The 56,585-nt window shown below is 67.1% G+C and carries 50 protein-coding genes and 1 tRNA gene (2 of these 51 running past the window's edge); 27 read left to right on the top strand and 24 right to left on the bottom strand.

Annotation, left to right across the window (positions count from 1 at the left end; all coding sequences use genetic code 11):
* From ACR9Y6_RS12345 to ACR9Y6_RS12335, 3 genes are all read right to left on the bottom strand, one after another.
* Positions 1-63, bottom strand: the 5' portion of a protein-coding gene (locus tag ACR9Y6_RS12345; protein ID WP_481281546.1) for an FdhF/YdeP family oxidoreductase. 2,274 nt of this gene lie to the left of the window's left edge; only the first 63 of its 2,337 coding nucleotides appear in the window; its start codon is at positions 61-63; its stop codon lies beyond the left edge, outside the window.
* Positions 64-133: 70 nt separating this feature from the next.
* Positions 134-1,120 (bottom strand): tRNA dihydrouridine synthase DusB, encoded by a 987-nt coding sequence (gene dusB, locus ACR9Y6_RS12340; RefSeq protein ID WP_481281545.1) that lies wholly within the window; start codon positions 1,118-1,120, stop codon positions 134-136.
* Between the two features lie 23 nt (positions 1,121-1,143).
* Positions 1,144-2,196: a permease gene (locus ACR9Y6_RS12335; protein ID WP_481281544.1), complete on the bottom strand. Its 1,053-nt coding sequence runs from the start codon at positions 2,194-2,196 to the stop codon at positions 1,144-1,146.
* Between the two features lie 185 nt (positions 2,197-2,381).
* On the opposite strand from ACR9Y6_RS12335, the gene selD reads away from it, so the two are divergent.
* A complete protein-coding gene (selD, locus tag ACR9Y6_RS12330) occupies positions 2,382-3,422 on the top strand; it encodes a selenide, water dikinase SelD (protein WP_481281543.1) in 1,041 nt (346 codons plus the stop codon).
* A 13-nt stretch (positions 3,423-3,435) separates the two neighbouring features.
* Here selD and ACR9Y6_RS12325 read toward each other — a convergent pair.
* The 4 genes from ACR9Y6_RS12325 to ACR9Y6_RS12310 all read right to left on the bottom strand — a co-directional run bounded on the left by ACR9Y6_RS12325 (position 3,436) and on the right by ACR9Y6_RS12310 (position 7,489).
* Positions 3,436-3,531 (bottom strand) — tRNA-Sec (locus ACR9Y6_RS12325).
* 11 nt (positions 3,532-3,542) lie between these two features.
* Positions 3,543-5,477, bottom strand: coding sequence for a selenocysteine-specific translation elongation factor (gene selB / locus ACR9Y6_RS12320; RefSeq protein WP_481281542.1), 1,935 nt, complete (start codon positions 5,475-5,477; stop codon positions 3,543-3,545).
* On the bottom strand, positions 5,474-6,880 hold the full coding sequence (gene selA / locus ACR9Y6_RS12315; protein WP_481281541.1) for an L-seryl-tRNA(Sec) selenium transferase: 1,407 nt from the start codon (positions 6,878-6,880) through the stop codon (positions 5,474-5,476). Before selA ends, selB begins: the two co-directional genes overlap by 4 nt.
* A gap of 60 nt (positions 6,881-6,940) precedes the next feature.
* Complete coding sequence (locus ACR9Y6_RS12310; RefSeq protein WP_481281540.1) at positions 6,941-7,489, bottom strand: hypothetical protein; 549 nt, start codon at positions 7,487-7,489, stop codon at positions 6,941-6,943.
* 398 nt (positions 7,490-7,887) lie between these two features.
* Here ACR9Y6_RS12310 and ACR9Y6_RS12305 point away from each other — a divergent pair, with 398 nt between their 5' ends.
* From ACR9Y6_RS12305 to ACR9Y6_RS12295, 3 genes are read left to right on the top strand one after another with little or no spacing between them, the layout of a single operon-like run.
* Positions 7,888-8,538: a hypothetical protein gene (locus tag ACR9Y6_RS12305; RefSeq protein WP_481281539.1), complete on the top strand. Its 651-nt coding sequence runs from the start codon at positions 7,888-7,890 to the stop codon at positions 8,536-8,538.
* Between the two features lie 19 nt (positions 8,539-8,557).
* Complete coding sequence (locus ACR9Y6_RS12300; RefSeq protein WP_481281538.1) at positions 8,558-10,231, top strand: phospholipase effector Tle1 domain-containing protein; 1,674 nt, start codon at positions 8,558-8,560, stop codon at positions 10,229-10,231.
* Between the two features lie 17 nt (positions 10,232-10,248).
* Positions 10,249-10,752 carry a hypothetical protein gene (locus tag ACR9Y6_RS12295; RefSeq protein WP_481281537.1) on the top strand — a complete coding sequence of 168 codons (504 nt, stop codon included), beginning with the start codon at positions 10,249-10,251 and terminating at the stop codon, positions 10,750-10,752.
* Positions 10,753-10,798: 46 nt separating this feature from the next.
* On the opposite strand, the gene fdhE is transcribed toward ACR9Y6_RS12295, so the two are convergent.
* The 12 genes from fdhE to ACR9Y6_RS12235 form a co-directional block, all read right to left on the bottom strand.
* Entirely contained in the window at positions 10,799-11,743 is a 945-nt protein-coding gene (gene fdhE / locus ACR9Y6_RS12290) for a formate dehydrogenase accessory protein FdhE (RefSeq protein ID WP_481281536.1), read from the bottom strand.
* Positions 11,740-12,399, bottom strand: coding sequence for a formate dehydrogenase subunit gamma (locus ACR9Y6_RS12285; RefSeq protein ID WP_481281535.1), 660 nt, complete (start codon positions 12,397-12,399; stop codon positions 11,740-11,742). Before ACR9Y6_RS12285 ends, fdhE begins: the two co-directional genes overlap by 4 nt.
* Positions 12,396-13,322 carry a formate dehydrogenase subunit beta gene (fdxH, locus tag ACR9Y6_RS12280; protein ID WP_371022663.1) on the bottom strand — a complete coding sequence of 309 codons (927 nt, stop codon included), beginning with the start codon at positions 13,320-13,322 and terminating at the stop codon, positions 12,396-12,398. Before fdxH ends, ACR9Y6_RS12285 begins: the two co-directional genes overlap by 4 nt.
* 10 nt (positions 13,323-13,332) lie before the next feature.
* On the bottom strand, positions 13,333-16,341 hold the full coding sequence (fdnG, locus tag ACR9Y6_RS12275) for a formate dehydrogenase-N subunit alpha (protein ID WP_481282727.1): 3,009 nt from the start codon (positions 16,339-16,341) through the stop codon (positions 13,333-13,335).
* Between the two features lie 226 nt (positions 16,342-16,567).
* Positions 16,568-17,485 (bottom strand): GTP cyclohydrolase FolE2, encoded by a 918-nt coding sequence (gene folE2, locus ACR9Y6_RS12270; RefSeq protein ID WP_481281534.1) that lies wholly within the window; start codon positions 17,483-17,485, stop codon positions 16,568-16,570.
* The gene (locus tag ACR9Y6_RS12265; protein WP_481281533.1) at positions 17,482-18,777 is read right to left on the bottom strand and encodes a S8 family serine peptidase; all 1,296 of its coding nucleotides are present in this window, start codon (positions 18,775-18,777) and stop codon (positions 17,482-17,484) included. The genes folE2 and ACR9Y6_RS12265 overlap by 4 nt, the downstream gene beginning before the upstream one ends.
* Complete coding sequence (locus tag ACR9Y6_RS12260; RefSeq protein ID WP_481281532.1) at positions 18,774-19,427, bottom strand: anti-sigma factor family protein; 654 nt, start codon at positions 19,425-19,427, stop codon at positions 18,774-18,776. The genes ACR9Y6_RS12265 and ACR9Y6_RS12260 overlap by 4 nt, the downstream gene beginning before the upstream one ends.
* Positions 19,424-20,023 carry an RNA polymerase sigma factor gene (locus ACR9Y6_RS12255; protein WP_481281531.1) on the bottom strand — a complete coding sequence of 200 codons (600 nt, stop codon included), beginning with the start codon at positions 20,021-20,023 and terminating at the stop codon, positions 19,424-19,426. The genes ACR9Y6_RS12260 and ACR9Y6_RS12255 overlap by 4 nt, the downstream gene beginning before the upstream one ends.
* Before the next feature lie 55 nt (positions 20,024-20,078).
* On the bottom strand, positions 20,079-20,816 hold the full coding sequence (locus tag ACR9Y6_RS12250) for a TorF family putative porin (RefSeq protein ID WP_481281530.1): 738 nt from the start codon (positions 20,814-20,816) through the stop codon (positions 20,079-20,081).
* A gap of 15 nt (positions 20,817-20,831) precedes the next feature.
* Positions 20,832-21,164 carry a c-type cytochrome gene (locus ACR9Y6_RS12245; protein ID WP_481282726.1) on the bottom strand — a complete coding sequence of 111 codons (333 nt, stop codon included), beginning with the start codon at positions 21,162-21,164 and terminating at the stop codon, positions 20,832-20,834.
* Between the two features lie 89 nt (positions 21,165-21,253).
* Positions 21,254-22,576: a cytochrome C gene (locus ACR9Y6_RS12240; protein WP_481281529.1), complete on the bottom strand. Its 1,323-nt coding sequence runs from the start codon at positions 22,574-22,576 to the stop codon at positions 21,254-21,256.
* Between the two features lie 25 nt (positions 22,577-22,601).
* Positions 22,602-23,150 (bottom strand): cytochrome b, encoded by a 549-nt coding sequence (locus ACR9Y6_RS12235; RefSeq protein WP_481281528.1) that lies wholly within the window; start codon positions 23,148-23,150, stop codon positions 22,602-22,604.
* A gap of 142 nt (positions 23,151-23,292) precedes the next feature.
* On the opposite strand from ACR9Y6_RS12235, the gene ACR9Y6_RS12230 reads away from it, so the two are divergent.
* The 12 genes from ACR9Y6_RS12230 (at position 23,293) to ACR9Y6_RS12175 (ending at position 35,629) form a co-directional block, all read left to right on the top strand.
* Positions 23,293-23,721, top strand: coding sequence for a sugar 3,4-ketoisomerase (locus ACR9Y6_RS12230; RefSeq protein ID WP_481281527.1), 429 nt, complete (start codon positions 23,293-23,295; stop codon positions 23,719-23,721).
* On the top strand, positions 23,715-24,845 hold the full coding sequence (locus tag ACR9Y6_RS12225) for a DegT/DnrJ/EryC1/StrS family aminotransferase (RefSeq protein WP_481281526.1): 1,131 nt from the start codon (positions 23,715-23,717) through the stop codon (positions 24,843-24,845). The genes ACR9Y6_RS12230 and ACR9Y6_RS12225 overlap by 7 nt, the downstream gene beginning before the upstream one ends.
* Positions 24,842-26,095 carry an O-antigen translocase gene (locus ACR9Y6_RS12220; protein ID WP_481281525.1) on the top strand — a complete coding sequence of 418 codons (1,254 nt, stop codon included), beginning with the start codon at positions 24,842-24,844 and terminating at the stop codon, positions 26,093-26,095. Before ACR9Y6_RS12225 ends, ACR9Y6_RS12220 begins: the two co-directional genes overlap by 4 nt.
* Before the next feature lie 2 nt (positions 26,096-26,097).
* The gene (locus ACR9Y6_RS12215; RefSeq protein WP_481281524.1) at positions 26,098-27,045 is read left to right on the top strand and encodes a glycosyltransferase family 2 protein; all 948 of its coding nucleotides are present in this window, start codon (positions 26,098-26,100) and stop codon (positions 27,043-27,045) included.
* Positions 27,042-28,211 (top strand): hypothetical protein, encoded by a 1,170-nt coding sequence (locus ACR9Y6_RS12210; protein ID WP_481281523.1) that lies wholly within the window; start codon positions 27,042-27,044, stop codon positions 28,209-28,211. The genes ACR9Y6_RS12215 and ACR9Y6_RS12210 overlap by 4 nt, the downstream gene beginning before the upstream one ends.
* Entirely contained in the window at positions 28,184-29,017 is an 834-nt protein-coding gene (locus ACR9Y6_RS12205) for a Wzz/FepE/Etk N-terminal domain-containing protein (RefSeq protein ID WP_481281522.1), read from the top strand. The genes ACR9Y6_RS12210 and ACR9Y6_RS12205 overlap by 28 nt, the downstream gene beginning before the upstream one ends.
* Before the next feature lie 79 nt (positions 29,018-29,096).
* Positions 29,097-29,927, top strand: a complete 831-nt coding sequence (locus ACR9Y6_RS12200; protein WP_481282725.1) for a class I SAM-dependent methyltransferase — start codon at positions 29,097-29,099, stop codon at positions 29,925-29,927.
* A 2-nt stretch (positions 29,928-29,929) separates the two neighbouring features.
* Positions 29,930-31,132 (top strand): amidohydrolase family protein, encoded by a 1,203-nt coding sequence (locus ACR9Y6_RS12195; protein ID WP_481281521.1) that lies wholly within the window; start codon positions 29,930-29,932, stop codon positions 31,130-31,132.
* Complete coding sequence (locus ACR9Y6_RS12190; RefSeq protein WP_481281520.1) at positions 31,129-31,827, top strand: class I SAM-dependent methyltransferase; 699 nt, start codon at positions 31,129-31,131, stop codon at positions 31,825-31,827. Before ACR9Y6_RS12195 ends, ACR9Y6_RS12190 begins: the two co-directional genes overlap by 4 nt.
* Positions 31,828-31,845: 18 nt before the next feature.
* Positions 31,846-33,357: a B12-binding domain-containing radical SAM protein gene (locus ACR9Y6_RS12185; RefSeq protein WP_481281519.1), complete on the top strand. Its 1,512-nt coding sequence runs from the start codon at positions 31,846-31,848 to the stop codon at positions 33,355-33,357.
* 14 nt (positions 33,358-33,371) lie between these two features.
* Positions 33,372-34,505, top strand: coding sequence for a glycosyltransferase family 4 protein (locus ACR9Y6_RS12180; protein ID WP_481281518.1), 1,134 nt, complete (start codon positions 33,372-33,374; stop codon positions 34,503-34,505).
* Positions 34,502-35,629: a glycosyltransferase family 4 protein gene (locus tag ACR9Y6_RS12175; protein WP_481281517.1), complete on the top strand. Its 1,128-nt coding sequence runs from the start codon at positions 34,502-34,504 to the stop codon at positions 35,627-35,629. Before ACR9Y6_RS12180 ends, ACR9Y6_RS12175 begins: the two co-directional genes overlap by 4 nt.
* Positions 35,630-36,578: 949 nt before the next feature.
* On the opposite strand, the gene ACR9Y6_RS12170 is transcribed toward ACR9Y6_RS12175, so the two are convergent.
* Both ACR9Y6_RS12170 and ACR9Y6_RS12165 read right to left on the bottom strand, forming a co-directional pair.
* Positions 36,579-37,790 carry a nucleotidyltransferase family protein gene (locus ACR9Y6_RS12170; RefSeq protein WP_481281516.1) on the bottom strand — a complete coding sequence of 404 codons (1,212 nt, stop codon included), beginning with the start codon at positions 37,788-37,790 and terminating at the stop codon, positions 36,579-36,581.
* A 7-nt stretch (positions 37,791-37,797) separates the two neighbouring features.
* Positions 37,798-39,270 (bottom strand): B12-binding domain-containing radical SAM protein, encoded by a 1,473-nt coding sequence (locus tag ACR9Y6_RS12165; protein WP_481281515.1) that lies wholly within the window; start codon positions 39,268-39,270, stop codon positions 37,798-37,800.
* A gap of 176 nt (positions 39,271-39,446) precedes the next feature.
* Between ACR9Y6_RS12165 and ACR9Y6_RS12160 the strand changes: the two genes are divergently transcribed.
* From ACR9Y6_RS12160 to ACR9Y6_RS12125, 8 genes are all read left to right on the top strand, one after another.
* Positions 39,447-40,490, top strand: a complete 1,044-nt coding sequence (locus ACR9Y6_RS12160; RefSeq protein ID WP_481281514.1) for a serine kinase — start codon at positions 39,447-39,449, stop codon at positions 40,488-40,490.
* Positions 40,491-40,492: 2 nt separating this feature from the next.
* The gene (locus ACR9Y6_RS12155) at positions 40,493-42,193 is read left to right on the top strand and encodes an ATP-binding cassette domain-containing protein (RefSeq protein WP_481281513.1); all 1,701 of its coding nucleotides are present in this window, start codon (positions 40,493-40,495) and stop codon (positions 42,191-42,193) included.
* A 94-nt stretch (positions 42,194-42,287) separates the two neighbouring features.
* Complete coding sequence (locus ACR9Y6_RS12150) at positions 42,288-42,488, top strand: hypothetical protein (RefSeq protein WP_481281512.1); 201 nt, start codon at positions 42,288-42,290, stop codon at positions 42,486-42,488.
* Positions 42,489-42,568: 80 nt separating this feature from the next.
* The gene (locus ACR9Y6_RS12145; protein WP_481281511.1) at positions 42,569-45,169 is read left to right on the top strand and encodes a glycoside hydrolase family 31 protein; all 2,601 of its coding nucleotides are present in this window, start codon (positions 42,569-42,571) and stop codon (positions 45,167-45,169) included.
* 3 nt (positions 45,170-45,172) lie between these two features.
* The gene (gene osmF / locus ACR9Y6_RS12140; protein ID WP_481281510.1) at positions 45,173-46,075 is read left to right on the top strand and encodes a glycine betaine ABC transporter substrate-binding protein OsmF; all 903 of its coding nucleotides are present in this window, start codon (positions 45,173-45,175) and stop codon (positions 46,073-46,075) included.
* Positions 46,072-47,208 carry an ABC transporter permease gene (locus tag ACR9Y6_RS12135; RefSeq protein WP_481281509.1) on the top strand — a complete coding sequence of 379 codons (1,137 nt, stop codon included), beginning with the start codon at positions 46,072-46,074 and terminating at the stop codon, positions 47,206-47,208. Before osmF ends, ACR9Y6_RS12135 begins: the two co-directional genes overlap by 4 nt.
* Positions 47,205-48,131 carry an ABC transporter ATP-binding protein gene (locus ACR9Y6_RS12130; RefSeq protein WP_481281508.1) on the top strand — a complete coding sequence of 309 codons (927 nt, stop codon included), beginning with the start codon at positions 47,205-47,207 and terminating at the stop codon, positions 48,129-48,131. Before ACR9Y6_RS12135 ends, ACR9Y6_RS12130 begins: the two co-directional genes overlap by 4 nt.
* Positions 48,128-48,847, top strand: coding sequence for an ABC transporter permease (locus tag ACR9Y6_RS12125; RefSeq protein WP_481281507.1), 720 nt, complete (start codon positions 48,128-48,130; stop codon positions 48,845-48,847). The genes ACR9Y6_RS12130 and ACR9Y6_RS12125 overlap by 4 nt, the downstream gene beginning before the upstream one ends.
* A gap of 75 nt (positions 48,848-48,922) precedes the next feature.
* On the opposite strand, the gene ACR9Y6_RS12120 is transcribed toward ACR9Y6_RS12125, so the two are convergent.
* The gene (locus ACR9Y6_RS12120) at positions 48,923-50,977 is read right to left on the bottom strand and encodes a M13 family metallopeptidase (protein ID WP_481281506.1); all 2,055 of its coding nucleotides are present in this window, start codon (positions 50,975-50,977) and stop codon (positions 48,923-48,925) included.
* 224 nt (positions 50,978-51,201) lie between these two features.
* Between ACR9Y6_RS12120 and ACR9Y6_RS12115 the strand changes: the two genes are divergently transcribed.
* From ACR9Y6_RS12115 to ACR9Y6_RS12105, 3 genes are all read left to right on the top strand, one after another.
* Positions 51,202-51,978, top strand: coding sequence for an iron-containing redox enzyme family protein (locus tag ACR9Y6_RS12115; RefSeq protein ID WP_481281505.1), 777 nt, complete (start codon positions 51,202-51,204; stop codon positions 51,976-51,978).
* A gap of 60 nt (positions 51,979-52,038) precedes the next feature.
* Positions 52,039-54,777 carry a putative bifunctional diguanylate cyclase/phosphodiesterase gene (locus ACR9Y6_RS12110; protein WP_481281504.1) on the top strand — a complete coding sequence of 913 codons (2,739 nt, stop codon included), beginning with the start codon at positions 52,039-52,041 and terminating at the stop codon, positions 54,775-54,777.
* A 113-nt stretch (positions 54,778-54,890) separates the two neighbouring features.
* Positions 54,891-55,565 (top strand): HAD family hydrolase, encoded by a 675-nt coding sequence (locus ACR9Y6_RS12105; protein WP_371022696.1) that lies wholly within the window; start codon positions 54,891-54,893, stop codon positions 55,563-55,565.
* 178 nt (positions 55,566-55,743) lie between these two features.
* Here ACR9Y6_RS12105 and ACR9Y6_RS12100 read toward each other — a convergent pair whose 3' ends face one another.
* Together ACR9Y6_RS12100 and ACR9Y6_RS12095 are read right to left on the bottom strand one after the other, a co-directional pair.
* Positions 55,744-56,112, bottom strand: a complete 369-nt coding sequence (locus ACR9Y6_RS12100; RefSeq protein ID WP_481281503.1) for a YraN family protein — start codon at positions 56,110-56,112, stop codon at positions 55,744-55,746.
* 28 nt (positions 56,113-56,140) lie between these two features.
* Positions 56,141-56,585, bottom strand: the 3' portion of a protein-coding gene (locus ACR9Y6_RS12095; protein WP_481281502.1) for a penicillin-binding protein activator. 1,355 nt of this gene lie beyond the right edge of the window; only the last 445 of its 1,800 coding nucleotides appear in the window; its start codon lies beyond the right edge, outside the window; it ends in the stop codon at positions 56,141-56,143.

The following is a 56,585-nucleotide window of genomic DNA, read 5'->3' as shown; positions in this document are numbered from 1 at the left end:
CGCGCCCCAACCGCCCGCGGGGCCATCGTAGTCGTCGACTCCGGGGATAGTGTTTTCACTCATGTCCGCATCATTCTACGCCGCACCAAAAGGAGCAATAAAACCAAGGTACGGGGCGAACGGGGAGGTTGGCCTAGGCGGCGAGCGACACGCCGGCTTCCAGGGCGTCGAAGTACTCGCGGGTCAGGCGCAGCTGGGTGATGGCGTCTTCGGCCTGGTTGACGACGTGGCGGAAAGCCGCGTTCTCGGGGCGGTCCTTGGCGTACCAACCCAGGTGCTTGCGCGCGATGCGTACGCCCATCCGCTCGCCGTAGAACGCGTACAGGTGTTCGAGGTGGCCGACGAGGATGTCGCGGACTTCGCCAGGCGTCGGTTCCGGCAGGAACCCGCCGGTATCGAGATGATGCGCGATCTCGCGGAAGATCCACGGGCGTCCTTGCGCGCCACGGCCGACCATCACGGCATCCGCGCCGGTGACACGCAGTACCTCGCGCGCTTTCGCCGGATCGACGATGTCGCCGTTGGCGAGGACGGGGATCGAGACGCTCGTTTTCACGGCGGCGATGGTGGCGTACTCGGCGTCGCCTTCGTACTTGTCCGCGCGCGTGCGGCCGTGCACGGCCAGCGCGGCGATGCCGGCGTCCTCGGCGATGCGGGCGATGTTCAGCGCGTTGCGGTGTTCGCGGTCCCAGCCGGTGCGAATCTTCAGCGTGACCGGCACATCCACCGCCTTCACCACCGCTTGCACGATGCGCGCGACCAGCGGTTCGTCCTGGAGCAGGGCGGAACCCGACCAGACGTTGCAGACCTTCTTCGCCGGGCAACCCATGTTGATGTCGACGATCTGCGCGCCGTTATCCGCGTTGTACTTCGCCGCCTCGGCCAGCATGCCGGGGTCGTAGCCGGCGATCTGCACGCTCACCGGCTCCGGTTCGCCCTCGTGGTCCATCCGGCGCAGCGACTTGGTCGTGTTCCACAGGCGCGGATCGGCCGTGGTCATTTCGGACACGGCCAGGCCGGCCCCCAGGCGCTTGCACAGGAGACGGAAGGGTTTATCGGTGACGCCGGCCATGGGCGCGAGCACCACGGCCGGTGCGATGGTGTAGGGACCGATGCGCATGGCATTGATTTTACACGATTCGCTCAATGCATCCCGAGCATGGCCGCCAGCACCCCGGCGAGGATGCCGAAGCCGACCACCGCCACGGCGACCACCACCAGCAAGCGCACCGGAAGTGACCGGCCCAGCATCGCCAGCGAGGGCAGGCTCACCGGGGGCAGGGTCATCAGCAGGGCCGCGGCCGGGCCGCCGCCCATGCCCAGCGCGAGCATCGCCTGCACGATGGGTACCTCGCCGGCGGTGGGAATCACGAAGAGCATCCCCGCCACGGCGAACGCGGCGATCCAGTACCAGTGCTCGCCGATGTCCGGACCGATATGCGGGAACATCCACGCGCGCGCCGCGCCCAGCAGCAAGACGATCGCGAGGTATTCCGGGATGAGCCGCAGCGTCATCGTGGTGAAAATCCGCACCCAGCGTTTGCCCACCTCCGTCAGGGACCCAGGCTCGGTTTCGGCGATCGGCGCGACGGTGGCCGTGGACGGTTCCAGGCCGGACAGGCGGTTGGCGAGGTAGCCGAGCCCGAAGACCATCGGCACGCCCAGCACCATGCGCAGCGCGGTCCAGTGCCAGCCGAGGACGAAGCCGGTGAAGACCAGGGTCGCCGGGTTCAGCATCGTGTTACCCAGCCAGAACGCGATCGAGGCGCCCGGCGAGGCCTGGTGCTTGCGCAGGCCCACCACCACCGGCGCCGCGCAGCAGGTGCACATCATGCCGGGTACGCCCAGCAAGCCGCCCGCGAGGGTACTGCCGAAACCACGGTCGCCCAAGGTGCGCCGCACCCAGTTCACCGGCAGCAGCGCCTGGACACCGGACCCCAGCAACAGGCCCAGCACCATCGCCTTCCAGATGGCCTTGCCGTAGGCCAGTGCGTAGTCGATCGCCGCGTTCCAGGAAGGTGCCGGCGCGCTGGCCTGGTCGCCCATGAGGATCGAATGACCGATGGAATGCTGATCCGCGGCCACGAATGCGCGCCCGTAGTACGGGTACCACTTCACGTAGAACAGGCCGGCGACAGCCAGGAATAACAATACCGACCAGCGCACGGTGCGCGCTTTCTGCAAAGCGACGGTCATAGACCCCTCCGAACAGGATGTGACATGACGGCCCTACAGGGCACGACGTTGCCGGCCGGGAGCCGCAGGCCCGATGCGCTGCGGAGGGGCAAGACTTTCGCTGGAAGATACTTCAAGCTCCGGTGGCTTCGCTATGCTCTACGTGACTTCGCGGTCGCACCCACGGGACTTTCGCAGGATCCGCCATGACCTCCGTCCGATTGACCGAACTCGCCCACGGTGGCGGCTGCGGCTGCAAGCTCGCGCCATCCGTGCTTCGACAATTGCTGGCCGACAAGCCGTCGGCGATGCCGTTCGCGCAACTGCTGGTCGGCACCGAATCCAGCGACGACGCCGCGGTGTGGCAGGTGGACGAACGCACCTGCGTGATCGCCACCACCGATTTCTTCATGCCGGTGGTCGACGATCCCTACGATTTCGGCCGCATCGCCGCAGCCAATGCGCTTTCCGACGTGTACGCGATGGGTGGCAAGCCGATCATGGCGCTGGCTATCCTCGGCATGCCGTTGGACAAGTTGGACGTCGACACCGTGCGCGCCATCCTCGCGGGCGGCGAATCCATCTGCGCGGAAGCGGGTATCCCTGTCGCGGGCGGCCATTCGATCGACTCGGCCGAGCCGATCTACGGGCTCGCGGCGATCGGCTTGTGCACTCCCGCCAACGTGCGCCGCAACACGGGCGCGCAAGCGGGCGACGTGCTGATCCTGACCAAGGGCATCGGCGTCGGTATCTACTCGGCGGCGTTCAAGAAGCAGGCTTTGCCGGAAGACGCGTACGCGGAAATGCTGGCGTCCACCACGTTGCTCAACCGCGTCGGCCATGAGCTGGCGCAGGACGGCGACGTGCATGCGATCACCGACGTCACCGGCTTCGGCCTGCTGGGGCACGCGCTGGAGCTGGCGCGTGGCAGTGGCTTGCGGGTCCGGATCGACGACGATCGTGTTCCTCTCCTGGACCAGGCCGAGGCACTGGCCCAGGCCGGCTTCATCACCGGTGCGTCGAAGCGGAACTGGAACAGCTACGGCGATGGCGTCGTCCTTCCCTCCGGCCTGCCGGAGTGGCGCCGTGCCTTGCTGACCGACCCGCAGACGTCCGGCGGATTGCTGGTGGCATGCAAGGCGGAGCGGGCCCAGGCGATCCTGGCGAGGATCGAGGCGGCGGGCTATCCCCGCGCGCGTATCGTCGGCACGGCGATGGCGGGCGTGCCGGGTGTGGAGGTGGTCTGAAAAGTCGCCAGGATGGCGGAAGAGCATGGGAGTCGAACCCACCCGAGGCAGTCTGGCTGCCTCACCCGGATTTGAAGTCCGGACGTCCCACCGGGAACGATGCTCTTCCATGGATCGCGATCACGCCGGGACCGGTCCGAACAGGTCGAGGTAACGCGCCTGTATCCGGCGCAGCGTGCCGTGATTTAGCGTAACACCCTGGCGGTCGAAGAACTCGAGGATCTGGATCGCCACCTTTCGCCCGTTGTCCAGCCGGTCGCGAAACTGCGCCGCGGTGAAGCGGCCGTCCGCCGTGTGCGACGCGACGTCGGCGGCGATCAGCAGCATCTCATGCACGGTCGCGCGCAGGAAGAAGTGATCGTGCGCCACTTCGTCCACGAGGCCGACGCGCGCCGCGGACTTCATCAGCTGGCGGACCTCCGCCTCCGGGCGCCCGGTCACCGTGGCGATGTCCCGCACTCGCGGAGGCCGGAAGCGGACGTCGCCGCCGAGCAAGGGTTCGACCGCCCGCCACGCGGCCACGCGTTCCGGACTCAACTGCAGCGTGTGCGAGGCCAGGCGCACGAACGCGCCGTCGCGAACCACGTGGCGGGCGACATCCTCGTGTTGCAGGGCCAATGCGAACGCGGCGGGCGACAGCCGCGGGCGCAAGGCCAGCCGCAGTTTTTCCCGGCCCATGCCCTGTACATCCGGATGGGCCGCATGGAAGGTCTCCAGGCGTTCGACCAGGGTGTTGGCGAAGCCTTGCCAGTGCGCCCGGTCGATCGCCACGCGCTCGTCACCCGTGTCGAGCACGAATGGCGAGAGCGCGGTGACCGTGTCGTCCAGCACGGCCGCCGCCAGGGCGCGATCGCGCGAGAACGCGAGCACGTCCCGCGCGAACGGCGGCGCATCGAGCAGCGCCGCGAGCGCCGTCCGTGGATCGTCGATCGCCAGCGCGGCTCGTTGTGCCTGTCGCTCGGGCGTCCGGCGCTGTCGCGACGGCGCACGGAGGTCGAGGAAACGGCCGCCGCCGATGGTCCGCCGCGCGGATACATCGCGCAGCACGAAGCGGTCGAGCGCCACCGCGGCGATCGGCTGGCTCAACACCAGCTGCACGTCGGCCGTCTGTCCCGGAAGCAACTGCTCGCCTTCCAGTGGCACGACGCGCACGCCGACTTCGGCCGCGCCGTGATGCAACCGCGCCGGGAACCATGCACCGACGGGCTTGGGCTCGCCGGCCAGGATGTGCAGGCTCGCGTCGATGCGATCGGTCGGCGCGTGCAGGAAAGGATCGACGACCATGTCGCCGCGCTGGATCGCGTCCTTGGCGATACCATCGCCAGCGAGGTTCAGGGCGCAGCGGTCGCCTGCGCGGCCTCGCTCCACCTGGCGGTTCTGCGCGTGCAAGGAGCGCACGCGCGCGACCCGTCCCGAGGGGCTGAGCATGACCTGGTCCTTTACCTGCACGGTGCCGGACAACACGGTGCCGGTCACCACCACGCCGATGCCGGGCAGGGTGAACACCCGGTCCACCGCGAGCCGGAAGCGTCCGTCCGCACGGCGTTCACCGAGCGCACGCGCCTCCATGGCGAGCCGGTCGCGCAGCGCATCGACGCCCATGCCCGTCGTCGAGGACACCGGCAGGATGTCCGCCTCTTCGAGCATCGTGCCCGCGGTCGCCTCGCGGATCTGCGCGGTCACCTCCGCCAGCCGTTCCGGCGGCACCAGGTCGGCCTTGGTCAGCGCGACCAGTCCGCGCCCGACGCGCAGCAGGTCGAGGATCGCCAGGTGTTCCATCGTCTGCGGCATGACGCCGTCATCGGCGGCCACCACCAGCAGGGCGATGTCGATGCCGCTCGCGCCCGCGGCCATGGTGTGCACGAAGCGTTCATGGCCCGGCACGTCGACGAAACCGAGGGTGAGGCCATCGTCCAGCGGCAGGTAGGCGAAGCCCAGGTCGATGGTGATGCCGCGTGCCTTTTCTTCCTTCAGGCGATCGCCGTCGACGCCGGTCAGCGCCCTTACCAGGGACGTCTTGCCGTGGTCGATATGGCCGGCCGTGCCGATGATCATGGAGTGCGCGCGAGTTGGGCCAGGGTCGCCAGGAAGGTGGCCTCGTCGGCGTCGGCAAGACAGCGCAGGTCCAGGTGCAGCGCGCCATCGCCGACGCGGCCCACGATGGGGCGAGGCAACGCGCGGAGCGCGGCCGCCAGGTTTTCCAGGGTGCGCTGGCTGCCGAGCGGGCGGATCGACAGCGCGGCACTGGCGAGCGTATCCAGCGGCAACGCGCCGGAACCTATCTGGCTATGGCAATCCCCGACATCGACGACGAAGCCGTCGCCGATCCGTTCCGCCACCGCCGCTCGCAAGCGGTGGGCCTGTGCCTCGATGTCCGCATGGGAGCGGGACAGGAAGCGCAGGGTCGGCAGCCGTTCGGCGAGACGGTCGGGATCGCGATACAGGTTCAGCGTGGCCTCGATGGCGGCAAGCCGGATCTTGTCCACGCGCAAGGCGCGCTTCAGCGGATTGCGGTTGATCCTGGCGATCAGGTCGCGGTCGCCGACGATGAAGCCCGCCTGCGGCCCGCCCAGCAGCTTGTCGCCGGAGAACGTGACCAGCCGCGCGCCCTCGGCCACCGCTTCGCGCACCGTCGGTTCCCTGGCGAGACCATGGCGGGAGAGGTCGACGAGGCTGCCCGAGCCCAGGTCGTTGAGCAGCGGCACGCCGGCGTCGTCGGCGATCGCCGCCAATTCGCGTGCCCCCACCTCGGCGGTGAAGCCCTGGATGCGATAGTTCGAGGTGTGCACCTTCAGTACGAGCCCGCTGCGCTCGTTGAGCGCGTCGCGGTAGTCCCCCGGGTGGGTGCGGTTGGTAGTGCCTACCTCGATCATCTTCGCGCCGGCGCGCGCCATGATGTCGGGCATGCGAAAGGCGCCGCCGATCTCGATCAGCTCGCCGCGCGATACCACCGCCTCGCGCCCGAGGGCGAACGTGTTCAGGCAGAGCAAGACGGCCGCGGCGTTGTTGTTGACCACGGTGGCATCTTCCGCACCGGTCAATTCGCAGAGCAGGGAGCGCAGGTGGTTATCGCGCTCGCCACGTGCGCCGCTGGCGAGGTCATATTCCAGCGCCACCGCGTGGCGCATCGCTTCCACCGCCGCCTCGATCGCGGCTTCGGCGAGTACCGCGCGGCCGAGGTTGGTGTGCAGCACGGTGCCGGTGAGATTGAACAGCGGGCGCAGGCCCGGCATCTTCGCTTCTAGCAGTCCGCGCGCCCGCTGCGCGATGTCAGTCGCGCTGGGGGCCTCCGTGGCAGACAGGCGAAGGGCATTCCGTGCATCGTCGATGACCTGGCGGATGGCCTCGGTGGTGGCGGCGCGTCCATGGCGCTCCAACAACGAGGCCACTTCCGCGGTCGCCAGCACGGTGGCTACCGCAGGCAGGTTGCGCAGCGAAGTTGCGTCAGGCCCGGACATGCCTCGTATGCTGAGGTGCCGCCCGTGCGGGGTCAAGAAAAACCACCCGCCTGCCCGAGGTCATGGCGCCGCCGTCCCCGGTATGTAGATGGTCGTTTCGTTGGATTCGACGTACTTGAGCGTATTTCTCTTGAAGTCTTGGAATTCCTTGTCGGTCACGACATACCGATCGGGTGTGCGATCCAACGACAAGGTGAACTTCACCGAGAAGGCGCCGCCCGCTCCGTAGTCGTATTCGGAGGTGAGATCCACCTCCTTCTCAAGGCTTTCCCCTCTTTGCAGGATGATGAAATAGCTGGAGAGAAGTCGTCCGATGTTGACGGAGCGACCGATGTATCGGGATACCTCGCCCGCGCCATTCTTTACTTCGTATTGGGATTTCGGAAGGCGTCCACCGGACATGACGAAGGGAGTGTCCCATTTCATGATGGCTACCGGTTCGTTCCCTGTGTTGTGCAAAGTAAGTTTCACGATAGCCGAGCGTCGGCTGTCGGAGGCATAAGGGGTCTCTAGTTTCGCTGTCAGGCGTTGCTCGGCCAGGCTAACAGGACTTGTCGTTAGTGCTCCCACGCTCCAGCCGAGCAAAACCAACATGCGTTTCCACTTCATGGCCTATCCCTATCTTGATCGTTCCCCGGAGCGTCGACACGCACCAGTCGCCGTTTGGGCGACCGCCGAAACTACGCCGAGGAATGAGGCGAACACATGGAAGGATTCTGAGAAAGTCGACGTCTTCCGTTCTCCGTGACCGGTGTCACATCCGTAGAGTGGTTTAACCATGGGCCCGCCCGGGTATGACGTCGAATGGACCGCTCCCGTGCTCGCCGTAAGCCTGGGCATCCGGACGGCGGTTGATTCGGGAGGAAAAAACGAAGTGAGAATGTTCTCACTAAATATGAATAGATTCATATACTTATTTGCCAATGCATGGAGTGGTCGATAGACTCTGCGCATCGCGAATGCATGTCGGCGACACGAATGGTTCGGCGGGCAGGTGAAGGACGCACATGGGTGACATGCAAGGAGCGGCGATGAAATGGACTCGACTGAGCGCATGGTTAAGCCTGGGCCTTGCGGCCTGTGCCCAGCCCACGGCCGCACCGTCGTTGCAAAAGGAGATTGCCGTGACGGAGACGGAGCGGGACGAAGCGGCGATTCGCGCGGAGATGAACTACCGGCCCGTGAAGTGGCCGTTGAAGTTCAAGCGGCACAATTTCGGTATTTGTTGTTACGACACGCAGTACTGCGCGATTTGGTATGGCGGCATGGAGCATTCCATCGAGAAACAGATGCCTTCATCGGCTTCCTATGGAACGGACTACATGAGGGGCATGCTGGGTACGGTGTCGTTCGACAATTTCCCTTCGCCGGCCGAAGTCACGTGGCGTGCAAAGGACGGAACGGAGCATCATGCTGAAATCGACATCGGTGCGATCTTCCGGGACCAATTGTCGTTGCACAACGTTCCACGCGAGGAAATCAGCGACGTGCCGGATGGCAGGCTACGCACGAACCCCTCCATCCTTTTGGAAGTCAACGATCGCACCATCCGAATCTACATGGGCGCCCGTATCCCGACCAAGCGCCTGCAGACTCCGGGTAATCCGTATAGCGACTTCCGCTACGACCTGATCCGGGTCAAGACCTATAACTACTGAACACAGGAAGTGTCGGCCCATGGGGCAACTTTTTTCCAGCGGTGCATCTCGCCCCGCTACCTCTCAGGATATGGAACTGTATGAACGGATGCGCCAGCAGCTAGCGCGTCAGCCGGTTCCCATGATGCAACGTCGCCAGGACCCGCATGGGTACCTGTTCATCGCGCTGTTCGATGGGACCGGACAGGATGCCGATGACCCTAAACAGTTGCCGACCAATGTTGGGGAACTCAAAAGGCAGCTAGATGAGTATAAAAGTGAGCCTGTCCTACGAATCGGCGGGAACTATGTTCCCGGCATAGGAACCCAGAAGAATCCGGTGGCACGACTGGCCGACGGCGCCTTGGCTTATACCTGGGATGACCGTATCGAGGAGATGTATCGCGCGCTGGCGGAACAGGCGTCTCAGTGGCAATACCGGGATTCGCAGGCGAAAATTCGTCTGATCGGAGTTGGCTATAGCCGAGGCGCCGTCCTGGTCCCTGGGCTCGCCCGCCTGGTGGACCGGTACGGAATCGCAGATCCTGAACATATGCGTTTCGGCCGCGACGCCGACGGCAACCTCACGGTAAAAGCACCCCGTACCCTGGTTCCCCCCGGCCAAGTCGCCCAAGCCGTCGGCCTGTTCGACCCCGTGGCGACCAACATGCCGCGCAACTACGACGCGCGCCTGCCGAAATCGGTACTGTCGGGTTTCTCGCAGATCGCCCGCGATGAACGACGCGAACTGTTTCCACACCAGACCATCCTCGATCCGGACTGGTCCGACGATGGGCGCTTCCTCAGCGTGCCGGTGCCGGGTGGGCATTCCAACGTCGGCGGTGGCAATCGTGAGGCTGGCCTCGAGTCCATGGCCTTCAACGGCATGGCCGACTATCTCAATGCCCTGACCGATCGACCGCTGTTCGAACATCGCCCGGTGCCCGACGACCCGTCCCAATACACGATCTTCCAGGCCAGAGGGGCGACGGCCGCTTTCGGCCTGCGCATGGACGATGACGGCCAGCGCGATTTTCGGGATGAACTGGCGAACTGCAAGATCGTCGACCCCTGCCACGATGCCGATCCCATCGATGTGTCGCTGGCCCGGCAGTTCCCATGGCACGAGGTGACACCGGCAGTCGCCGAGCCGACACCGGCCTTGCCGGGACGGAAATCGCCTTCGGACCTCATTCTCGACGACTATCTCGCCGCCCTCAGCGCGGGCGACGAGCAAGGCATGAGCGCGGCAGCTTCCGCAATGGCTAAATCCGACTTTGGCCGGCAACGCGTCGACGAAGCCGAACAATGGGAACTGGAGAAGCTCCAGCGAATTCCAGGCCGCGACAATCCGTTGTTCGAACAGGCGTTACGCCATCTGGAACGACTTGGGCCGGACGAGGCGGGGTACTGGAACCGAACCGAAATGGAACAAATGGCAGGCAGCATCTCCCACGAGGCGCAGCATCGGCGCATGCCCGCCATCGATGAACTGTATCCCGTCCGTGGTGGGGAAGGGCTCGCCGCCATATGGAAGCATCCGAGCAACACCGTCCTCGACAGCTTCGTCATCGTGGACAAGTTGCAGGCGATGGCACAGCCGTTGGAGCAGAGCCTGCAAGGCCTTGCCGAGGATGCGCAACGACAGGAACAGATGAATCAGGTCCAGGCGTTGCAACGCGATCAACAGCAAAGCATCGGCATGTCGCGCTGATTTCAGGGAGAGGAACATTGAACTACGAACATACGACGGACGCGCTCAAGGCCATGCTGGTGGTATCGGGTCGTCTGGAGGAGTGGAGCAGCAAGCTGCACAAGCAATCGGAAGACACGCAGGCTGCGATCCGGGCCACCCGGGAACGGGAGGAGGCGCGCTTCATGCAAGACATCCTGAACATGCACGAAGGGCAGCAACGGCGTATCGAGGCGGCACTGCGGCCAAGGATCGCCCGGGCGTGGCAGATGGTTGCGGCGTTGGCCGGCCTGGGCATCCTGCTTTTCACCGGCTTCCTGCTCCTGTTGAACCGGGCCAACACCCGATTGAAAGCCGCCGAGATGCGAGCCGGCGCCGCCGAGGTTCGCGCGGATGTGCAGGAAGCGCTGCGCCACGTGGACATCGTCTCCTGCGGCGGTCGGCCCTGCGTTCGCATCGACAGGCGGACATCGACATGGAAGAGCGGAAATGCCGAGTACGTCGTCGTCGACGGAGGAAGCGTAGCCGGTAAAAAGCGATGAACGCCGGGCGCATCGAATCGGCAGCCCGACCCGGCATCGGTCGGAATTATTGATTCCCGTCCTCGCCGGCCAACAACAACGGGTTCGGCGCATGCCGCGCGAAGCCGGCCTCGGCGATCAACAGGTCCAGCCCCAGCGACGCGAGGTCGTCCGCGAACGGGTCGGACCGCATGTCGTGCACCTGGAAGAACAGCTTGGAATACGTGTGGCAGTCGGCGCAGGTCTCGGCCTTGACCAGGCCGGGATCGCCCTCGATGGACTGGAGCGAAAGGTGGCGCGTGCCGCCGCAGGTGATGCATACCGCGCGCACGTGGTTCCATGCGGTGGAGCACATCGAGCAGTACAGGTAGCGCGAGCCTGGCGTGGTGCCGCTCGCCGTGATCACGCCAGCCACCGGCGGTGAACCACAGCACGGGCAGAGGCCGCGTTCTTCGAGAAGGCGAAGTTCGTCGACGTTCAAGCGCGCGGCGGAACAGGTGAAATACACCTGCAAGGCCGCCGCGACGAAGACGGCGGTGCCCGCGTCGGCGGTGGGCAAGCGGCCGCGCAGGAAGTTGTCGGCCAGCCGGTCCAGGGTGGTGTCGTCGCCGCGTCGCAACGCTTCCATGGCATCGAGTGCGGGGGGTGGCAGACCCGTGACGTCGATACGATCGAGCAGCAGCATCAATCCGCCGCGCCATGAATCGTCACGACGATGGCCATCCGCCGCCAGCGGTGGCAATCGCGCCTCCGTCGCCTGCGCCACGGTATCGGCCCCGAGCGTGGTGGCGGGGCCGAGCGTCGTCGCGACGGCATGCTGCGCATGTGCCAGTCCCGCCATGAAACGCAGCCATGCTTCCATCGGATGACCGGATGCCAGTTCGTCCAGCCGCTTCGCGGTCGCCGCGAAGCGTCGCGACGGATCGGCGAGCACGATCGGATCGGGAGCCTTCACGCCGGCGTGGGAGGGACCGCTCCATTTGGCGTTCGGTGGTGCCTCGGCTTGCTTCACGTATCTTTCCTGGGCGTGGTCTTGCCGCGCTGGCCCGAGGCCAGGTCCCAGAACCACTTGCGATGGTGATGCCAGGCCCAACCCGGGGTCACGTAGCCCTGGGTCATGCTGCGCACGGAGTTGCGGATCCAGATGGCCGCATAGACATGGGCCACCCAGACGAGGATGGCCGCGATGGCCGCCAAGCTATGGATGAGCACGGCCACGCGTTGCACCTCGATCGAGGTGGCCTCGCCGAAATAGACTTCCCAGATCAGCAGCCCGGTAAGGAACAGCACCGGGATCAGCAGCGTCATCGCCCAGAACACGGCCTTCTGGCCACTATTGTTGCGGCCGATGGGTGGTACGTGTTCATCGTCGTTGGTGGCGACCTGGACGATCGCCTTCGACCAGGCGATATCGTCCTTGTTCGGCAGGTTGGTCCGCCAGAACTGGACGATCATGCCGATCCAGCTGACGACGAGCAGGACGCCGAACCAGGGATGCGCCGCCCGTGCCCATTGCCCGCCGCCGAACAGGCCCGACAGGAAGAACAGTATCGGATGGAACATCGACAGCCCCGACAGGACGAGGAGGATGAAGAGCCCGGCGTTGATCCAGTGGTTGATCCGGTTGGCCGTGGTGTAGCGGGTGATCGCATACTTCGGGCGGGTCATGACTTCTCCTCCGGGTCCGGTTCGCGTTCTCCACGCAGGGCACGCGCGGCCTCTTCCTCGTCCTCTTCCGTGACTTCGTTCGGGCCCACGGTGATCCAGTGGAAGAAACCGGCGATGGCGGCGAAGGCGATGCCCGCGACGGCCAACGGCTTGATGATGCCCTTCCACGCCTCGACCACGGGGCTGATGCGTGGCTTGTCGGGCAGGCCGGAATAAAGCGACGGCTTGTCCGCATGGTGCAGCACGTACATCACGTGCGTGCCGCCGACCTCCTTGGGATCGTACAGGCCGGCATTCTCGAAGCCACGCGATTTCAGGTCCTCGATGCGTTCACCGGCCCAGTGGGTCATGTCGCTCTTGGAACCGAACATGATGGCGCCGGTGGGGCAGGCCTTGACGCAGGCGGGCTCGAGTCCGACCGACACGCGGTCGGAACACAGCGTGCACTTGTACGACTTGTGATCCTTCTTGCTGATCCGGGGAACGTCGAACGGGCAGCCTTTCACGCAGTAGCCGCAGCCGATGCACTTGTCGCTGATGAAGTCGACGATGCCGTTGGCGTACTGCACGATCGCGCCGGGCGCCGGGCATGCCTTCAGGCACCCCGGGTCCTCGCAATGCATGCAGCCGTCCTTGCGGATCAGCCATTCGAGGTTGCCCTGTTCGTTCTCGTACTCGGCGAACTTCATCAGGGTCCATACGCTCGGCCCCAGGTCCATGGGGTTCTCGTAGGAGCCTTCGAAGTGGCCGATCTCCGGACGCAGGTCGTTCCACTCCATGCAGGCCGACTGGCAGGCCTTGCAGCCGATGCAGCGGCTGACGTCGATGAGCTTGGCGACCTGGTCCTCGTGGCTGCGCGCCACGGGGGGCGTCATCGTCGAGGCCGAGCGCCGGACATAGTCTTGGGATTGCAGGTCTGACATGTCGTTGGCCTCAGGCTGCGACCGGTGCGCTGGTCTTTTCGACGTTCACCAGGAACGCCTTGAACTCCGGCGTCTGCGTATTGGCGTCGCCGACGGAGGGCGTCAGGGTGTTCGCCCCATAGCCCTTCCGGGCCTGGCCGGTGAAGCCCCAGTGCAGCGGCACGCCGATCACGTGGGCCGGCTTGCCATCCACCATGAGCGGCTTGATCCGCTTGGTCACATAGGCCTTGCACACCACTTCGCCACGCTTGGACGACACCTTCACCCAGCCGCCTTGCTCGATGCCCTTCTCCTTCGCCAGGACCTCGCCGATCTCGACGAATTCCTCCGGCTGGAGGATCGCGTTGATCAGCGCATGCTTGGTCCAGAAATGGAAATGCTCGGTGAGGCGGTACGTGGTCGCCACGTACGGGAAGTCCTTGGCGTTTCCGAAGGCGGAGCGGTCGTCGGCGAAGACGCGGGCCACCGGGTTGGCATTGACCTTCGGATGCAGCGCGTTCTCCACCGGCGATTCCATCGGTTCGTAATGCTCGGGGAACGGGCCTTCCGCCATCAGGTTGCGGGCGAACAGGCGGCCCATGCCTTCGGCGTTCATGATGAAGGGACCGACACCGTCGGAGGGCTTCACGGTCGGGCCGTAGTCGGGCACGTCGATGCCGACCCAGCGCGTGCCGTTCCATTCGATCACCGGCTTCTTCGGGTTCCAGGCCTTGCCTTCGAGGTTCGCGCTGGCGCGGTTGTAGAGGATGCGGCGGTTGGCCGGCCACGCCCACGCCCAGTTCGGCGCGATGCCTTGCTCGCGTGGATCGGTCGCGTCGCGGCGGGCCATCTGGTTGCCCTTCTCGGTGAACGAACCGGTGAAGATCCAGCAGCCCGCCGCGGTGGTGCCGTCGTCGCGCAGCTGGGCGAAGGCGTCCAGCAACGTGCCCGCCTTGGTCGTCACGCCCGTGGCCGGGTCGGTGATGTCGACCAGCGCACGGCCGTTCATGTCCTTGGCCAGTTCCTCCGGGTCCGGCGCGACCGGATCGGTGTACTTCCAGGTGACGTTGAGGATCGGATCGGGGAAGGCGCCGCCTTCCTTCCGGTACAGCTCGCGCAGGCGATGGAAGATGCCGCTCATGATCCAGATATCGGACATGGCTTCGCCCGGTGCCTCGGCCGCCTTCCAGTGCCACTGCAGCCAGCGCGCCGAATTGACCAGCGAGCCGTTTTCCTCGGCGAAGCAGGTGGTCGGCAACTGGAATACCTCGGTCTGGATCTCCGCGGGCTTGGCCGGGTTCTGCGGACCGAAGTCCTGCCAGAAACGCGACGTCTCCGTGTCCAGCGGGTCCATGGTGACGAGGAACTTCAGCTTGCTGAGGCCGCGGCGGATCTTGCCGCGATCGGGGAAGGCCTGCAGCGGATTGAAGCCCTGGCAGATATAGCCGTTCATCTGCCCGGCGTTCATCATCTCGAAGGCCTTGATGATGTCGTACAGGGGCACGTCGAGCTTGGGCAGCCAGTCGTAGGCCCAGTTGTTTTCCTGCGTGGCGGCGTCGCCATACAAGGACTTCTGCAGGCTGACCACGAACTTGCGGTAGTTCTGCCAGTAGCTGGTCTGGCCGGGACGCAAGGGTTTGAACAGCTTCGTCGACATGTACTCGTCGAAACTGGTTTCCTTGTCGTTGGGCAGGGTCAGGTAGCCGGGCATCTGGTTGGACAGCAGGCCGACGTCGGTCAATCCCTGGATGTTGGAATGCCCGCGCAGCGCGTTCATGCCGCCGCCGGCCACGCCGATGTTGCCCAGCAACAGCTGGATCATCGCCATCGCGCGGATGTTCTGCGCGCCGACCGTGTGCTGCGTCCAGCCCAGTGCGAACAAGCTGGTCATGGCCTTGTCCGGCGCGGCGGTGCTCGCGAACAACTCGCAGATGTGCAGGAACTTGTCCTGCGGCGTACCCGTGATGCGCGAGACCATCTCCGGCGTGTAGCGGGCCACGTGCCGCTTGAGCAGGTTGATCACGCAACGCGGGTCCTGCCAGCTGTCGTCCGTCCTGGCGAAACCCTGCTCGTCCAGCTCGTAGTCCCAGCTCGACTTGTCGTAGCTATGGGTTTCGCTGTTGTAGCCGCTGAACAGGCCATCCTGGAAGTCGAAGCCTTCCTTCACGATCAGGCCGGCGTTGGTGTACGCGCGCACGTACTCGTGCTGGATGGCATCTTTTTCCAGCAGGTAGCGCATCACGCCACTCAGGAACGCGATGTCCGTGCCCGGCCGGATGGGGGCGTAGTAATCGGCCACGGAGGCCGTGCGGGTGAAGCGCGGATCGACCACGACGAGCTTGGCGCCGTTCTCGATCTTCGCCTCGATCACCCACTTGAATCCGCAGGGATGCGCTTCGGCGGCATTGCCACCCATCACCAGGACGACGTTGGCGTTCCTGATGTCCTGCCAAGTGTTGGTCATCGCACCGCGACCGAATGATGGGGCCAGACTGGCCACCGTCGGTCCGTGTCAGACGCGCGCCTGGTTGTCGAACACCACCATGCCGAGGGAACGGGCGACCTTCCAGGTGAGGAAGGCGGTTTCGCTGGACGAAGCCGACGCCGCCAGCATGCCGGTGCTGGTCCAGCGGTTGACCGTGGTGCCGGCCGCGTTCGTGGCGATGAAGTGCTTGTCGCGGTCTTCCTTCATCAACCGGGCGATGCGGTCCAGGGCGAAGTCCCAGGAGACGTCCTTGAACTCGGTGCCTCCCGGTTCGCGATAGCGCGGCGTCTTCAGGCGGGTGGGCGCATGCACGATATCGAGCAGGGCCGAGCCCTTCGGGCACAGGGTGCCGCGGTTCACCGGATGGTCCGGATCGCCTTCGATATGGATGATGTTCGAGAGGGCGTTCTTCGCCCGGTCGCCCATGCTGTAGATGAGGATTCCGCAGGCGACCGAGCAATACGTACAGGTATTGCGTGTTTCAGTCGCGTGGGTGAGCTTAAAGGGACGGACGGCGGCGGCTTGCGCCACGCCCGATCCCCCGAAGCCGAGCATGCCCATGCTGGACGCTGCCAGGCCCAGGCCCGTGAACTTGATGAACTCGCGGCGGGTGAGTGCCATCGCTTGAGCTCCCTAGGAACTTGGCTAGACATACCGCCTTGTCCAGGCGGGGACGCGGCCCCGGGATCGTCATGGAATGACGGGACCGGCCGCTCATTCAGGAAGGTACATGAAGTTTCCCGTCGGGTCGATGACGTTTTTGCACGTTTCCACCCTCGCGTTAGGTACTCGTGAAAGCCACGGCGTCATGCGCATGCAAGCTCTCCTGGTGTTCCAGCCGGACCTGGAAGCCGGCCAGGCCCGCGTCGCCGTCGAGCACCCGCTGTATCCGTCGCGCCGCATCCTCGCAGAACATGAGGTTGCCGCCGTTGGCCAGTGCGAAAGCCTGCTCGTCCTCGCGCTTGACCGCGGTCTGCACGGGCGTGCCGAGCGCCCCTTCGACCGCGTCGAGCAGGCCGATGAGGTTCGGCGTGACGCCCGCGGCGTAGCGCACTTGCAGGCGTGCCACGCTGCGCTGCGCATGGGGGGTGGCGACGATGCCCTGCTCGCTGCCCAGCCATGCCAGCACGGCGGTGCGATCCAGCGGAGCATCGGCCGCGAAGTCGGTGGCGAACCGCTCCTGGATCAGTTGCCGCGCCAGGGCGGCGGACGCGGGGCAGGTGGACGAATAGGTCACTTCCGTCGCCAGGCCGAGATGGAATCCCCGCGCGTCCCGCGTGGCCTCGATCGTCACGGGATACGCGCGCCAGCCACTGTTGTCGCTGCGTAACGCACGCCGGCGCACGAGGTGCTGGAAGCGGATGTCCACGCGGGCGCGGTCCGCCAGCCCCGCATGGGAATCGAGGAAGGCCTGCAGCATGGTGTCGAGCGTCCCCGCGTCGAGCGTTCGCGAGCCGAGGTGCTCGTCCACCATGAGGTAGAGCCGCGACATGTGGATGCCGCGCGCGTCCGGCCGCATCAGGTTGACGAAGGCGCCGATCTTCGCCGCCGCGACCTGCGGCATGCCGTCACCGGCGTCGAACCTGACGGGGGCGTCGATCCCGTCCATGCCCACCCATTCGAGTGGAGCGCCGAAACGCGGAGCGGTCTGCGTGGCGACATCGGGCATCGCGCCCGTCGTGTCCGAAAGGATTTTCATGGGGTTTCGCTCGTTCGCAACGCGGCGACCGCCGAGGCGGCATTCACCTCGAGCATGCCGTTGGTGACGGTGCTCGTGCGCAGGAGGATGTCCCGGGCGGTACGCGCGTCGAGCCGCGGCGCGAGGGACAGCAGCAGCGCGACGATCCCGCTGACGTGTGCCGTGGCCATCGACGAGCCCGAGGTGAAGTCGTATCCACCGCCCGGCTGGGTGGTGAGGATATCGTTGCCCGGGGCGCTGACGACGCCGGGCGGCGGGGGCGTGGTGGCGCTGGATCGCACCACGATCACGCCGGGCGCGTTGTCGGGGAAGCCTCCCGTGGTGCCGTCCGGCGGTAGCGCCGCGATCACGATGCGACCCTGGCCCACCAGCTGCGCCAGCAACTTGCCGAGCAGGGGATCGGCGGGGCCGCCCAGGCTGAGGTTGACGATGCGTGCGTCGGTATCGTTGACGGCGGCGAGCGCCTTGGCCAGCGTGAAGGAGTTGCAGCGCGCCGCGTGCTGGCCGGGCGGATACCAGCAGGCCTTGTAGATGCTGAGCCGCGATTTCGGCGCGATGCCCACCATGCCCTGGCGGTTGTCGCCCACCGCGGCGATCACGCCCGCCACCTCGGTGCCATGGCGGTCGTGGTTGAACGCGGAAGTGTCGTTATCGACGGCATCGCCGCTGTCGTGGATGTGGCCTTGCAGGTCGGGATGCGACATGTCGACGCCGGTATCGACGATCGCCACGTGCACGCCCTGGCCCTGTGTCGTGGTATGCGCCACGGCGGCATGCGTTTCCACGAAGCCGCGCTGCAGGTCGGTGTAGGGATCGTTGTATTTCTTCCCCTCCGGCGGGGCGTCCGAATAGACGGAATAGTCCTGCAACGCCTGCGCCAGCTGCACGCGGCCGTCATGGGCCAGCTGCGCGACCAGGGCATCGCGGTCGGCCCCCGCCGGTGGTTTCAGTACCACGCAGTACGCACCCAGCGCCTTGATCGGCCAGCCGGCGACCTCGCGCATGCCGTAGGCGCGCTTGATGTCGGACAGCACCGAAACGGCGCGCTGCCCGGCGCCGTAGCTCGCCGAGGGCGCGTAGCCGAGCAGGTTGGAACCGGCGTGCGTCGAGGCCGGCTCCAACGGATTGGCCACGACCAGCACGATGTCGCGTTCGCTATCCATCGAAGCGACGCCACCGGCCGATGCCGATGCGGCATTCGCGCCGGATGCCTGCGGCCGGTCCGGTCGCACGGGTGCGCAGGCGGCGAGGGTGGATAACAGCAACGCCAGGACGAGGGAGGCTTGCTTCATGGGGTATCGGTGACGGGTTCCGCGAAACGGATGCCCGGATCGGCGCGCAGGCCTTGCAGGGTCTGCGGCGTCGGCGTGTCGCCCTCGGTGGATACCAGCGTGTACGCACCCACGTCGTTCGGGCCGCCGACCACGCGCAAGTGGTACCGATGCAGCAGCGCGTTCCATTCGGCCACCTTCAGTGTCGCCACGGGTACCACGTGGAGGGAACCCGGCGCGGCGGGCGCGGCTTCCTGGCTCAGCGTGCGGTACACCGGCGCGGCGGCATGGCTGGCGCCGTTGCCGCCGAGCTTGATCCCCAGCACGCCGATCCCGACGGCCTGGACCAGTACCGCGGCGACCAGCGCGCGGGTCAACCAGTGGGACGATGCCGCGCGGCGCGACGGAGCGGCCTGCTGCGGGTCCGCCTCGTCGATGCGCGCCAGCAGGCGGGCGAGTCCCGCTTCGGCGTCGATATCCAGTTCGGGCGACAGCGCCAACGCGGCGCGCAGCCGTTCCTGTTGCGCGAATTCCTCGCGGCAGGCCTGGCACTCGGCCAGGTGCATGTTCAGCCAGGCGCCCTGCACGGGCGACGCGTCGCCCTGGAGTACCCAGGGCATCGCTTCCCAGGCGCGCGGGCAATCCCTGCCGATATCCTTCTGGAAAGTCATGGCACGATCTCCCTGTTGATGGTTCGCTCGCCGGCAAGCCCCGGGAGCACGTTGCGCAGTTTTACGCGGGCATGGAAAAGCCGTGCCTTCACGGTGCCCACCGGGCATTGCATGATCGCCGCCACGTCGTCGAGCGTGTGGCCGATGCCATAGACCAACTCGACCACGACGCGCTGGTCGGCGGAGAGGCGGTCCAGGCCCTTGCCCAGCCAGTCGCGCATCTCGCGATCCTCGCCGGGATCGTGCGAGGGCGTGCGGTCTTCCGGCACGCTGTCCTCGTCGACCGGCTCGCTGCCGTGCTGGCGCAGCGCCTTCAGGCCGCAGCGATAGGCGATGCCCATGATCCAGGTGGACACGCGGGAATCGCCTTGGAACGTGGCCGCCTTCTGCCAGGCGATCCAGAAACAGTCGTTGATCGCTTCCTCGACGACGTCCGTGCGCCGGGTCAGGCGGGAAAGGAAGCGGACGAGCCGCCCGTGGTATCCGCGGTACATGACCGCCAGCGCGGCGCGATCGCCGGCCGACATGCGCTGTAGCAGCATGCGGTCGGCGGCGTCGGCGTCGAGTTCGGCTTCGCTCATGGGCTCGGAAGGCATTCGGATAGGACTCATGAGTACCGGGGTGGGCCGGAAAGGTTGCGCCGTCTACCTTTCAGAAGGCCCACGAGGCCGTCGCAACCCAGGGCGAGACATCCGGCTGGAAATCGAACTTGTCGCGGTTGCTCATGATGTGGGCGAGGTCCACCCGCCATGGACCCTCGGTCCAGGTCAGGCCCAGGTGGCCGTAGTAGTAATGGTTCGACCGGTCGTAGTCACGGCCCCGGGGCGGTACCAGTTCCTGGGCCACCCCGGCACTGGCCGTGATGGAGAGCTGGCGGGACACCGGCCAGCGCAGGCCCAGGTCGGCCGCGCCACGGGGGCGTTGCCCGCCGTAGTCGTTCAGATGCGTCGCCGACAGGCCAAGGGTGAGGACGTCGCGATAGATCCAGCCGACCCCCAGCTCCGTGCGGTCGTAGGTTCGTGCCTGGCCGTGGCGTGGATAGTGGTAGTAGAGAAGGTTCGACTGCATCTGCCAGTCGCTGGAAAGCGACCATGAGCGTGCCACCTGGGCGAGGGTTTCCACGATACGCCGGGGCGTCCGCAGTTGCGCGCTCGCCGAAGCGCCGACGGACCAGCCGTCCGGGAGGGACCAGGTGCCCGCGCCCTGGAGGATGGGGCCGGGTGGCGTGACGGCCACGCCGCGATCGACCAGTTGCGAGCCGAGCGCCACCACGCCGCTCCATGCCTGCGACTGCGCCTGCACGGGCGCCACCGCTCCCGCCGCGACGAGCATCCAGATCGCCCCGGTGCGATACCGGGGCCGGGCGTACGAGGAACGGTGCTCCAGCATCGGCTGGGTTTCGCCTCAGTGGAGGGTGTCGAGATAGGAGATGAGGTCGTCCAGTTGGGTGGCGTCGGTGAGGCCGTCGTATTTCATCTTGGTGCCCGGGTTGGCGACTTTCGCCGGTTGCGAGAGATACGTATGCAACTGTTGGGGCGTCCATGTCCACGGGCTTTGCTTCAACGCATCGGAATAGTCGTAGTCGGTCACAGTTCCGGCCTTGCGACCGACGATACCGAACAAGCTGGGTCCTTTCTTGTTCCGCCCTTCCTTGACCGCGTGGCATTCGGCGCACTCGGACTTGAAGACGTCGGCACCGGCCTTGGCGTCGCCAGCGCGGACAAGAGAGGATGCCATGGCCCAGCCGCTGGCCAGCAGGGCCATGGCGGCGAGGCGCAGGCTTTGTCGCACGATCGGGTTCAACACGCTGTCGCTCCTGTGGTGGGTTAGAAGGCGAGGCTCGCCGTCACGAAGAACGCGTTCAGGTCGCCGGCATTGGTTGGTCGCGCCCCAGGCGGAGCGAAGAAGATGTCGTCGCCCCGACCGTTGAACCGGGTGAAGCGGAACCAGTTGGCCGCCAGTTTCAGGTTGGCGATCGAGGTGTAGGAGTCGTCCCTGCCGAAGGGCGTCCAGAACACCGTGAGCAGGTTGCTGGTGGTGTCGGGACTGCCCGAAGGCCCGTAGCGCGCGACGTCGCTGGAGCCGGTGCTCTTCATGTGGCTGATGGAGAGGCCGTAGCTTTGCCTGAACGTGTAGGTGACGCTCGCGGTCTGGTCGTGCACGTTGCCGTGGTCGCGCGCCTGCACGCCGCCGATGACCGGTGCGCTGCCATAGTCGCGCCGTTCGAGGATGTTCACGTAAGCCACCTGGACGATGTGCTCGCGGTTGCCCAGGTATTGGTAGCTGAGGTCGTAGCCGAGGTCGGTGAGGTCGTCGCTCGGTCCGGAGCGTGGCAGCTGGCGCTTCGTCGTCAGGCCGACCACGCCGGCGGAGAAGAACTGCCGTTTCATGTCCTTCATGTACGCGAGGCGGACGTAACCCGTATCGCTGAGCCGCCCGGGATCGCCGGCCACGTTGTAGCCGAGATGGTCCTGCTGCGAAGTGGGCAACGAGCGGTAGGTGCCGACTTCACCGTACCAGTTCGAATCGTAGAGGCCGTACACGCTGGCGCCGATCACGCGGTTGGCCAGCGAGTTGGGGCTGGATGGATTGAGCAGGGTACCGGTGACGCCGGCGGGACCCAGGGTCGAGAACGCCGGCAGCGTGCCGACGGGATCGGTGAAGCCCGGGCTGTTGTTTACGCTCACGCCGAACAACGCTTCCTTGCCATGGACTTTGAGTTCCTTGGCGACGAAGCGAAGGTCGATGTTGCTCAGCCGGGTGTTGTAGGTGTTGTGGCCGGTGTGATCGGCTTCGATCTTCACGTAACCGCCGACCTGGTCGGTAAGCCTTCCCGCCAGGTACAGGTCGCCTTCGCTGAGCTGGGTACTGCTATCGCCGCGGGCCGGTGCGGAATGCGATTCGATCAATTGCATGGATAGCGGAATCTTGTGGCCCTTGCCATCGGTGTCGGTATAACCGTTGAGCTTGAAGCGCATGCCATACGGCGTGAGCGCGGGCCCGTAGGACCCCGCGTGGCAGTCCGCGCAGGCAGCGCCCGTCTGCCGCGCATAGGCGGGGATCGCGTGGGCCGCCGTGCTGGCCAGGAACAGCAGCAGCGAGGCGAGCATGGCCCGGATGGCGTGTCGTCGGTTCGATATCGGCAACATGGCGGGTTCCTTCTTCCTTTGTCGATCAGGGGCGGCGACGCCGGAGCATCATTCGGAGGGTGTGGTCGCGCAGCACGAAGTGGTGCCACAGCGCCGCGGCGAGGTGCAGGGTGACCAGGGCGAGCAACGCCCATGCGGCATCCACGTGCAAGGACTGCAGCGTGTCCGCCAGGTCCTCGTCCTCGCCGACGAGCGCAGGCAGGGTGAGGCCGAAGAAATGCACGGGCGTGCCGGCGGCGCTCGACATGGCCCAGCCGAGCAGGGGCAGGGCGAGCAACAAGGCGTAGAGCGCGATGTGGGTGAGCCCGGCGAGCACGCGGACGAGCCTCGAATGCTCGCCGCCGGGTGACAGCTTGCCGTAGCGGATACGCAAGGCCACCCGGACGGCGAAGAGCAGCAGCACCAGCAGGCCGGCGTGGCGGTGCCCTTCCAGCAGCCATTGGCGCAGGGCCCGTCCGTCGAGTTCGTCGCGGGCCAGGATGAAGGTGGCGGCCAGCGACACGCACAGCACCGTCAACCAGTGCAGTGCCACCAGTTTTCGTGGCCGCGTCGGTGCCGCGTCGTCGTTGTCCACTGTCGTGCCCCATCCATCCTCGTGTTCCGCTTGAGTGCCGGGACGCGGGCGGAAGGTTGTGCCGGCGGCGGACGCAACCTTCGACGAAGGCGGCGGCACTCAATCCCGACTCTCGCAGCCACTGTCACAGCCGGGCCATCGCATGGACATCCAACCGATTTCCCTGACTTCGCACGGCGACAGCCGGGGAATGCTCGTCGCGCTGGAGCAGGAGCGGAACGTGCCCTTTCCGATCCGCCGCGTGTATTACCTGTTCGCCACCACGCCCGACGTGCATCGCGGGCGTCATGCGCACCGGCGGTTGAACCAGCTGGCGGTGGCCGTGCGGGGCCGGGTCACCTTCCTTCTCGACGACGGCGACGGCCCGGTGGAAGTCGTGCTCGACGATCCCACCAAGGGACTGCTGCTGGGCGCCATGGTCTGGCGTGACCTCTACGATTTCAGTGACGACTGCGTGCTGATGGTCCTGGCCGACCAGCACTACGACCCGGACGACTACATCACCGACTACGACGATTTCCTGCGCGAGGTGCGTGGCGGGACACGGTTGGAAGGGGTGGCGGCATGGTGAGCGTCGTTTCGCCAGCCGTGCCCTTCCTCGATATCGGCGCGGTCAATGCGCCCTATGCCGATGAACTGAAGGCGGCGGCCGCCAAGGTCATCGATTCCGGATGGTACGTGCTGGGCGAGGAACTGCGGGCCTTCGAGCGCGAGTTCGCCCACTACTGCGGCGTGGCGCACATGGTCGGCGTCGGCAATGGCCTCGATGCGTTGTCGTTGATCCTGCGCGCGTATATGGAACGCGGCGCGCTCGCCGAAGGCGACGAAGTCATCGTACCCGCCAACACCTTCATCGCCAGTTTCCTCGCCGTCACGACCAACCGGCTGGTTCCCGTGCCCGTCGAGCCGGACGATACCTCGTTCAACCTCGATCCCTCGCGCGTCGAGGCGGCGATCGGCCCGCGCACGCGGGCCATCATGGCGGTGCATCTGTACGGACGTCTTGCCGACATGCCCGCCCTTGCGGAGATCGCCCGGCGCCGCGGCCTGCTGCTGATCGAGGACGCCGCGCAGGCCCACGGCGCCTCCTTCCATGGTCGCAGGGCGGGTTCGCTGGGCGACGCGGCCGCTTTCAGCTTCTATCCCGGAAAGAACCTGGGCGCGCTCGGCGACGGCGGAGCCGTGGTCACCGACGACGAGGACCTGGCGATCCGTGTTCGCGCCTTGCGCAATTACGGTTCGCCGGAGAAATACCGGCACGACAGCCAAGGCGCCAACTCGCGGCTGGACGACATGCAGGCGGCGATGCTGCGCGTGAAGCTGCGCCACCTCGACGCGGACAACGCGCGCCGTCGCGCGGTGGCCGAGGCCTATCTCGCGGGGATACGTCATCCGGCGATCCGCCTGCCCGCCGCCGGCGCGCACGGCATGCACGCATGGCACCTGTTCGTGGTCCGTAGCGCACGCCGCGAGGCCTTGCGCGAACACCTCGCCCGCCATGGTGTCCAGGCGCAGGTGCATTATCCGGTTCCACCGCACCGGCAACCCGCCTACGCCTCGCTGCGGGGCCTTCGATTACCGCTCACCGAGCGTATCCACGCCGAAGTATTGAGCCTGCCGGTCGCCGCCGTCCTGCGCGACGAGCAGGTCGAGCAGGTGGTCGAGGCCTGCATGTCCTACGCGGACGATCCATGAGTTTCTTCCGCTCGGGTTTCTACGCGGCCCTGGGCACCGGCGCACGCTTGCTCGCCGCGCTGGTGGTGGTCAAGCTCGTTGCCTCGTCGGCCGGTCCGGAAGGTATTGGCAGGCTGGGCCAGTTCATGAGCCTCATGTCCGTCCTGGCCGTGTTCGCGGGCGGGGGCATCAGCTCCGGGGTGGTGAAATACGTGGCCGAGTACCGCGAGGATGCGGCCCGGTTGTCCCGGCTTCTCGCCGCGGCGCTCTGGTATGCCTTGCTCGCTTCCTGCGTCATGGGTGCCGCCACCTTGCTGTTCAGCCGGCAGATCGCCGCGTGGCTCATGGGCGATGCCGGCTATGCGAGCCTCGTTCGCGTGCTCGCCGTGGCGCAGCTGGGCATCGCCGTCGTCAATTACATGCTCGCCGTGGTCAACGGCTTCATGGACGTGCGCCGGCTCGCCGTCATCCAGGTGGCAGGCTCGATCCTGGCGATGCTCGCCGCGCTGTGGCTGTCTCGCTGGCTGCATCTCTACGGTGCCTTGCTCGCCCTCGTGCTGGGGCAGTCCCTGTGGTTGCTCGTGGCGTTCCCCGCGTGCTGGAAGAGTCCCTACTTCCGTCGCGGCATGCTGCGCATGCGCTTCGACCGGGAGATGGCCGGACGCCTCGCCGCCTTCTCCACGATGACCCTCACCTCGGCACTGGTACCGCCCCTGGCCAACATCGCGGTCCGCGATCATCTCGCCGCGCGCTTCGGCTGGGAGCAGGTCGGCTACTGGCAGGCGGTGAGTCGCGTTTCGGATGCGTACCTGCTGTTCCTGGTCACCGCGATCACGGTCCACTACTTGCCGAGGCTGGCCTCCACGACGGAGAAGTCCGCGCTCGTCGCGGAATTCCGCCAGGCCTACCGTTTCCTCCTGCCCGTGGTGGTGGCGATCGCGGCCGTGGTGTACCTGATGCGCGAGCCCGTCACGCGCGTCCTTTTCAGCGCCGACTTCACGGCCGGGGCGAACGACCTCTACGGCCCGCAGCTGGTGGGCGACGTGTTCAAGATCGCGTCTTTCGTCCTGGCCTACCTGATGCTGGCGAAGTCGATGACCCGCCTCTTCATCGTTTCCGAGATCGTCTTCGGCGCGACCTACTTCCTGCTGGTCTGCGCCTTCACCACGACCTTCGGCGTGATCGGCGCGATGTACGCCTTCGCGGCCAATTACGCCCTCTACCTCGTCTTCAACGTCGTGGTGGTGCGGCGCTACCTGGGAGGGCTCTGACCATGCCCGTGAGCAAACCGGAACTCGTGCCGGCGCTGCCGCTGGTGTCGGTACTGATACCCGCGTTCAACCACGAGGACTTCGTGCAGCGTTGCCTGGACAGCGTGCTCGACGATCCGTATCCGGCCAAGGAGATCGTCATCATCGACGATGGATCGACGGACGGGACGGCGGAGCGGATCGAGGCATGGATCGCGACCCACGGCGAGGCCATCGCGATCGAATACGTGAGTCGCGAGAACAAGGGCATCGCGGCGACGCTGAACGAGTTGGCGGCACGCGCGCGGGGCGAATTCCTTCGCATCGGCGCCAGCGACGACTACCTGCTTCCCGGTGGTTCCGATGTCCTCGTCCGTTATCTCGTCGAACACCCTCACAAGGGTGCCGCGATAGGGGACTGCATCGTCGTCGATCGTCATGGCGCGAAGATCCTCGACAGCGGCATGTCCGATCTCCATCACGCGAACAAGCGGCTGTATGGCTCCGACGACGGCATCCGGCGAGCGGTGATCAGCCACTGGGCGATCGGCGGGCCGGTCACGATGCTGCGAAAGAGCGCGCTGGAGACCGTGGCCCGCTGGACGGAAGGCCTGCGCATCGACGACTGGGACCTGTTCCTGCGCCTCGCGGCGAGGGACGCCATCGGCTTCGTCGATGTAAAGGTCTGCGCTTACCGGCTGCATGGCGCGAACTTCAGCAAGACGCGCCATACCGCCACGCGCATCGTCAATCTCACCGAGGCGCGCCAGGTGGCCTTGCGCCGGCTGTGCATGTTCGACGAGCCGGACCGCACCCTGCTGCGTGCCGAGGCGTTCCGGATCGGCGCGAAGATCGCCTTCCTGGAGGGACGATCCTGGCTCGTGGCGATGCAGATGACGGCGTATCTGTCGCTGCTGGTGCTGTCGCGGATCCGGCCCGTACCGCATCGCCAGCGGGTGGGCGAGACATGAAAGGCCTGCTGCGCCTGCCGTCGGCGTATCTGTGCCTGCCGCTCCTGCTTGCCTGCGGCATCACGCCGTTGACCTACGACCTGCCCGCCGGATACGGCCCTGGCATTCTGTTGCTCGTGCTCGCGGCGGCAGCCATCCTCCTGCTCGACGCCGCCACGGGCATCCGGCTGCCGGCACCCGAACGTTTCCGCGCACGGCGATATGCCGGTACCCGCGAGGCCTTCGCGGCGCTGGCGTTCGCGGCGGTGGTGGTGCTGTTCTGTGGCCTCGACCTCGCGCTCTTCCCCATCCCGCTGATCGACGATCCCTCGTCGTACGCGACGATGGAACCCGGGCGCGAGCACCTGCGCCATATCTCGGACATGTGCTGGACCTTGCCCGTCATCGGCTTGTTGTGCACGCGGCATGCCGGGTTGCGCTACGCGCTCGTGACGGTGGGCCTGGTGTTCCCGGTGCTCGTGATCGACCGGAACCGCATCTTCGCGGGCCTGTTCTCGATCGCCTTCATCGCGGTCTTCCGCCGTGATGCGGCCCGGCCCTTGCCCTGGAAGGCGATCGCCATGCTGGGCCTGCTGGGATGCATCGTCTTTTCGGTGCTGGGCGCCTTGCGCTCGGGCTCGCTGGACAACGTGACGCTGCCTTTCAGCAGCCTCTACCGCATGGCTCCGCAGGGCGTGAAGTGGCTGCTTCTCTATATCAGCGCCGGCCCCTACAACTTCGGCGCGATGCTGGCCAAGCACTATGTCAACCCGGACTTCCTCGTGCACCAGCTGGTACCGGGCAGCGGTCCCTTGTCGAGCATGGACACCGACATTCCCTTCGACGCGGTGAACATCAACGTGGGCACCGAGTACCTTCCTTTCCTGCTTGCCTGGGGCGCGCCGGGCGCGCTGCTCTCGATCGCGGCGGCCTACGGCCTGTTGATCTGGTGCGTGCGCCGGTTGCGCCCGAACGTGCCGCTCTTCGGACTCCTGATGTTCCTGCGCATCGCCTACGTCTCGGTGATGTCGCCCTTCGCACCCCAGATATTCATCTGGATGAATGCCGCCTTCCTTGGCATCTGCCTGCTGTTGCAGTTGCTGGCCGCGCTGCTGCCCAGCCGGACGCCATCCACCCTCCACTTCTCCGAGTCCCCCGCATGGAACGAGCCGACGAAATCTACCTGATCGACATGTGGCGCATCGTCGTCCGCGAATGGCGCTGGTTCGCCGGCACGGCCGCCTTCGTCCTCATGGTCACGTTCGCCTACCTGCATGCATCGCGCAGCCAATGGGAAGCGACGGCATGGATACAACTGGGCCAGCTGGGTGTCGCGCCCACCGGCCAGGACCCGAAGGTCGAACCGTTCCAGCGCGTGCTCGAACGGCTCGACACGCTCGGCTTCCAGAACGACGTGCTGAAGAGCGTCGGCGTTCCCGTCGAAGCACCCGAGGCGAAGCTCTACCGGCGCAGCCTGAAGCTGGAGCCGTTGCCGTACGCGAGCCTGATCAAGTTCCGTCTGCGCGCCTATTCGGAACAGGATGCCGCCGCACTGGCGTCGGCGACGGTGACGGTGCTGCAGGCGATCCACCAGCGCATCGAGGCGCGGCCGCTGGAGCTGGCGCGCAAACGCCTGGGCGAGGTCGAAGCCAGCCTGAAGGACGCCCGCGCCGAACAGCAAAGGCTGTCCCGCGCGGCCGCCGCCGGCAAGGGCGACGACGCACGAATGGCGGGCGTGCTGCTCGCCGGCGCGAACGGCGAAGTCCGCACGCTTGAACAGGTTCGCAACGACCTGGTGACGCGGCTGGCGGACAACTACACCTCCGGCACGTCGATGGCCTGGCCGATCGACGTGCCGGAGGACCGGGTCTTCCCCAACGCCCCGTTGACCTTGGGCATGGGCCTGCTGGCGGCGGCCTTCCTCGCCTCGCTGGCGGCCGTCGCGCGGCATGCGTTGCGCCGTCGCGGCGCGGCGACGGCGAACCTCGCCTGAGTCAACCAAAGCACGTCCGGGCGGCACACACAGGGCATACACCACGGGTTCGGAGATCGACATGACTGGCCAGGCACGGATGGAGCGAATGCCGCCCTCGCGAGGGCTCGACGAGGCGCAACTGCTCGACACGCAGAAGGCGTTCGACAGCGTGGCGGCGGATTACGACGGACCGCGCGGCAACAACGAACTGATCCAGCGCATGCGCGGCACGATGTGGGCGACGATCGCCCGCACGATGCCGGAGGGTTCGCGACTGCTCGACCTCGGTTGCGGGACCGGACTGGATGCCATCGAGTTCGCCCGGCATGGTTACGAGGTGGTGGCCAGCGACTGGTCTCCCGAGATGGTGGAGCGCACGCGTGCCCGGGCCAAGGCGGCGGCGCTGGAATCGAAGGTGAGCGCGGTGCATCTCGGCGTGCAGCAATTGCACCTGCTGGGCGGCCGCTTCGATGGCGTCTACTCGAACTTCGGCCCGCTGAACTGCGCGCCCGACCTGCGCGCGGTGGCGGATGAGTGCGCTCGGCTGGTGCGCCCCGGCGGCTCCCTGGTCTTCTCCGTGATGGGCCGTATCTGCCCATGGGAAGCGGGCCACTATGCCGTGCGCCGCCGCTTCGGCCGGGCGGGTGTACGTCTTGCTCGCGGCGCGCAATCGGTGGGCATGAACGGCCACACGATCTGGACGTACTACTACATGCCGCGTGAGTTCTACGCGGCGTTCCAGGAGCATTTCGTGCTGGGCGGCTATCGCGCCCTGAGCCTGTTCCTGCCGCCGCCCTACATGGTCGAGCGCTATCGCCGCCACCCGGCCTGGTACGAGCGGCTCGGGCGCATCGACGACCGTTTCGGCGGGCTGCCGTTGCTGCGCGACATGGGCGATCACTTCCTGATCGTGATGCACCGGCGCTGAGGATGGACGCCACGCTTTCCGGGGCCGCCCTGGTGACCGCCGCCGGTGCCGTGCGTTCGCCGTTGCACCTCGTCGGCGGCCGCATCGGCGTACGCGCCGGCAAGGATGCCTTCCCCGTGGACCTGCGCGATCACCTGGTCTTTCCGGGACTGATCAACGCCCACGACCACTTGCAGGTGAACAGCGTGCCGCCCCTGCGCACGGGCGCGCCGTTTCCGAACAGCTACGCGTGGATCGCGGCATTCCAGGAGCACTTCGCGGAGCCGTCCGTGGTTGCCGCCCTCGCGATTCCCAAGGAACGGCGGATGCGCCACGGTGCGCTCAAGAACCTGCTCGCGGGCGTCACCTGCGTCGCACACCACGATCCGTGGCATCCCGCGCTGGATGCCGTGGATTTTCCGGTGGCGCTGCTGCGCGACCATGGTTGGAGCTACACCCTGGACGGCCCCGCCTACGGGCCGCCCGTGCAAGCCAGCTTCGCCGCGACGCCGTCCGCGCATCCGTGGATGATCCACCTCGCCGAGGGCACGGACGCGGTGGCCGCCGCCGAGCTTGCGCGGCTCGACCGGCTCGGATGCCTGGCCGCGAACAGCGTGCTCGTGCATGGCGTGGGCATGGGGGAACAGGACATCGACCGGGTGATCGCCGTGGGCGCGTCCGTCGTCTGGTGCCCGGGCAGCAATCGCCGCCTGCTCGGCCGCACGCTCGATCCACGGCGGCTGCACGCGGCGGGACGGCTCGCCCTGGGCAGCGATTCCCGCCTCAGCGGCGCACGCGACCTGCTCGAGGAACTGCACACGGAGGACCTGCTCGCCACGCTGGATCGGCGCGCCTTGCTTGAGCTGGTGACCGAAGCCGCCGCCCGCGTGCTTCGCCTCTCCCGGCGCGGCCGGTTCGAACACGGTTTCGTGGGCGACATGGTGATCGTGGAGGATCGCGGTGGGGACGAGGTGGGCGGCCTGGTTGGCCGGCGACGCGCCGATCTTCGCGCCGTGGTACGCGACGGCGTGCCCCGCCTTGCCGATCCCGACTTCGCCGGCTGGTTCGCCGCCGCCGGCGTGGAGACGGTACCGGTGATGCTGGACGGGAAGGCGAAGTTGCTTGCCCGTGAACTCGCCGATCCGGAACTGCTCGCGCTGGAACCGGGCCTGGAACATGCGCCGCCGGCGGCGCGCCAGAGACATCCCGCGGAGATTCCCGCATGAGCGCCACGCCCATCCTCGAACCGTCGGCCGCGTACGCGCTATGGGCTGGCAGCTATCCCGCCCATGCGCACAACCCCGTGATGCGGGCCGAGGAGCGCGCGATGCTCGGCCTGTTGCCGGAAGACTTGCGCGGACGATCGGTGGTCGATGCTGGTTGCGGTAGTGGCCGCTATGTGCGGCACGCGGTGGAGCGTGGTGCGGCCCGCGTGCGCGGCGTCGACCTGTCGCCGGAGATGCTGGAGCGTGCCTCCGCCGCACTCGCCGGCACCGCGGCACGCACCCGTGTCGAGCTGGGGCAGGGCGACCTGGAGTCCTTGCCGTTGCCTTCGGACGAGGCCGACATCACGCTTTGCGGCCTGGTGATCGGACACCTCCGGCGACTCGAGCCGTCGCTTGCGGAACTGCGCCGCGTGACCCGTCCCGGTGGCCTGATCCTCTGCAGCGACGTGCATCCCACCGGCCATGCGCTGGGTTGGCTGCGCGATTTCAAGCACGACGGGCAGCGCTATGCGGCGCGTCATACCCCGCACCTCTACAGCCATTGGCACGCGAGCTGCGCACGCCTCGGCCTGCTCATCGAGCACGTGCTCGAACCGATGCTCGATGCCGCGGACATTCCCGAGGGCGCGCACTTCGACCGCGTGGCCCTCGACGTGCCCGTCGCACTGGTGTTCCAGCTGCGCCGGCCTTCCTGAATCCATGCGACCACCTCCATGACCCACGCCCCGAACACCTTGCTGGTCAACCCGACGATCACCTCACGCGGCAGCGCGCGTTTTCCGCTGTCGCTGCTTCATCTGGCCGCGGCGCTGGACCGCGGCGGCACGAGCCGCGTGGTGGATGGGAACATCGATCGCGACGTCGTCGCCGCGACCTTGCAAGCGATCGAAGCGGAACGCTTCGATGCCGTGGGCATCAGCGTCATGGGCGGCCCGCAGATGGAGCCGTCGATCGCCGTGTCGAAGGCGATCCGCGAACGCTTTCCGCACATGCCCATCGTATGGGGCGGTTATTTTCCGACCCTGTACACGGATACCGCGCTTTCCGCGCCGTACGTGGATTACGCCATCCGCGGGCAAGGCGAGGAAAGCTTGCCCGAACTGATGGCCGCGCTCGGCCGGCCCGACCGCGATGTTTCGCGTATCGGCGGACTATCCTGGAAGCGTGACGGCGATATCGTGCACAACCCCGGTCGCCGCTTCTCCCTCGGCGACAGCGGCATCGTCTTGCCGTACGACAAGCTGGGCGATCCCCGCCGTTACCTGGCGCCGACCTTCCTCGGCCGGCGCACCGCCGCGCACCAGGCCGCCATCGGTTGCCGCTTCCGCTGCACGTTCTGTGGCGTGGCGGCGATGTTCGGCGGCACGACGGCCTTGCCGGCCGTGGCCCGCCTGGAGCGCGACCTGAGTTATCTCAAGCACGAGCTGGGGGCCGATTCGATCCAGTTCTTCGACCACAACTTCTTCGACCGCGAAGAGGACATGGTCCCCTTGCTGGAAGTGATGGCGAAGCTGGAACTGCCATGGTGGTGCTACGCGCGCTCGGACGCCTTGCTCAATCTTTCGGAAAGCTCGTGGAAGCTGGTGCGCAAGAGTCGCCTGCGCATGGCCTACATCGGCGCGGAGTCTCCCAGCGGCGCGATGCTGAAGGAAATCCGCAAGGGCACGCGGCCCGACCAGACCCTCGAAGTGGCGGAACTGTGCCGCCGCCACGGCGTGATTCCCGAACTGTCGTTCATGGTCGCGCCGCCGCAGAACACCGAGGAAGAGACCTTGCACACCTTCGAGTTCATCCGTGAACTGAAGAAGATCAACCCGCAATCGGAAATCATCGTCTACATCTACACGCCGCTGCCGGAGAGCAGCAAGCACGAGAAGGATCGCGGCAAGCGCGCTTCCACGCCCTTGCTCGACCTCGATGGCGAGCCGGTGATCTTTCCGTCGACACCGGAGGAATGGACGGAGAAGCGTTGGGTCGATTACGCGTGCCACGCGGATGCCCCCTGGCTGACGGACGACCTGCGCCGGCACATCCAGGATTTCGTCACCGTGCTGCGCTGCCGCTTCCCCACCGTGCAGGACCTGCGCTCGCCACCCTGGGCCAAGCGCGGTCTCAGCGCCATGGCGTCCTGGCGCTATCGCCGGCGCAAGTACGACAAGCCGTGGGAGCTGAATCTCGCCAATCGCCTGGTGCGCCTGCGCCTGCCGCAGGTGTCCGGCCTCTGAGGGAGCGCACCCGCATGCATGCCGTCCTGGTGAACTTCCTGCCCGCGCCCGCGGAACTCGACGCCGACGCGATCTTCGCGCGCTGGCCGTCACTGGCCGACATCGCCGAAGCGATCGCGAGCGGGGGCACGCAGGTGTCGGTCGTGCAGATGGCGGCGTTCGACGGACGCGTGACGCGCTCGGATATCGACTATCGCTTCGTGGACAGCCGGGGCATGCATGGCGCGGGGGACCTTGGCCGGTCGGCGGCGCGCATGGTCGGCGAGCTCGGGGCGGACGTCGTGCACGTGCACAGCCTGGCCTTCGCACGGCATGCGGCGGTACTGGCACGATGCCTCCCCACGCTGCCGGTGGTCCTGCAGGATCACGCGGACGGCCTGCCTTCGCGATGGCGCCACATGCCGTGGCGGCGATGGTACGGAGCGGCGGCGGGCATCGCCTTCACCTCGCTCGAACAGGCGACGCCGTTCACGCGGCGGCGCCTGTTCGGCAGGCATACGCGCCTGCTGGCGATCCCCGAAAGCAGCAGTCGCTTCACGCCGGGCGACCGTCGCGAAGCGCGCGCGGTCACGGGTCTCCATGGCGATCCCTGCGTGCTTTCCGTCGGCCACCTGGCCGCGGGGAAGGATCCGCTGACGATGCTCGACGGTATCGCCAAGGCAAGCGAGCGATTGCCCGGCCTGCAACTGTGGTGCGCGTACGGCACGGCCCCCCTGTTGCCCGTCGTGCGCCGGCGGATCGATGGCGATGCACGCCTTGCCGGCCGGGTCCACCTTCTGGGGGCCGTGCCGCATGCGGATATCGAGTGGCTGATGCGTTCGGCGGATATCTTCGTTTCGGCGAGCCTCGCCGAAGGGTCGGGTTACGCGTTGCTGGAGGCGATGGCCTGCGGGCTTCGTCCCGTGGTGACGGACATCCCTTCGTTCCGCGCCATCACCGGCGATGGGCGCATCGGCAGGTTGTGGCCTCGCGGCGACGCCACCGCACTGGCCGACGCGCTCGTGGCGGCGTCCTCGGACACAGCGGCATCGGACACGTCGAGGGAGGCGGTGCGCGATCATTTCGAGGTGGCCCTGTCGTTCGAGGCCCTGGGCCGGCGGTGGGCCGAGGCGTACCGCCAGGTCGCCGGTGGAGAGGACGCCGCGTGAAGATCGCGATGGTGCTTCCCGGTGGCGTGGACCGGGGTGGCGAACAGCGGGTGATCCCCGTGTTCCTCGCCCTGATCGAACGCCTCGCAAGAACGCATGACGTGCATGTATTCGTGCTGCACCAGGAGCCCAGGCCGGGGACGTGGCCGCTGCGCGGCGCGACGATACACAACATCGGCGAAGGCCGCACGGTATGGCGGGCCATCGCCGCGATCCGTGCCGAACATCGATGCGCGCCCTTCGACGTGGTCCAGTCGATCTTCTCCGGGCACTGCGGCCTGATCGGCGTCGTGGCGGCGAAATCGCTCGGTCTTCCAGCCCTCGTGCACATCGCGGGTGGCGAATTGGTCGCGCTGGATGCCATCCGCTATGGCGGAAGGCGCAAGTGGCGGAGCCGGCTGCGTGAGGCGGTGGTCCTGCGCATGGCGAACGTCGTGACCGCTGCAAGTACCCCGATCGTCCATGCCCTGGACGCGTTGGGCATTCCGGCGAAACGCGTGCCGCTAGGTGTCGACACGGACGCGTGGAAGCCGTTGGAGCCACGGTCGCGTGACGACGCGCCGCCGAAACTGATCCATGTGGCCAGCCTCAACCGGGTGAAGGATCAGGCGACCTTGTTGCGCGCGCTGGCGATCCTGGCCAACGCGGGCGTGGACTTCGAGATGCGCATCGTCGGCGTGGACACGCTGGACGGCGAGATGCAGGAACTCGCACGTTGCCTGGGCATCGAGCGTCGCGTCACTTTCCTCGGCTTCCGCACGCAGGCGGAACTGCGACCGCTGATGGCGGCGTCCGACCTGCTGGTGATGTCGTCGTTGCACGAGGCCGGACCCCTGGTCCTGCTGGAGGCCGCCGTGGCAGGCGTACCGACGGTGGGTACGGCCGTCGGCCATATCGCCGAATGGGCGAACATGGCGGCGTTGGCGGTCCCTCCGGGCGACGCCGATGCGCTCGCCGACGCGATGGCGCGCATGCTCGACGACGAAGCCTTGCGCATGCGCCTAGCCAGGGAAGCGCAGTGCCGCGCGCTGGCGGAAGATGCCGATCACACGGCGGGAGTCTTCGAGAACATGTACCGCGTCGTCACGGCCATCAGTCCCGCCAAGGCAGGCAGCGGCCTTTAAGCGAGGCCGTGCGCAAGGCAGCGCTTTATTTAGGTTCTTCGCGTATTTCCGGGGTTCGCCTGGTGCGGGCTCGGCTTCGCCCTCGCGTTGGTCGTGTGCGGCGAGGGGAGCTGCCGGGCGCCACCCTCGGCGCGACGGTAGTCGCCGTCCCTTGGGCAAGGAAAGCCGCTGCGCGGCCGTGTCTGATGGCTGGCGCCCCTTCGGGCTCGGACGGTCGGGCGGGGGTTTCCGATTCGCCCTCCTGGCTCAGCGGAAACGGCCGGCCATTCCTGGCCGGCCCCCTGCGGGCCTTCTCCGCCCGCCCGTCCTCGGCTCCTAATGTCGCGCCGAGGGTGGCGCCCGGCAACTCTCTCGACCCTGAGGTGGATTGGTGGGAAAAGCACGGCTCGCCACATGTCGCGTGCCGCTCTCCGTGTTGCCTACCGCACCCGGGTGGGAAGCGGGCTGGCCCGCGAGTCCTCAATCTCCCCGATGGCGAAGGAGGCCTTGCGATGATTGGGCGAGGCTTGTCACCGCTCGCTCGGTGGCGATACACGGCCTCATTCGCTCGAAATTAGGGTGGCGAATCGCGGGCCAGCCCGCTTCCCTCCCGCGTGAGGGAACTCGCATGGGGCGGTATCCCCCAAACGGCGAGCGTTTGCTTGTGCCACACAACACCTCAGTGCTTGGAAGAGCCGTCGGCCGTCACCCTCGTCGCGACTTGTGGAACCGAGGAGCGCCGGGCGAAAAGGCCCGTCAGGGGGCCGGCCTGGATGGCCGGCCGTTTCCGCCGAGCCATGGAAGGCGAGTCGGAAACCCCGCCCGGCGCGACGGGCGCGACGGGGCGCCAGCCATAGAACATGGCCGCACAGCGGCATCCTTTCCCGAGCGACGGTGTAACCGGAGCGATGAGGGTGGCGGCCGACGGCTCTGCCTACCGCGCTCCCGGACTTCCGTGAAGAACCTTTATTTATCCCGCCACGACCGCATCGAGCGCCTTGCGCACCACGTACAAGGTATCCATGCGCGGTACCGGACGGGTGAGCCAGGTCAGGAGGCGGCGTCGGTGGCCCAGGTTGACCCAGGTCTGGCCTTGCAGCCAGACCTGGGTCCGGATCATGTCGGCGCGTTCCTTCACGCTTTCCTCGGTGGGCCGGAGCCGGTTCTTCAGGCAGCGTCCGGCTTCACCGAGCGAGCGCGACCATTCGACACCGGGGAGGGCATGCAGCCAGAGGTTGGAGCAGGAGACATGGGTGAGCGTCTGCCGGCGTGAGGCCATGCGCAGCAGGAACGGGCAATCGCGACGGAGTCGCCGGAGTACGTTCTTCGGCACCGAGCCGGCGTAATAGCGTGCGACGAGTTCCAGTGGCGGCAACGCCCACCAGGGACGCTCGCCCGCCCAGAGCACTTCCCAGTCTTCCGGCCGCATGCGCGTGGCGAGCAGCGCGATGTCGTTGAGATGGAGCAGGCGCAGGCTGCGCCCGCACATGTTGCCCGCGGCGTGCAGCAGCAGGTGGCTCATCAACGCGCCCGGCGAGGGGTAGGGATGGATGCCGGGACGGGTTTCGCGCGGACGAATGGCCGACGTGATGTCCACCGTGCTCAGTGGCAGGCGTTCGTGGATGCGGGTATGCAGTTCGATGTTGATCGGCGTATCGCGATGCTCGCCCAGGCCCGCGACCGCGTCGCCCGCCGATGGCTTGAATACGCGGTGCTTCCATTGCGCGAACGATTCCTCGTAGCCCATGGCTAGCAGCATGCGGGCCGTGGCATCCGCGTCGGCTTCGTCCACGAGCAGGTCCACGTCGGCCATCGGCCGGTCGCCCGGCACGTACAGGCCGAGCGCATGCAGCGCGGCGCCCTTCAGCGCGACCATCGATAATCCCGCGTCGCGCGCGCCCGCATCGATACGATGCAGCAAGGCGGCGATGCGCTCGTGGCGCTGGATGACGTGCTGGCGCTGGTCGACGAGGAAACGCCGCCACGAGGGCCGTTGCCAGGTGGAGAATCGGCAGAGCAGGGGCGAGACACCGTGGGCGACGGCGGCGGCCGAGGCGAGTCGCCACTCGAGGTCGGTCCAGTCCGGCATCTCGGTGCCGGGCTGGGCGAGGGCGAGCTCGGCCGCCAGCGTTTCCGTGGTGCGGCGAAGGCCGTGCCTGACGAGTTTCAGTGGCGGCAGCATGGCGTGCTCATGCGAGGGGGAGGGCGACGCCTTGCGACGTCACGGGGGAAGGAAAGGTCGGCGCTTCCGTGCGGTGCGCCCGCTCGCCAGCCAGCAACGCGTTCCAGCGCAGGGCCAGGGACGCCTCGGCCTGCGCATCGGTCGCACCTTGTTGCAGCGTCACCTGGTCGTGCAGCAGGTTGCGGAACTGGCGGTAGAAATCGGAATCGTAGGCACCGCGAAACATCATCGCGAGGTCGGCGCTATCGTCCCAATGCGTCTTCGCGCCGAGCTGCGCCTTCACTTCCTCGAAGAACTTCGTGCCAGGGAGGGGATAGGACACGCTCACGCCGATGTCGTCGGGTGCGGCCAGTGCCACCAGCTCACGGGTAGCCATCAGGTCGTCGAGCCGTTCGCCGAGATAACCCAGCTGGATGAAGAATCCGACGCGGATGCCGTGCGCGCCGAGACGCCGCCGGGCGGCGACGAGGTCGGGCACCTTCGTGCCCTTCGTCATGCGATCGAGTACGCGCTGGCTGCCGCTCTCGGCGCCGATCCACGCTTCGGCGCATCCGGCTTTCGCCAGCGCGGCGGTCATGCGCTCGCTGGCGAGGTCGGCGCGGGTCTGGATGGTGAAGGGGATGGACCCGTCGCTGGCCTCCAGGTGCATGGCGAACTCGCTCACCCAGTCGACATGGAAACCGAAGATGTCGTCCGCCATCCAGACATGATCCGGCGCGAAGGTGCGCTTGAGATAGGTCATCTCGGCGGCGACTTCCTCCGCGGGCCGCTGGTTGTAGTGGTTGCCCCAGATCGGCTTCGCACACCAGTTACACCGGAACGGACAGCCACGGGAGGCGGCCATGTTGAGGCTGAAGTAGCCGTGTCGGTCTTGCCAGAACGCGCGGTACCGATCGATGTCGAGCAGGTCCCACGCCGGTTGCCCGGCGATGCGCGGGTCCGGAGGCACCGCACCGATGCGGGTGACGCGGGTCGTGCCGTCGGCGATGCTGGCCACGCCGGGAAGACCCTCCGTCCATGCCGTGGGATCGATGTCCGGCTGGCGCTGGAGACGATCGACGAGCGCGATCAATGCGCCGATGCCTTCGCCGATCAGCACCGCGTCCGCGCCGGCGGCGAGGAAGGGCTCCGGGTGGTCCGAGGCATCGGAACCGGCCACGATGACCCGGGCGCCGTTCGCACGCGCTTCGGCGATCATCCGGCAGGCCGCGTCACGCATGCGGCCGAGGCACATCTTGGTGAGGAAGTTGAAATTGTCCTCGTAGAAGACCACCAGGCCGGGTCGCGCTCGATCGAGCGTCGCCGCGTAGTCTTCCACGCCGTCCGCCAGCATCGCATCGAACAGCGTGACCTCGTGTTCCATCCGGCGTAAGAGCGCGGCGATCTGGATCGTCGCCAGTGGCGGATAGGGCTTGCCGCGTTCCCACTGCTTGCTGTCGTAGCGCAGGAAGTAGGAATGGCCTACCTGGATATTCAACATCGGTGACGAGCCTCGGACTGAACCAGGGGAGCGCGGTGCCGGGACGCCGCGATGGGCGTAGGTGCCTTCCGGTGCCGGCGAGGTTGCGTCGACGCCATGGCGCGCATCGACAACCTTCCGGGGCTCGCGCCGCACTCACGCCCTCAACCGTTTCAGGCCGGGAAGATCGACAGGCGATGACGTTTTCGACCGATGTCCATGCACGAGGCGTATCCGTCGCGGATCCATTCGGCGAGCGCATGCGCCCCACGGTCTGCGTCCGCCGGCAGATCCTCGGTGGACGCTTCCGCTTCGAAAGCGACAGTGCCGAGCTGCTCGCCCTGGTGGATGCGGCATACGGTGGCTTGCCGGAGCATCGCTTCTCCACGGTGTCGCCGGAATTCCGCGTCGAATTGCGCGTGGTGCCGCGCGAGGCCGCGGTCGTTCGCGACACGCCGCCCCCGGTGCGCACACAGGCGGGCGCCGGCCTGCTCTGCGGCATGATGGACGAGGCGAACTACGTGGTGCTGGTTCCGGCGCAACACCGTGCCCTCGTCGTCGTATCGCAGGACATGTTGGCGCATCCGTACCACGTGCGTTACGAGTTGATCGAATTCGCCGTCTTCATGCTCGCCGCCCGTGGCCTGAACCTCGTTCCGCTGCACGGCGCATGTGTCGGACAGGAAGGGCGCGGCCTCCTGCTGCTCGGTGCGAGCGGGGCGGGCAAGTCGACGCTGGCCTTGCATGCCTTGCTCGACGGCATGGATTTCCTCGCCGAGGACGGCGTCTTCGTGCAGCCGGAAAGCATGTCGGCGACCGGCGTGGCCAACTTCCTGCATGTGAAGCGGGACGTGTTGCGCTTCATCGACGATGCGGCCGTTCGCGACTGGATCGAAACATCGCCCGAGATCCACCGGCGCAGTGGCGTGGCGAAGTTCGAGGCGGACCTGCGCGAAAGTGGCGGCCACCAGGCGCCGGCACCCCTGCGCGTGGTCGGCGCCATCGTCGTGAGCGCCGAGACGGCGGTCGATCCCACGCGCTTGCTGCGCCGCCTGCCGTGGGAGCACGTGGCTTCGCTGTTGGCGATCGACCAGCCGTATGCGGCGGCACAGCCAGGGTGGGACCGTTTCGTTCATCGGCTCGGCGGAATGGGCACATACGAACTGCGCCGGGGCAGCCATCCAAGGGAATCCATCGCCGCGCTGCGTGCCTTGCTCGCGGCCGGTACGCCGGGGCGTTGACGATGTCCGACGGCATGCGACCCGGGGCGCCACCCTTGCACGCGTTGTTGCGTTCGCTGCCATCCGGGGACCGCCTCCCGACGCTTGCCTATGTCGTGTTGTCGTTGGTATCCGCGTGCGCGGGCAGCGTCGCGACGGTGCTCCTGGTCGCCCTGGTGCAGCCGTCGCACGCCTTGCCCCTGCCTGTACTGCCTCTTCGTGGCGGTGGAGTGGACACGACGGCCGGCGCTTTCGCCCTCGTGACGGCGGTGTTCGCCGTGCTGCGCTGGCAGGCGTCCCGCCTGGGCGCGCGACTCACGGCACGTTACGGGCTGGGCCTGCGCCGGCGTGTGCAGGCACGGCTGGTGGACGCCTCGCTGCCCGCCTTGGCGAACGCGACATCCGCGGAAATCGCGAATGTGCTCACCTATAACACCGAGATCGTCGTGCAGGGTTTCAGTGCCTTGCAGCAGTTGCTCGTCGCAGGCGCGACCGCCGCGGCGAGCCTCGCCGTCGCATGCTGGGTCTCGCCGGTGCTGGTGCTCGCCACGCCCGTGCTGGGTCTTCTCGGCCTGCTCGGTTCGCGTGCGTTCGGCCGCGAGCAATCGGAAGTGAGCCGCGCCTATGTGGCGGACATGACACGGCTGTTCTGGCATAGCGAGGATTTCCCGCGACGCTTGCGCCACGTGCGTTCCTATGGACGCGAGGACGCGGAGAAGGCGAGCTATGGCGACGTGGCCGCGCAGCTTTGCGAGGGTTATGCACGGCAGCTGGAACTGATCGCCTCGGGCCGTCTCCTGCTGGAACTGGCGGCTGCGCTGGGGATCGCCGTGGTGTTCGCGCTGGCCCATCGCTGGCATGGCATCGATGGCTCGTCATTGATGGCCGTCTGCCTCCTGCTCGGACGCTTGCTGCCCTATCTCGTCTCCACGCGGCAGAGTTTCCAGCAACTGAGGTCGGCCGCACCGGCCCTGGAACTCTGGCAGCGCTACATGGGGCTGGAGACCGAGGTGCGGGCATCGACGCCCCCGAGGGTGGTGCACGGTGCCACGCTGCGTATCGAGCGCCTGCGGGTGAGTCCGCCCGCGGGCGGACTCCATGTATGCGACCTTGACCTGGTGCCGGGCGAACTCACCCTCGTTTCCGGCGACTCGGGCATCGGCAAGAGCAGCCTGGTCGACGTACTGGCCGGCATGGCGCGTCCGGATGCGTTCGTCGCGTGGCTGGGCAGCGAGGTCCTCGACTTCGACGCCTATCGACAACTCGTCTCGAACGGTGCCTATGTCAGCCAGAGCGTTCGTCCCTGGCAACACACCGTGCGCGAGTGCCTGCGTTGGGCGGCGCCCTTGGCCACCGACGGGTCACTGCGTGAGGCGCTGGCCGACGTGGGGCTCGATCGCCGCCTCGCCGGCGCGGGCCTGGATACCTCGCTGGCCGACGCGTCGAGCCGACTCTCCGGCGGAGAACTGCAACGCCTCCTGCTGGCCCAGGTGATCCTCCGCCAACCTGTCCTCGCCGTGCTCGACGAGGCGACCAGCGCGTTGGATACGGCATCGGAGCGGGCCGTGCTGGCGGCGATGAAGCGGCGCCTGCCGCATACGATCCTGGTGGTGGTCTCGCATCGCGCCGGCGTCGCGGCGTTGGCCGAGCAGTGCCTCGTCATCGGCCCCGATCGCGACCGGGCCGCTTCGCCCGTGCGCTCCGTGGGGCGGGCCAGGGCGTGACGCCGGTCGGCGATGCGACAGGCCCTGCCGTTCGGTCTATTGTCCCGTCACGTTCCGCGGCATAACGTCGGAGTCGACACAGGGGGACTGGCCGATGCGTACCACTGTCAGATACATCGCTCTTGTCGCGGGGCTGGCCGTCTCGCTGGCAAGCGGTTCCGCGGCGGGACCGGGCCGGCCGTCATTCGACGACATGGCTTCCACGCACCGCGGCTATCCCTGGAACACCGATCCCTGTGGACCGCACCGGCCCATCGTGGGGCTCTGCCGCATGCTGCGTCCGGTTCGCGGGTAACGAACCGCCCTTCACCGACGCGGGATGCGGCGACGCGTCATAATGGTCCACCTCCGGTTCGCAAAGGGGTGACGCCACCCATGGAAGCCACGACAGACAGCCGCCCTTCCACGGGGGCCGCCGCCCGGCCCGAGGCCATCGTCGAGCGGGGCGATATCCGCTTCACCGTGCTGACACCGCGGCTCGTCCGCCTGGAATGGAGCGCCGAGGGACGCTTCCGCGATGGGCGGACCCAGGTGGTCGTGCATCGCGCGCTCGACGTGCCGCCGTTCGGACTGGCCGAGGACGATCGATTCATCGAGATCGACACAGGCACGTTGCGGCTGCGCTACGAGAAGGGAACCGGCCGCTTCGCCGCCGGCAACCTCGCGATCCTGGTTCGTCGCGAGGATGGGCCGGTCACATGGAACCCGGGCGACGCCCAGAAGTTCAACCTCGGCGGAACCTACCGCACGCTCGACCGCTACGACGGCGACACCTGGCAGGACGGCAGCACGCTGCCGCTGGAGGACGGGCTGATCGCACGCGATGGCTGGCACGTCGTCGACGACACCCAGGGCTTCGGCCTCGACGACGACGGCTGGGTGGAGGATCGTCCCGCAGGCGATCGCCAGGACCTGTACTTCTTCGGCTATGGCCGCGATTACCTCGCCGCGCTCGCGGATTTCGCGGCGATCGCCGGCCCGCAACCGGTCCCGCCGCGTTTCGTCTTCGGCTACTGGTGGTCGCGCTACTGGAACTATTCCGACGAAGAACTGCGCACGCTCGGTGCGCGTTTCGAGAAGGAACGCATTCCGCTCGACGTGCTCGTGCTGGACATGGACTGGCACACCACGCCCGGCCTCTCGTTGCGTCCCGGGCATGAGCAAAAGGATGTCTTCGGCGAGGCATCGGGCTGGACCGGCTACACCTTCAATCGCAGCCTGTTCCCCGAGCCGGGCGCCTTCATGCGCTGGGCCCATGGCCAGAGCCTTCGCGTGACGCTCAACCTGCACCCCGCGTCGGGCGTCATGCCGCACGAGGAAAACTACGAAGCGATGGCGAAGGCCTTGTCGTGGGACACCTCCACTCAGGCGCCCATTCCGTTCGAGGGCACCTCGCAGCCGTACATGCGCGCCTTGTTCGACACGATCCTGAAGCCGCTGGAAGCGCAAGGCGTGGATTTCTGGTGGCTGGACTGGCAACAGTGGCCCGAATCGAAGGCGCACCCCGGCTTGTCGAACACCTGGTGGCTCAACCATGTGTTCTTCACCGAGATGCAGCGCGACGGCGACCGCCGCGGCCTCATCTACCACCGCTGGGGTGGCCTGGGTAACCACCGTTATCCGATCGGGTTCTCCGGTGACAGCGTCATCTCCTGGACATCGCTCGCCTACCAGCCCCATTTCACCGCGATGGCGTCCAACGTGCTCTATGGATACTGGAGCCACGACATCGGTGGGCACACCTTCCACAAGCACATCCCGCGGGCGGAGCGGCACCTCGAACCGGAACTCTACGCACGCTGGATGCAACTGGGGGTGTTCAGTCCCGTCCTGCGCACGCATTCGGCGAAGGAAGCGAGCCTGCACAAGGAGCCCTGGCATTTCGGGCCGCCCTACGGCGATGCGGTCTTCGCGGCGATCCGCCTGCGCTACCAGCTCGCCCCGTATATCTACGCCGCCGCGCGACAGGCCTACGACACCGGCGTGTCGATCGTCCGGCCCATGTACTACCACTGGCCGGAACACGAGGAGGCCTACGCACACCCCGGGCAGTACATGTTCGGCAACGACATCCTCGTGGCCCCCGTGACCACGCCGGCCGGCACCGACGGGACCGCACCGTTCCCCGTCTGGCTCCCGCCGGGCAAGTGGTACAGCCGTGATGGCGCGGAAGCCTTCGACGGAGGTGGGATGGTGGAACGCTCGTACACGCTGGAGGAGATCCCGATCTTCGTGCGCCCGGGCAGCGTCATCCCGCTTTACCCGGAAGGCATGCGCGACCTTGCCACTGTCCCCGATGCGCTGATCCTGCAGGTCTTTCCCGGTTCCCAGGGCACCGCCGAACTCTACGACGACGATGGCACGAGCCAGGGTTACCAGCGTGGCGAGTTCGCCCGCACCTGCGTGCGCAACCGGCACGGCGACCGCGCGCACCGGGTGCATATCGATCGCATGGAGGGACGGTACAAGGGGCGCCCGGCGAAGCGTACGTACGTGGTGGAGTTCCTCGATGCGGGCATGCCCGAAAGTGTCGAGGTCAATGGCGAGGCGCTCCCTTACAGCGCGGAGCCGAAACCACGCTCATGGCTGTTCGACGCGGCGTGGCTGTGCATCCGGGTGGACCTGGGACCGGTTTCGGTGGATGAAGCACAGGATGTCGTGGCTCGTTTCGCGCCCGAACACACCGCGCCGGACGGGCTGCTGCATCGCATGCGCCGTGCCGCCGACGCGGTGCGGTACCTCAAGCAGGTGTGGGGCGACATCTCCGCGTTGCCCGACGATGTCGACCTGGCCGGCCAGGCGGCCCGCGTGTTGGCCTATGCCGTGGACGAAGGCGGCGACGAGGACAGGCCGGAGCGTTTCTCGACCGCCGTGCGCGCGTTCGAAAAGCGCTTCGCCGGGCTCGCCGCGAGCGTCGATGCCACGCCGATAGACGATGCCTTCAAGCGAGCCTTCGCCGACCGGCTGGGACGCTGACCGTTGCGCCGCCTTCTTGTCGTGCTCCTGGCCTTGCTCGCCTGCGCCGCGAACGCGCAGGCACCGCTGCGGGTCGGCTCCAAGGCCGATAACGAAGGTGCGTTGCTTGGCCAGATCGTGTTGCAGGTGCTGCGCCACGAGGGCGTGCCCGCGGTGGATCATACGCAGCTGGGGCCGACCTCGATCGTCCGCCGCGCCTTGCTCAACGGCGACCTGGACATCTATCCGGAATACACCGGCAATGCCGCGTTCTTCTTCCACCGCGAGGCCGACCCGGCCTTCCGCGATGCGGGCAAGGCGTATGCGTTGGCCGCGTCGCTCGACCGTGCGGCGAACAAGCTCGTCTGGCTGGCGCCCGCGCCGGCCGACAACCATTGGGCCATCGGTGTCCGTGGCGACGTTGCCGGGCGCGAACGGCTGCGCACGCTGGACGATTTCGCGCGATGGGTGAACGGTGGCGGCGACGTGTTGCTCGCGGGTTCCGCCGAGTTCGTCGAAAGCGAGGCCGCGCTGCCCGCGTTCCAGGCGGCCTATGGCTTCAACCTGCGTGGCAGCCAGTTGTTGGTACTTGCCGCCGGGGATACCTCGGCGACGATCAAGGCGGCGGCGGAAGGTACCTCGGGGGTGAACGCGAGCATGGTCTATTCCACCGACGGCGCGATCGCGGTGACAGGATTGGTGGTGTTGGAAGACCCGAAGCACGTGGAGATGGTGTACCAGCCCGCACCCGTCGTGCGCGAGGATGCGCTGAAGCGTTACCCCGTGATGCGGCCCGCACTGGAGGCCGCGTTCCGGCCACTGACCCTCGACGTGCTGCGCACGCTCAACGCGCGCACGCAGATCGACGGCGAGGATGCCGCGACGGTGGCGGCGGATTACCTGCGTTCCCACGGATTGCTGAAATGAAGCATCCGGAACCGCTCGCGGCGTTGCCGGTTATCGTGCTTTCCGCGATCGGCCTGCTGGCGGCGGCGCTCGCGGCGTTCCTTCATGTCGCGCCGAACCGGTTGCTCGCCGGGCAGCCGTTCAACCCGCATTCCTGGCTGTGGATCGGCGCGTGGTCCACGGTGATGGCTTGTGCCGTGTTCCAGGTCCCGCGACATCGCTTCGTCGCAGCCTCCATCGCCTGGCTCGCCGTGGTGGGCCTGCCGCTGCTCGCCGGGCTCGATGCGCAGCTGATCCTCGTCCATGCCGCCCCTTCGACCCGCGTGCAACTCGGTGCCGGCTTCTGGCTCATGTGGCTCGCCGCCGCCCTCCTGCTGCTCGACCGCCTGCGCGACCTGCCCGTGGGCGTGCAGGTGGCCGCGTGGCTCGTGGCGCTGGCGCTCATCCTGTTCCAGGGCGCCATCGGCATGCTCGACGGGCTTGCCCTGTTGCGCGAATGGCACGCGCAGCGCGCGCCTTTCGCCGAGGCCTTGGCCGGTCACCTGCGCCTCAGCGCGATAACCCTGGTGCTCGCCTTGTTGACCGGCGTTCCCCTTGGGTGGTGGGTGTGGCGCGGGCGACGGAGCGATGGCGTGCTCGTCGGCGTGCTCGCCTTCCTGCAGACCGTGCCGTCGCTCGCGCTGTTCGCGTTGCTGATCGGGCCGTTCGCATGGCTGGCGCGCGCGTGGCCCGCGCTCGGTTCGCTGGGTTTCGGCGGTACCGGTGCGGCCCCCGCGGTATTCGCCTTGCTGCTGTATGCCTTGCTGCCCGTGGTGCGCTACACCGCCGCCGGACTGGACGCCGTGCCCGCCGACGCGCGCGAGGCGGCCCGTGGAATCGGCATGAGCCGTGCGCAGGTGCTCGTTCGCGTGCAGCTGCCGCTTGGCTGGCCGGTGTTGCTCGCCGGCCTGCGCGTCGTCGCCGTGCAGACGATCGGCCTCGCGGCGGTCGCCGCCCTGATCGGTGCCGGAGGACTCGGCCGTTTCGTCTTCCTCGGCATAGGGCAGGGAGCGACCGACATGGTGCTGCTGGGCACGCTGGCCATCCTTGTCCTGGCCCTGGCCGTGGATCTCGTCTTCCAGGGCCTGCTCGCCCTTACGGAGCGTCGCGCATGATCGAGTTCGAGCACGTCCGCAAGTGCTTCGGTGACCGCAGGGTGATCGACGATCTCTCGTTGCGCATCGACGATGGCGAATTCTTCGTCCTGGTCGGCCCGTCCGGCTCGGGCAAGTCGACGCTGTTGCGCACGGTGAACCGGCTGGTCCACGTCGACGCGGGTACGGTGCGCGTCGATGGCGAGGATGTCGCGACGCGCGACGTGGAAACACTGCGTCGCGGCATCGGCTACGCCATCCAGTCGGTCGGCCTCTTTCCCCACCGTACCGTGGCCGAGAACATCGCGACGGTGCCGCGCCTCCTGCATTGGCCCGCGGACGCGATCCGTGCGCGGGTGGCCGAGTTGATCGAGTTGCTCCGGCTGGACGAACCGGGTATCGCCGATCGTTATCCGCACACCTTGTCGGGTGGCCAGCAGCAGCGCGTCGGCGTGGCGCGCGCACTTGCCGCGCGCCCGCGCATCGTGCTGATGGACGAGCCGTTCGGCGCGCTGGACCCGCTGACGCGTGAATCCTTGCAGGCCAGCCTCAAGGCGATCCAGCGCGAAACGGGCACCACGATCCTGTTCGTCACCCATGACATGGACGAGGCCTTCGGCCTTGGCGACCGGGTGGGCCTCATGCTGGATGGAAAGCTGATCCAGGTCGGCGCGCCGCTTGCTTTCCTTCGCCACCCGGCCGATGAGCGCGTGCGGGATTTCGTCGGCGGTACGCGGGCGCGTTTGCGCGAACTGGCGGTACGCACCGTGCGCGACAGCATGCGTGGCGGTGAACACGCGGAGGGCGAGCCCGTCGATGCGGCGGCATCGTTGCAGGACGCGTTGGGTGCCATGCTGGCGCAGGGCCGCGACCGCCTGCCCGTGCGCGAGGGAGGCGAGCATGTCGGTGCGATCGTGCTGACCGATCTCGTGTCGCGGGCATGAAGCTGGCCATTACCTTCGCCGCGCTCGTCCTGCTCTTGCTGATGCTGCCGCATGCGGGGCCCCTGTTCCATGCATGGCAGCCGTCGCTGCCACATCCGCTGTACACGCGAACGTCATTCCTCGTGCTGACGCTCGCCCACCTCTCGCTCGTGCTGGCAGCGACGCTGGCCGCGGTGGCGATCGGCCTGTCACTCGGCATCCTCGCCACGCGCCCGCTTGGCCGATCGTTGCTGCCGACGGTTCGCGCGGTGGCGGTGATCGGACAGACCTTCCCGCCGGTGGCCGTGCTGGCGATCGCCGTACCGCTGCTCGGCTTCGGCGCCGCGCCGACCTTGTTCGCGCTGGTGCTGTATGGCGTGTTGCCGGTGCTGGGACAGGCCGTGGCGGGCCTGGACCAGGTTCCGGCTGCGGCGTTGCACGCGGCCGATGGCATGGGCTATGGCCGCTGGCGCCGCTTGCTCGACGTGGAGCTGCCGCTGGCGGCGGGACCGATCATGGCGGGCATTCGTCTTTCGGCCATCGTCAGTGTCGGCACGGCGACGATCGGTTCGGCGGTCGGTGCCACGACACTCGGTTCACCGATCGTCGAGGGACTGGTGGGCAACAATCCCGCCTACGTGGTGCAGGGGGCCTTGCTGGTGGGCGTGCTGGCGTTGACGGTGGACGCGGCGCTGGCTGCGGTGGAGAGGCGCGTGCGGCGGTCGGATCGCCGCTGAAGCGGCTCCCACATGACCGCCCGGAGAGCATGACCGCCCGGAGAGGTTGTGGGAGCCGCTTCAGCGGCGACGGGGTCACCAGATCCGCACCCGCTGCTTCGGGTCCAGGTAAAGCTTCTGGCCGGGCTTCGGCTGGAAGGCGTCGTACCAGGGATCGAGGTTGCGTACTGTCTGCGCGCGGAATTCACCCGGCGCATGGCCGTCACCGATGACCTGCTGGCGCAACGCCGCATCGCGGGTCTTGGTGCGCCAGGACTGCGCGAAGGCAAGGAAGAAGCGTTGGTCGCCGGTCAGGCCGTCGATCACCGGCGCCGGCTTGCCGCCAAGGCTCTCCTTGTATGCGGCGTAGGCGATCGCCAGGCCGGACACGTCCGCGATGTTCTCGCCCAGGGTCTGCTGGCCGTTGATGTGCAGGCCCGGCAGCGGCTCGTACTGGTTGAACTGCTCCACCAGACGCTGGCCGGCCTCCTTGAAGTGCTTCTCGTCGGCGGCGGTCCACCAGTTGGCGAGCCGGCCCTGGGCGTCGAACTCCGCGCCCATGTTGTCGAAGCTGTGGCTGATCTCGTGCCCGATCGTCGCGCCGATGGCGCCGTAGTTGGAGGCCGCGTCGGCCTTCGGATCGAAGAATGGCGGTTCGAGGATGGCGGCAGGGAAGTTCAACGCGTTCTGCAGCGGCAGGTTCACCGCGTTGACGGTCTGCGGCGTCATCCACCATTCGTCGCGATCCACCGGCTTGCCTAGCTTGGCGACCTGGTGGTGGTACTCGGCGAGCTCGGCGCGCGCGTGGTTGCCGAGCGCGTCGTCGGGACGGATGTCCAGCTTCGAGTAGTCGCGCCAGGTGTCGGGATAGCCGACGCCCACCTTGATGGTGGCGATCTTCGCCTTGGCTTTCTGTTTCGTGGCGGCGGACATCCACTCGATCGTGTCCACGCGCGCGTCGAAAGCCTTGAGGATGTTCTTCACCATGTCCTGCACTTCCGCGCGCGAGGACGCCGGGAAGTACTGCTTCACGTAGATCTGGCCCACCGCGTCGCCCAGGTCGTTATTCACGCGGCCGACACCGCGCTTCCAGCGGTCGCGCTGCTTCGGCGTCCCGGACAGGACCTTGCCGTAGAAGCCGAAGGAAAGTTCGTCGTAGGCCTTCGGCAGCAGGCCGCGCGAATTCTCGTTGATGGTGTGGAAGCGCAGCCAGGCCTTCCACGAGTCCAGCGGTTCGCTGGCGACGAGGGCGGCGAATTTCGTCACGGTGGCCGGCTGCCAGACGATGAAGGTGGGCTGGTCGTCCAGGCCGGCGGCCTTGAACCAGGCGTTCCAGTCGATGCCCGGCGCCTTGCTCGCGAAGCTCGTGCGCGGCCACGGATTGTTCGCCTTGTGGATGTCCTGGCTGTCGACGAGGGATAGCTGTGCCTGGGCGATCTTCGTTTCCAGGTCGACGATGGCCTTCGCCTTGCCGGCGGCGTCGGGAGTACCCGCCTGCGCGAGCAGGGCCTGGACGTAGGCGGCGTATTTCTCGCGCGTCTCGACCATGTCCTTGTCGTTCTTCAGGTAGTAGTCGCGATTGGGCATGCCCAGGCCGCCCTGCAACAGGTAGGGCACGTTCTTCGAGGGGTCTTCGAGGCCCTGGGCGACGAACAGGCCGAGCAGGTGCTCCGTGTCGAAGTTGGTCGCGTTGATCGGATCCACGTCGGCGCGGACCTGCGCGCCCAGGGCCGTGGAGAGCTGGGTCTTGTCCTTGATCGCATCGATCCGCGCCAGTGTCGGTTCGAGCGGTTCGAGCCCGGCCTTCTCGATGGCCGCGTCGTCCATGTAGGCCTTGTAATAATCGGCGATGAGGCGCTCGTTGCTGCCCGGCGCCGCCTTGTTCTCGCCGGCTGCCTTGATCAGGTCCGCGTTGCGCTTCTCGGCCTTCTGATACACATCCAGGAAGACGCCGGTGCTGGACATATCCGCCGGGATGACCGCGGTCTTCTTCCAGGCGCCGTTGGCGTAACCGTCGAAATCGTCGCCGGGCCGTACCGTCCGGTCGATCCCCTTGAGGTCGATGCCCGAAGGCTGTCCGGCGGCGAGCGCGCCGGTGGAAGCGAGGCCGCAGGCGATCGAGGCGGCGAGGATCCGGTGGATGGTGGCCATGGAGGGGTCCTTGCTGGTTGGGCGTCCACGATAGTCCCCGCCGTGGCGCTTGTGTCCATGACCGATGGACTAGGCGCAAGGCCACCTCCCAAGCCCACAAAGCGGCCGTGGGGATGTGCCCTAATGATCGTCCGGCCCCGCAACGAGGCCGGTATCGGGGCGGGCCGCGGGTCGCCCGGGCCCGCCCGACCTTCATTGGCAGCAGATCTTTAGGGAGATCTAGTATGAACGCACGTTTCGAACTGACCGGCTCGCAGACCGAGATCGCCAGCTATCCGCTCTGGGCGCAGGACATGGTGTCGTCCTGCGAGGACGCCCGGCGGGGGATCGTCAGCCATGAGATGTGGACGGCCATGTGCGCCGCCACCCTCGACCCGCAGACCACGCGCAACTTCATGGTGGGGGTCTGGCCGGTGATCGAGCGCTTCCCGGGCTACATGTCGCACAGCCTGTTGAAGACCCGTTATGGCCGCAGCCCGGGCGACGACCTCGCCCGGCGCTGGCTGGTCCGCAACATCCGGGTGGAGCAGAACCACGCCGAGTACTGGCTGAACTGGGCCGACAGCGCGGGGGTGTCGCGCGAGGACGTGCTGGGAGCCGAGCCGCCCAAGGGCTCCCAGGCCCTGGCCGACTGGTGCGAGGAGGTGTCCCGCAACGACTCGCTGGCCGCGGGCATCGCCGCGACGAACTACGCGGTGGAGGGGGCGACCGGAGACTGGTCGCAGCTTGTCTACGAAAGCAAGGCTTATGCCGAAAGCTTGCCGATTTCCGGCCGGAAAGCCGGGCTTCGCTGGCTTCAGCTTCACGCCGCCTATGACGATACCCATCCGTGGGAGGCGCTGGAAATCGTCTGCACGCTGCTGGGGAGCAACCCCCCGGTGGACCAGATCGAGCACATTAGAGAGTGTGTTCGCCGTAGTTACGTCTGCATGAGCATCACGCTGGACCGTTGCATGGACGCTGTCGGCTCGATCCGCAAGTGGAACGAGGCGGCGGCGTAACTCGCAAGTTGGGCATCATGTGGAGCACTATCACGTCCGGTTGAGGAACAAGGGGATCCGATGCGCCGCCTCGAGGCCAGTCACCAGCAGCTTCTGTCCAGGCGCCTCAGGCCGTTGGCCTATGCCTTGGTGGCGGTCGTCGGCCTCATCCTCACCCTGACGTGGGTCGCGCTCCAGACCCAGGTGACTCTCGCCGGTTTCCTCAACGGCGAGAGTCTCTGGTCCAAGGCGCAGAAGCAGTCGGTCATCGACCTGGACGCCTATGCGGCCCACGGTCGCCCGGAGGACCTGGCCGGGTTCCGGCGGAACTACGCCGTGCTCATGTCCGACCGCTGGGCGCGCGACGCGATCGCCAGCGGCGACTTCTCCCATGCGGAGGTCAACGACGCCTTCGCCCGGGGCGGGGTCATCCCCGAGGCCATCCCCGGGATGGTCTTCATCTTCCAGTATTTCGACGGCATGCCTTACGTGCGCGAGGCGGTGGCGGAATGGCGTTCCGTGGACGGCAGCCTCGCCGACCTCGAAGACACCGCCGACCGTCTCGAGAAGAGCTATGGCGCCGGCACGTTGCAGCCGGGTGACATCGCCGCGGAACGCGAGCGGATCGCCACGCTCAACAATTACATCGAACCCCGCGCCAAGGCCTTTTCCCTGTACATCGCCAACGGTGCGTCGTGGTTGGGCCGTGTACTGTTCTTCACGGTGCTCGGCGTGGCGGCGCTGGCCTCGTCGCTTTGGTTGCGCATGGCCGGTCGTATCCTCGCGGGGATTCGCGGTACCGAGGAGCGCTACAGCCTCCTCTTCGACAGTGCGGCGGATGCCATTTTCATGGTCGACGAGGAAACCGGACGCATCCTCGACGCCAACCGACGCGCAGCCTCATGGCTCGGCTGCTCACGCGAAGAACTGACCGGGACGGAACTGGCCGCCTTGTTCGTGGACGGTTCTCCACATACCGGCATGGGCAGCCTTCGCAATCCCGATGGAACCCTGCGGCCGGTGGAGACACAGAGCAGCCTCGTGGTCTGGGGCGCCCGACAGGTCTCGCAGGCCATCGTGCGCGACATTTCGGACCGCGTGGCCATGGAGCAGGAGCGAAAGATCGCCTCCGAGGCGCTGGCCAGCATCGCGGAGGGCGTGATCATCGCGGACGCCGACCGCAGGGTGACCACCGCCAACGCGGCGCATGCGAAGCTCACCGGATTCCCTGTGCAGGCGTTGCGCCGTACCCGCTTCGACATCACGCGGACGCTTCCGGATGGCCGTCCGTTGCCACAGTCGCTGTGGGATGACATCGCGGCGGGCGACAACTGGGTGGGCGAAGTGGAAAGCCGCCGTGCGGACGGCAGCACCTATCCGGAACTGATGAGCATCAGCACCATTCGCGACCGCGAGGGGCGCCCACAGCACTACGTGGCGGTGGTGTCGGACATCACCGCGCGCAAGGCCGACCGGCAGCGCCTGCAACACCTGGCCACGCACGATCCGCTCACCGGCCTGGTCACCCGCTCGGAGTTCGAGCGGCGTTGCGCCGAGGCGATCACCCGTGCCGCGCACGAGCGCGGCGCGGTGGCGGTGTTGTTCGTCGACCTCGATGCTTTCAAGGTGGTGAACGACAGTTACAGCCACGCCACGGGAGACGCCCTGCTGATGCGCGTGGCCGAGCGCATCCGCGCCCAGCTTTCCCCGCACGACGTGGCGGGCCGCATCGGTGGCGATGAATTCACCGTGTTGCTCGCCGACCTGCGCTCGCGCGAGGAAGCGCTGGTGGTGGCGGAGACGATGCTCGCGGCGCTGGCGCGTCCCTTCGACCTGGGCGACTACGAACTCTATGTCAGCGCCAGCATCGGCATCGCGGGCTATCCGCTCGATGGCAACGACGCGGTCACCCTGATCGCCAACGCCGACGCGGCCATGTATGTGGCCAAGACCGAAGAGCGCAACGCGCTGCGTTTCTATACGCCGAAGATGCACGCGGACGCGCGGCGCCGTCTCAAGCTCGCCTCGGAACTGCGCCAGGCGCTGATCCGCAACGAGTTCTATCTCGTCTACCAGCCGAGCATCGAGATGAAGAGCGGGCGTATCGTGGCCGTCGAGGCACTGATCCGCTGGCGTCACCCGGAACGCGGCAACGTCGCGCCCGACGAGTTCATCCCCATCGCGGAAAGCCTCGGCCTGATCCGCCAGATCGACCAGTGGGTGCTCGAAACGGCTTGTCGCCAGTTGCTGCAGTGGGACGAGGCGCGCCTGCCGCCGTTGCGCATGGCGGTCAACGTATCGGCGGGTTCGTTCGGCCACCCGGATTTCCTGCAAGGCGTCTGCCAGGCACTGCAGGAGATCGGCATTCCGCCGAAGCGCTTGCTCGTCGAACTGACCGAAAGCGCCATCCTGCGCCTGGGCGAGGATACCGAGCGTGCCATGCTCGCGCTGCACAATCTTGGCGTGGCCGTCGCCATCGACGATTTCGGCACCGGCTATTCGTCCCTGGCCTATCTGAAGCTGCCGGCGGTGGCTTATCTCAAGATCGACCGTTCCTTCGTCACCGGCTTGCCGATGAACGCGAACGACGTCGCGATCACCGAAGCGATGGTGGCGATCGCGCGCAGCCTCGACCTGCACACGATCGCCGAAGGCATCGAGACCGAAGGCCAGCACGAATTCCTGCTTCGCGCCGGCTGCCAGGAAGGGCAGGGCTTCCTGTATTCCCGTCCGCTGCCGCCGGACGAGATCGAGCGCCTGCTGGCGCCGAGGACCACGGGCAGCAAGCGCCTGTCGCTGGTTCCGCCCAAGCGCGCCTAGCGAGCGTGGGCCCGCCCTGCCGAAGGGTAGGCCGGGCCAAGAAGGGCCCGCCTCTTCGAATCAGAATGTCCAACCCCATATATGCGGTCACGTACCCGCGCCAAGGATCCATCGTGTCCACCCACGACCCCATCGTCTTCCTGTTCGACGTCGACAACACCCTGATCGACAACGATCGTTTCAGCGCGGACCTCCGCGCCCGGCTGGAGCGCGATTTCGGCGCCGAAGGCCGCACCCGCTACGAAGCCATCGACAAGGACATCCGCAGCCAGGTCGGTTACGCCGACTACCTCGGCGCGTTGCAGCGCCTGCGCGGACAGGCCAGCAGCCCCGAGTTCATGGGCATGTCGTTCTTCCTGCTCGATTACCCTTTCGACGAGCGCCGGTTCCCGGGCGTGCTGGAAGCCATCGCGCACCTTCGCACGATCGGCCGGCCGGTGATCATGTCCGACGGCGATACCGTGTTCCAGCCACGAAAGATTCGTCGTGCGGGGCTGTGGGACGCGTTCCAGGGGGACGTGCTGATCTACGTGCACAAGGAAGACATGCTGGACGACATGCGCCGGCGCTATCCGGCGGACCACTACGTGATGGTGGACGACAAGCCGCGCATCCTCGTGGCATTGAAGAAGCTGCTCGGCGACAAGGTCACCACGGTGTTCGTGAAGCAGGGCCACTATGCGGCCGCCGCGGGCAAGGAACTGGAAGAGACGCCGCCGGACATCACGATCGATACGGTCGCGGAGTTGGCGACGATGCGCCGCGAGGATTTCCTGGCGGCGGCCTGACCGGCCGCCATCGCCGGCAGAGCCGGCTCCCACCGTGCCCACATCGACATTCAGGCCACCCCGGCATTCAGGCCCGCCCCGGCATTCAGGCCTGCCCCGACATTCAGGCCTGCCTCGGACACTGTGGGAGCCGCTTCAGCGGCGACGCCTTCGAGTGGGAGCCGACCCTGTCGGCGATTCACGCCTCGAAAGCGCCCCGCACCCACTCCACGCCATCGCCCTCGAAGGCCAGCACATCGAACCGGCAGGGACGGCGCGCGTCGCGCGGATGCCACGCGATCCAAAGGTGGGCCGCACTGACCAGCTTGCGCCGCTTGGCTGCCGTCACCGACCCCAGCGCGCCGCCGAAGGCGCCATTGCACCGGTAGCGCACCTCGACGAACACCACGGTCTCGCCGTCACGCATCACGAGATCGATCTCGCCGTGCCGGCAGAGGAAGTTGGCGCGGACGAGGTGCAATCCCCGTTCTTCGAGAAATGCCCGGGCCGCGCCTTCGAAACGGTCGCCGGTGGCGCGGCGCGGGGTGGTCTTCCTGGTTGCCGTCATGCGAACTCCCTGTTCGCGCCGGCGGGAGTCAGCCCCCGCCGCTTTCGACGTCGGGAGCCGTGGCCGGCGCTTCGAGTTCGAGGCTACCCGCGACGGGGCGTGCCACGCCGTCGGCGAAACGCGCCCAGATGAGTACGCGGCGCACGCGGCCGAATTCGTCCGCGACCAGCTGGCCGGTCGCGCCGGGCAGGTAGCTGCCCGGATGGCCGCGCATCCAGTCGATGTAGGGCACCAGGCCCCATGCGTCCATGCCGAAGGCGAACAAGCGTGCCGTCACGCCCTTGGTCGCCGGCAGCGCGTTGTTGAGGTCGGTGCGCCGCGGCAGGCCCGGCTGCGCGTCGAACAACCAGGGCGCGTCGCAGAATTCCACGCCTTCGAGGTCGCGATCCGCGGTCGCATCGTCGCCACCCGCGTAGACGTGCGACGTGGCGAAGACCGGCAGCGTGTTCTTCGCCAGGCGCAACTGGGGCAGC

This window comes from Luteibacter sp. TLI7-4A, assembly GCF_056754745.1.
Note: the sequence above shows the minus strand (reverse complement) of the source record. Positions and strands in the feature narration are given on the sequence as shown.

What these genes read in the sequence shown, in the direction of transcription:
- dusB (WP_481281545.1), bottom strand. Translation starts at nt 1,120, where the DNA reads ATGCGCATCGGTCCCTACACCATCGCACCGGCCGTGGTGCTCGCGCCC.
- ACR9Y6_RS12335 (WP_481281544.1), bottom strand. Translation starts at nt 2,196, where the DNA reads ATGACCGTCGCTTTGCAGAAAGCGCGCACCGTGCGCTGGTCGGTATTG.
- selD (WP_481281543.1), top strand. Translation starts at nt 2,382, where the DNA reads ATGACCTCCGTCCGATTGACCGAACTCGCCCACGGTGGCGGCTGCGGC.
- selB (WP_481281542.1), bottom strand. Translation starts at nt 5,477, where the DNA reads ATGATCATCGGCACGGCCGGCCATATCGACCACGGCAAGACGTCCCTG.
- selA (WP_481281541.1), bottom strand. Translation starts at nt 6,880, where the DNA reads ATGTCCGGGCCTGACGCAACTTCGCTGCGCAACCTGCCTGCGGTAGCC.
- ACR9Y6_RS12310 (WP_481281540.1), bottom strand. Translation starts at nt 7,489, where the DNA reads ATGAAGTGGAAACGCATGTTGGTTTTGCTCGGCTGGAGCGTGGGAGCA.
- ACR9Y6_RS12305 (WP_481281539.1), top strand. Translation starts at nt 7,888, where the DNA reads ATGGGTGACATGCAAGGAGCGGCGATGAAATGGACTCGACTGAGCGCA.
- ACR9Y6_RS12300 (WP_481281538.1), top strand. Translation starts at nt 8,558, where the DNA reads ATGGGGCAACTTTTTTCCAGCGGTGCATCTCGCCCCGCTACCTCTCAG.
- ACR9Y6_RS12285 (WP_481281535.1), bottom strand. Translation starts at nt 12,399, where the DNA reads ATGACCCGCCCGAAGTATGCGATCACCCGCTACACCACGGCCAACCGG.
- fdxH (WP_371022663.1), bottom strand. Translation starts at nt 13,322, where the DNA reads ATGTCAGACCTGCAATCCCAAGACTATGTCCGGCGCTCGGCCTCGACG.
- folE2 (WP_481281534.1), bottom strand. Translation starts at nt 17,485, where the DNA reads ATGAAAATCCTTTCGGACACGACGGGCGCGATGCCCGATGTCGCCACG.
- ACR9Y6_RS12265 (WP_481281533.1), bottom strand. Translation starts at nt 18,777, where the DNA reads ATGAAGCAAGCCTCCCTCGTCCTGGCGTTGCTGTTATCCACCCTCGCC.
- ACR9Y6_RS12260 (WP_481281532.1), bottom strand. Translation starts at nt 19,427, where the DNA reads ATGACTTTCCAGAAGGATATCGGCAGGGATTGCCCGCGCGCCTGGGAA.
- ACR9Y6_RS12255 (WP_481281531.1), bottom strand. Translation starts at nt 20,023, where the DNA reads ATGCCTTCCGAGCCCATGAGCGAAGCCGAACTCGACGCCGACGCCGCC.
- ACR9Y6_RS12250 (WP_481281530.1), bottom strand. Translation starts at nt 20,816, where the DNA reads ATGCTGGAGCACCGTTCCTCGTACGCCCGGCCCCGGTATCGCACCGGG.
- ACR9Y6_RS12245 (WP_481282726.1), bottom strand. Translation starts at nt 21,164, where the DNA reads ATGGCATCCTCTCTTGTCCGCGCTGGCGACGCCAAGGCCGGTGCCGAC.
- ACR9Y6_RS12240 (WP_481281529.1), bottom strand. Translation starts at nt 22,576, where the DNA reads ATGTTGCCGATATCGAACCGACGACACGCCATCCGGGCCATGCTCGCC.
- ACR9Y6_RS12230 (WP_481281527.1), top strand. Translation starts at nt 23,293, where the DNA reads ATGGACATCCAACCGATTTCCCTGACTTCGCACGGCGACAGCCGGGGA.
- ACR9Y6_RS12225 (WP_481281526.1), top strand. Translation starts at nt 23,715, where the DNA reads ATGGTGAGCGTCGTTTCGCCAGCCGTGCCCTTCCTCGATATCGGCGCG.
- ACR9Y6_RS12220 (WP_481281525.1), top strand. Translation starts at nt 24,842, where the DNA reads ATGAGTTTCTTCCGCTCGGGTTTCTACGCGGCCCTGGGCACCGGCGCA.
- ACR9Y6_RS12215 (WP_481281524.1), top strand. Translation starts at nt 26,098, where the DNA reads ATGCCCGTGAGCAAACCGGAACTCGTGCCGGCGCTGCCGCTGGTGTCG.
- ACR9Y6_RS12210 (WP_481281523.1), top strand. Translation starts at nt 27,042, where the DNA reads ATGAAAGGCCTGCTGCGCCTGCCGTCGGCGTATCTGTGCCTGCCGCTC.
- ACR9Y6_RS12205 (WP_481281522.1), top strand. Translation starts at nt 28,184, where the DNA reads ATGGAACGAGCCGACGAAATCTACCTGATCGACATGTGGCGCATCGTC.
- ACR9Y6_RS12200 (WP_481282725.1), top strand. Translation starts at nt 29,097, where the DNA reads ATGGAGCGAATGCCGCCCTCGCGAGGGCTCGACGAGGCGCAACTGCTC.
- ACR9Y6_RS12195 (WP_481281521.1), top strand. Translation starts at nt 29,930, where the DNA reads ATGGACGCCACGCTTTCCGGGGCCGCCCTGGTGACCGCCGCCGGTGCC.
- ACR9Y6_RS12190 (WP_481281520.1), top strand. Translation starts at nt 31,129, where the DNA reads ATGAGCGCCACGCCCATCCTCGAACCGTCGGCCGCGTACGCGCTATGG.
- ACR9Y6_RS12185 (WP_481281519.1), top strand. Translation starts at nt 31,846, where the DNA reads ATGACCCACGCCCCGAACACCTTGCTGGTCAACCCGACGATCACCTCA.
- ACR9Y6_RS12180 (WP_481281518.1), top strand. Translation starts at nt 33,372, where the DNA reads ATGCATGCCGTCCTGGTGAACTTCCTGCCCGCGCCCGCGGAACTCGAC.
- ACR9Y6_RS12170 (WP_481281516.1), bottom strand. Translation starts at nt 37,790, where the DNA reads ATGCTGCCGCCACTGAAACTCGTCAGGCACGGCCTTCGCCGCACCACG.
- ACR9Y6_RS12165 (WP_481281515.1), bottom strand. Translation starts at nt 39,270, where the DNA reads ATGTTGAATATCCAGGTAGGCCATTCCTACTTCCTGCGCTACGACAGC.
- ACR9Y6_RS12160 (WP_481281514.1), top strand. Translation starts at nt 39,447, where the DNA reads ATGACGTTTTCGACCGATGTCCATGCACGAGGCGTATCCGTCGCGGAT.
- ACR9Y6_RS12155 (WP_481281513.1), top strand. Translation starts at nt 40,493, where the DNA reads ATGTCCGACGGCATGCGACCCGGGGCGCCACCCTTGCACGCGTTGTTG.
- ACR9Y6_RS12150 (WP_481281512.1), top strand. Translation starts at nt 42,288, where the DNA reads ATGCGTACCACTGTCAGATACATCGCTCTTGTCGCGGGGCTGGCCGTC.
- ACR9Y6_RS12145 (WP_481281511.1), top strand. Translation starts at nt 42,569, where the DNA reads ATGGAAGCCACGACAGACAGCCGCCCTTCCACGGGGGCCGCCGCCCGG.
- ACR9Y6_RS12135 (WP_481281509.1), top strand. Translation starts at nt 46,072, where the DNA reads ATGAAGCATCCGGAACCGCTCGCGGCGTTGCCGGTTATCGTGCTTTCC.
- ACR9Y6_RS12130 (WP_481281508.1), top strand. Translation starts at nt 47,205, where the DNA reads ATGATCGAGTTCGAGCACGTCCGCAAGTGCTTCGGTGACCGCAGGGTG.
- ACR9Y6_RS12125 (WP_481281507.1), top strand. Translation starts at nt 48,128, where the DNA reads ATGAAGCTGGCCATTACCTTCGCCGCGCTCGTCCTGCTCTTGCTGATG.
- ACR9Y6_RS12120 (WP_481281506.1), bottom strand. Translation starts at nt 50,977, where the DNA reads ATGGCCACCATCCACCGGATCCTCGCCGCCTCGATCGCCTGCGGCCTC.
- ACR9Y6_RS12115 (WP_481281505.1), top strand. Translation starts at nt 51,202, where the DNA reads ATGAACGCACGTTTCGAACTGACCGGCTCGCAGACCGAGATCGCCAGC.
- ACR9Y6_RS12110 (WP_481281504.1), top strand. Translation starts at nt 52,039, where the DNA reads ATGCGCCGCCTCGAGGCCAGTCACCAGCAGCTTCTGTCCAGGCGCCTC.
- ACR9Y6_RS12100 (WP_481281503.1), bottom strand. Translation starts at nt 56,112, where the DNA reads ATGACGGCAACCAGGAAGACCACCCCGCGCCGCGCCACCGGCGACCGT.